This is a genomic window from Burkholderia lata (genome assembly GCF_902499335.1).
GTDB classification, from domain to species: domain Bacteria; phylum Pseudomonadota; class Gammaproteobacteria; order Burkholderiales; family Burkholderiaceae; genus Burkholderia; species Burkholderia lata_B.
Genome location: NZ_CABVQK010000016.1, coordinates 1 through 57,671, shown reverse-complemented (window position 1 = coordinate 57,671; position 57,671 = coordinate 1). Strand labels below are relative to the sequence as shown.

At 62.9% G+C, this 57,671-nt stretch carries 42 protein-coding genes and 2 pseudogenes (1 of these 44 running past the window's edge); 20 read left to right on the top strand and 24 right to left on the bottom strand.

Annotation, left to right across the window (positions count from 1 at the left end; translation table 11 throughout):
• Both BCO18175_RS32315 and hutC read left to right on the top strand, forming a co-directional pair.
• Nucleotides 1-727, top strand: the 3' portion of a protein-coding gene (locus BCO18175_RS32315; RefSeq protein WP_174986958.1) for an HAL/PAL/TAL family ammonia-lyase. Its footprint begins 767 nt before the window's first position; the window shows 727 of its 1,494 coding nt (coding positions 768-1,494); its start codon lies beyond the left edge, outside the window; its stop codon occupies nt 725-727.
• A gap of 56 nt (nt 728-783) precedes the next feature.
• Entirely contained in the window at nt 784-1,539 is a 756-nt protein-coding gene (gene hutC / locus BCO18175_RS32310) for a histidine utilization repressor (protein ID WP_089449236.1), read from the top strand.
• A 106-nt stretch (nt 1,540-1,645) separates the two neighbouring features.
• On the opposite strand, the gene BCO18175_RS32305 is transcribed toward hutC, so the two are convergent.
• The 7 genes from BCO18175_RS32305 to BCO18175_RS32275 form a co-directional block, all read right to left on the bottom strand.
• Nucleotides 1,646-2,980, bottom strand: a complete 1,335-nt coding sequence (locus BCO18175_RS32305; RefSeq protein ID WP_174986956.1) for an LLM class flavin-dependent oxidoreductase — start codon at nt 2,978-2,980, stop codon at nt 1,646-1,648.
• A gap of 28 nt (nt 2,981-3,008) precedes the next feature.
• Nucleotides 3,009-4,697: a dipeptide ABC transporter ATP-binding protein gene (locus tag BCO18175_RS32300; protein WP_174986954.1), complete on the bottom strand. Its 1,689-nt coding sequence runs from the start codon at nt 4,695-4,697 to the stop codon at nt 3,009-3,011.
• On the bottom strand, nt 4,694-5,563 hold the full coding sequence (locus BCO18175_RS32295) for an ABC transporter permease (RefSeq protein WP_174986952.1): 870 nt from the start codon (nt 5,561-5,563) through the stop codon (nt 4,694-4,696). Before BCO18175_RS32295 ends, BCO18175_RS32300 begins: the two co-directional genes overlap by 4 nt.
• Before the next feature lie 13 nt (nt 5,564-5,576).
• The gene (locus BCO18175_RS32290; RefSeq protein ID WP_174986950.1) at nt 5,577-6,605 is read right to left on the bottom strand and encodes an ABC transporter permease; all 1,029 of its coding nucleotides are present in this window, start codon (nt 6,603-6,605) and stop codon (nt 5,577-5,579) included.
• A 53-nt stretch (nt 6,606-6,658) separates the two neighbouring features.
• Nucleotides 6,659-8,299, bottom strand: a complete 1,641-nt coding sequence (locus BCO18175_RS32285; protein WP_174986948.1) for an ABC transporter substrate-binding protein — start codon at nt 8,297-8,299, stop codon at nt 6,659-6,661.
• Between the two features lie 91 nt (nt 8,300-8,390).
• The gene (locus BCO18175_RS32280) at nt 8,391-8,966 is read right to left on the bottom strand and encodes a GNAT family N-acetyltransferase (RefSeq protein WP_174986946.1); all 576 of its coding nucleotides are present in this window, start codon (nt 8,964-8,966) and stop codon (nt 8,391-8,393) included.
• Nucleotides 8,963-10,114 (bottom strand): MsnO8 family LLM class oxidoreductase, encoded by a 1,152-nt coding sequence (locus BCO18175_RS32275; RefSeq protein WP_174986943.1) that lies wholly within the window; start codon nt 10,112-10,114, stop codon nt 8,963-8,965. The genes BCO18175_RS32280 and BCO18175_RS32275 overlap by 4 nt, the downstream gene beginning before the upstream one ends.
• 325 nt (nt 10,115-10,439) lie before the next feature.
• On the opposite strand from BCO18175_RS32275, the gene BCO18175_RS32270 reads away from it, so the two are divergent.
• Entirely contained in the window at nt 10,440-11,747 is a 1,308-nt protein-coding gene (locus BCO18175_RS32270; RefSeq protein WP_174986941.1) for an NtaA/DmoA family FMN-dependent monooxygenase, read from the top strand.
• A gap of 92 nt (nt 11,748-11,839) precedes the next feature.
• Nucleotides 11,840-12,454, top strand: a complete 615-nt coding sequence (locus BCO18175_RS32265; protein ID WP_174986938.1) for a pyridoxamine 5'-phosphate oxidase family protein — start codon at nt 11,840-11,842, stop codon at nt 12,452-12,454.
• Between the two features lie 223 nt (nt 12,455-12,677).
• On the opposite strand, the gene BCO18175_RS32260 is transcribed toward BCO18175_RS32265, so the two are convergent.
• Nucleotides 12,678-13,340, bottom strand: coding sequence for a hypothetical protein (locus BCO18175_RS32260; protein WP_174986936.1), 663 nt, complete (start codon nt 13,338-13,340; stop codon nt 12,678-12,680).
• Nucleotides 13,341-13,837: 497 nt separating this feature from the next.
• Between BCO18175_RS32260 and BCO18175_RS32255 the strand changes: the two genes are divergently transcribed.
• From BCO18175_RS32255 to BCO18175_RS32220, 8 genes are all read left to right on the top strand, one after another.
• Nucleotides 13,838-15,331, top strand: a complete 1,494-nt coding sequence (locus tag BCO18175_RS32255; RefSeq protein WP_174987200.1) for an NAD-dependent succinate-semialdehyde dehydrogenase — start codon at nt 13,838-13,840, stop codon at nt 15,329-15,331.
• A gap of 29 nt (nt 15,332-15,360) precedes the next feature.
• Nucleotides 15,361-16,527 carry an iron-containing alcohol dehydrogenase gene (locus BCO18175_RS32250; RefSeq protein ID WP_174986934.1) on the top strand — a complete coding sequence of 389 codons (1,167 nt, stop codon included), beginning with the start codon at nt 15,361-15,363 and terminating at the stop codon, nt 16,525-16,527.
• A gap of 52 nt (nt 16,528-16,579) precedes the next feature.
• Entirely contained in the window at nt 16,580-18,043 is a 1,464-nt protein-coding gene (locus BCO18175_RS32245) for a flavin-containing monooxygenase (RefSeq protein WP_174986932.1), read from the top strand.
• A gap of 12 nt (nt 18,044-18,055) precedes the next feature.
• Nucleotides 18,056-19,039 (top strand): alpha/beta hydrolase, encoded by a 984-nt coding sequence (locus BCO18175_RS32240; RefSeq protein ID WP_174986916.1) that lies wholly within the window; start codon nt 18,056-18,058, stop codon nt 19,037-19,039.
• Between the two features lie 339 nt (nt 19,040-19,378).
• Nucleotides 19,379-20,869: a flavin-containing monooxygenase gene (locus BCO18175_RS32235; protein ID WP_174986914.1), complete on the top strand. Its 1,491-nt coding sequence runs from the start codon at nt 19,379-19,381 to the stop codon at nt 20,867-20,869.
• Nucleotides 20,870-20,902: 33 nt separating this feature from the next.
• Complete coding sequence (locus BCO18175_RS32230) at nt 20,903-21,853, top strand: alpha/beta hydrolase (RefSeq protein WP_174986912.1); 951 nt, start codon at nt 20,903-20,905, stop codon at nt 21,851-21,853.
• A 222-nt stretch (nt 21,854-22,075) separates the two neighbouring features.
• Complete coding sequence (locus tag BCO18175_RS32225; RefSeq protein WP_174986910.1) at nt 22,076-23,695, top strand: GMC family oxidoreductase; 1,620 nt, start codon at nt 22,076-22,078, stop codon at nt 23,693-23,695.
• A gap of 597 nt (nt 23,696-24,292) precedes the next feature.
• The gene (locus BCO18175_RS32220; RefSeq protein WP_174986908.1) at nt 24,293-24,982 is read left to right on the top strand and encodes a response regulator transcription factor; all 690 of its coding nucleotides are present in this window, start codon (nt 24,293-24,295) and stop codon (nt 24,980-24,982) included.
• Nucleotides 24,983-25,090: 108 nt separating this feature from the next.
• Here the strand turns inward: BCO18175_RS32220 and BCO18175_RS32215 are convergent, their stop codons facing one another.
• The 5 genes from BCO18175_RS32215 to BCO18175_RS32195 form a co-directional block, all read right to left on the bottom strand.
• The gene (locus BCO18175_RS32215; RefSeq protein ID WP_217483937.1) at nt 25,091-26,065 is read right to left on the bottom strand and encodes a WD40/YVTN/BNR-like repeat-containing protein; all 975 of its coding nucleotides are present in this window, start codon (nt 26,063-26,065) and stop codon (nt 25,091-25,093) included.
• 16 nt (nt 26,066-26,081) lie between these two features.
• Nucleotides 26,082-28,481: an efflux RND transporter permease subunit gene (locus BCO18175_RS32210; protein ID WP_174986906.1), complete on the bottom strand. Its 2,400-nt coding sequence runs from the start codon at nt 28,479-28,481 to the stop codon at nt 26,082-26,084.
• A 7-nt stretch (nt 28,482-28,488) separates the two neighbouring features.
• Nucleotides 28,489-30,195, bottom strand: a complete 1,707-nt coding sequence (locus BCO18175_RS32205; RefSeq protein WP_174986904.1) for a DUF1302 domain-containing protein — start codon at nt 30,193-30,195, stop codon at nt 28,489-28,491.
• Between the two features lie 16 nt (nt 30,196-30,211).
• Nucleotides 30,212-31,669 (bottom strand): DUF1329 domain-containing protein, encoded by a 1,458-nt coding sequence (locus BCO18175_RS32200; protein WP_254608210.1) that lies wholly within the window; start codon nt 31,667-31,669, stop codon nt 30,212-30,214.
• 267 nt (nt 31,670-31,936) lie between these two features.
• Nucleotides 31,937-32,917, bottom strand: a complete 981-nt coding sequence (locus BCO18175_RS32195) for an aminotransferase class IV (RefSeq protein ID WP_174968628.1) — start codon at nt 32,915-32,917, stop codon at nt 31,937-31,939.
• A gap of 565 nt (nt 32,918-33,482) precedes the next feature.
• On the opposite strand from BCO18175_RS32195, the gene BCO18175_RS32190 reads away from it, so the two are divergent.
• Entirely contained in the window at nt 33,483-34,943 is a 1,461-nt protein-coding gene (locus BCO18175_RS32190; RefSeq protein WP_174986902.1) for an aldehyde dehydrogenase family protein, read from the top strand.
• A 142-nt stretch (nt 34,944-35,085) separates the two neighbouring features.
• Here BCO18175_RS32190 and BCO18175_RS32185 read toward each other — a convergent pair whose 3' ends face one another.
• Complete coding sequence (locus BCO18175_RS32185) at nt 35,086-35,685, bottom strand: TetR/AcrR family transcriptional regulator (protein WP_174986900.1); 600 nt, start codon at nt 35,683-35,685, stop codon at nt 35,086-35,088.
• Between the two features lie 586 nt (nt 35,686-36,271).
• Complete coding sequence (locus BCO18175_RS32180) at nt 36,272-36,901, bottom strand: TetR/AcrR family transcriptional regulator (RefSeq protein ID WP_174968625.1); 630 nt, start codon at nt 36,899-36,901, stop codon at nt 36,272-36,274.
• A gap of 781 nt (nt 36,902-37,682) precedes the next feature.
• Between BCO18175_RS32180 and BCO18175_RS32175 the strand changes: the two genes are divergently transcribed.
• The 4 genes from BCO18175_RS32175 to BCO18175_RS32160 all read left to right on the top strand — a co-directional run bounded on the left by BCO18175_RS32175 (nt 37,683) and on the right by BCO18175_RS32160 (nt 41,727).
• The gene (locus BCO18175_RS32175) at nt 37,683-38,540 is read left to right on the top strand and encodes an NAD(P)-dependent oxidoreductase (protein ID WP_254608209.1); all 858 of its coding nucleotides are present in this window, start codon (nt 37,683-37,685) and stop codon (nt 38,538-38,540) included.
• 20 nt (nt 38,541-38,560) lie between these two features.
• The gene (locus BCO18175_RS32170; RefSeq protein WP_174986897.1) at nt 38,561-39,439 is read left to right on the top strand and encodes a phytanoyl-CoA dioxygenase family protein; all 879 of its coding nucleotides are present in this window, start codon (nt 38,561-38,563) and stop codon (nt 39,437-39,439) included.
• A gap of 245 nt (nt 39,440-39,684) precedes the next feature.
• The gene (locus BCO18175_RS32165) at nt 39,685-40,833 is read left to right on the top strand and encodes an MFS transporter (protein WP_254608208.1); all 1,149 of its coding nucleotides are present in this window, start codon (nt 39,685-39,687) and stop codon (nt 40,831-40,833) included.
• A 204-nt stretch (nt 40,834-41,037) separates the two neighbouring features.
• Entirely contained in the window at nt 41,038-41,727 is a 690-nt protein-coding gene (locus tag BCO18175_RS32160; protein ID WP_174957492.1) for a hypothetical protein, read from the top strand.
• 240 nt (nt 41,728-41,967) lie between these two features.
• Here BCO18175_RS32160 and BCO18175_RS32155 read toward each other — a convergent pair whose 3' ends face one another.
• From BCO18175_RS32155 to BCO18175_RS32140, 4 genes are all read right to left on the bottom strand, one after another.
• The gene (locus BCO18175_RS32155; protein WP_174986895.1) at nt 41,968-42,873 is read right to left on the bottom strand and encodes an NAD(P)-dependent oxidoreductase; all 906 of its coding nucleotides are present in this window, start codon (nt 42,871-42,873) and stop codon (nt 41,968-41,970) included.
• Nucleotides 42,874-43,426: 553 nt separating this feature from the next.
• Nucleotides 43,427-44,695 (bottom strand): aminotransferase class III-fold pyridoxal phosphate-dependent enzyme, encoded by a 1,269-nt coding sequence (locus tag BCO18175_RS32150; protein ID WP_174983390.1) that lies wholly within the window; start codon nt 44,693-44,695, stop codon nt 43,427-43,429.
• A gap of 872 nt (nt 44,696-45,567) precedes the next feature.
• Nucleotides 45,568-45,792, bottom strand: coding sequence for a hypothetical protein (locus BCO18175_RS32145; RefSeq protein ID WP_174986892.1), 225 nt, complete (start codon nt 45,790-45,792; stop codon nt 45,568-45,570).
• Between the two features lie 105 nt (nt 45,793-45,897).
• A complete protein-coding gene (locus BCO18175_RS32140; RefSeq protein ID WP_174986890.1) occupies nt 45,898-46,773 on the bottom strand; it encodes a phytanoyl-CoA dioxygenase family protein in 876 nt (291 codons plus the stop codon).
• 779 nt (nt 46,774-47,552) lie between these two features.
• Here BCO18175_RS32140 and BCO18175_RS41130 point away from each other — a divergent pair.
• From BCO18175_RS41130 to BCO18175_RS32125, 3 genes and pseudogenes are all read left to right on the top strand, one after another.
• A complete protein-coding gene (locus BCO18175_RS41130) occupies nt 47,553-47,984 on the top strand; it encodes a low affinity iron permease family protein (protein WP_254608207.1) in 432 nt (143 codons plus the stop codon).
• A gap of 378 nt (nt 47,985-48,362) precedes the next feature.
• Nucleotides 48,363-48,533: pseudogene (locus BCO18175_RS32130) on the top strand (porin); the annotation flags it as partial.
• 494 nt (nt 48,534-49,027) lie between these two features.
• Nucleotides 49,028-50,650 carry an AMP-binding protein gene (locus tag BCO18175_RS32125; protein ID WP_174986888.1) on the top strand — a complete coding sequence of 541 codons (1,623 nt, stop codon included), beginning with the start codon at nt 49,028-49,030 and terminating at the stop codon, nt 50,648-50,650.
• A 559-nt stretch (nt 50,651-51,209) separates the two neighbouring features.
• Here the strand turns inward: BCO18175_RS32125 and BCO18175_RS32120 are convergent.
• The 5 genes and pseudogenes from BCO18175_RS32120 to BCO18175_RS32100 form a co-directional block, all read right to left on the bottom strand.
• Complete coding sequence (locus BCO18175_RS32120; RefSeq protein WP_174986886.1) at nt 51,210-52,394, bottom strand: acetyl-CoA C-acyltransferase; 1,185 nt, start codon at nt 52,392-52,394, stop codon at nt 51,210-51,212.
• 54 nt (nt 52,395-52,448) lie between these two features.
• Nucleotides 52,449-54,272, bottom strand: a complete 1,824-nt coding sequence (locus BCO18175_RS32115; RefSeq protein WP_174986884.1) for an acyl-CoA dehydrogenase — start codon at nt 54,270-54,272, stop codon at nt 52,449-52,451.
• A gap of 114 nt (nt 54,273-54,386) precedes the next feature.
• Nucleotides 54,387-54,923: a MaoC/PaaZ C-terminal domain-containing protein gene (locus BCO18175_RS32110; RefSeq protein ID WP_174986882.1), complete on the bottom strand. Its 537-nt coding sequence runs from the start codon at nt 54,921-54,923 to the stop codon at nt 54,387-54,389.
• Nucleotides 54,916-55,848 carry an SDR family NAD(P)-dependent oxidoreductase gene (locus BCO18175_RS32105; RefSeq protein ID WP_174986880.1) on the bottom strand — a complete coding sequence of 311 codons (933 nt, stop codon included), beginning with the start codon at nt 55,846-55,848 and terminating at the stop codon, nt 54,916-54,918. The genes BCO18175_RS32110 and BCO18175_RS32105 overlap by 8 nt, the downstream gene beginning before the upstream one ends.
• A gap of 706 nt (nt 55,849-56,554) precedes the next feature.
• Nucleotides 56,555-57,671, bottom strand: a pseudogene (locus BCO18175_RS32100) (cytochrome); the annotation flags it as partial.

Sequence of the window (57,671 nt, the reverse complement as noted above, 5' to 3'; positions counted from 1 at the left end):
CGCCGACAGCGCGATGCTCGCCGCGGCGAGCGGACGGCATACGCAGGATCCGCTCAGCCTGCGCACGATTCCGCACGTGCACGGTGCGGCGCGCGACGTGCTGGCGGTGACGGCGGAAGTTGTCGACCGCGAGCTCGCGTCCGTCACCGACAATCCGATCGTTGCGGGCACGCCCGACGCGCCGGCCGTCCATTCGCAGGCGCATGCGGTCGGCGCCGGCATCGCGCTCGCGATGGACAGCCTCGCGGCCGCGATGGCGCAGGTCGCGGCGATTGCCGAGCGGCGGCTCGACCGCCTCGTCAATCCGCTCGTGAGCGGGCTGCCGGCGTTTCTCGCGGCGCCGGGCGGCACGTGTTCCGGTTTCATGATCGCGCAGTACACCGCGGTCGCGCTGGTTGCGCAGAACCAGCGGCTCGCCGCGCCGGCGAGCCTCGACGGCGGCATCACGTCGGGCCTGCAGGAAGATCACCTGTGCCATGCGACGCCGGCCGCGCTGAAGGCGCTCGACATCATCGAGAACACCACACGCGTGCTCGCGATCGAGCTGCTGGCCGCCGCGCAGGCGTACGATCTGCAGGAGAACGGCGCGTCGCGCGCGGCGCCGACCGACGCGCTGTGGCGTTACGTGCGCGAACGCGTGCCGGCGTATCACGACGACCGGCCGCTCGCGGACGACATCGCGAGCGCGGCTGGCATCGTCGCGGGCGTACCGCCTTCGCTGGCGTGACGCAGCGGCGGTGCGAGGGCCGGCAGGTCATCCAACCTTCATTCGATCGAGGGCGCATGAACGAAGCGGAACGATACACGGCTGCCCGGCCGGGGGCCGTACCGGGCGACGACGTGCCGGCGCGCGCGCTGCCGGCCTACCAGCAGATCAAGCGCTACGTGGTCGAACGGATCGCGAACGGGGACTGGAAGCCCGGCGGCGCGATTCCGACCGAGGCCGAACTGGTCAAGGAGTTCGGCGTGGCGCGGATGACCGTGTCGCGTGCGCTGCGCGAGCTGACTGCCGAGCGCGTGCTGACCCGCATCCAGGGCGCGGGCACCTTCGTCGAGCGCCGTCATTACGAATCGACGGTGCTCGAGATCCGCAACATCGCGGACGAGATCGCCGAGCGCGGCCATCGTCACAGTGCACGCGTGCTGATGATCGAAAGCAGCGACGATCCCGAAGCGATCGAAGCGCTCGGGCTTCGTGCGGGGCCGGTGTTTCATTCGCGCATCGTGCATTGCGAGGAGGGCGAGCCGATCCAGTTCGAAGATCGCTACGTCAATCCTGCGCTGTTTCCCGCCTACCTCGAGCAGGATTTCACGGTCGAGACGCCGAACCACTACATGGTGCGGCTCGCGCCGATCCAGCGTGCGGAATTCCGCATCTACGCGCAGAAGCCCGATGCGCAGGTGCGCCGGCACCTCGTGATGGAAATCGGCGAACCGTGCCTGCTGCTGCGGCGGCGCACGTGGGTCGGCGGGCAGGTCGCGACGTCGGTGCAGTTGTGGCATCCGGCGTCACGGTTTCATCTGGCGGGGAGGGTGTAGGCAGGGGTAGGGCCGCTGCCGCCGTTTGCGGTCGCTACCCGAAGGCGATCGTCGGGGCTGGTCGGGCAGCCGGCTGCCCGCTGCGCAAACCCCGTGCGGCCGGCATTCAGGCCGCTTGCGCGTGCCGGTTGACCGGGTACGCGAGCCCGAGATGCTCGCGCAGCGTCGCGCCTTCGTAATCGCGCCGGTACACGCCACGCTCCTGCAGGATCGGCACGACCTTCGATGCGAATTCCGCGAATGCGGTAGGCGTGCCGCCGCGCACGATGAAGCCGTCGGTGGCGCGGGCATCGACCCACGCCTGCAGCCCGTCGGCAACCTGCTCGGGCGTGCCCGCGAAAGCGGGGCGCGGCGTGGCCGCCTCGAGTGCGACCTCGCGCAGCGTGAGGCCGCGCTCGGCCGCGTCGCGCTTGATCGTGTCGGTGGTGCTGCGGAACTGGTTGCCGCCGAGTTCGCCGAGATCCGGGAACGGCGCGTCGAGCGCGTATTGCGTAAAGTCGTGGTGATCGAAGTAGCGGCCGAGATAGTCGAGTGCGTTGTCGATCGTCACGAGCCGCGCCGTCTCCTGATACTGCGCTTCCGCATCGGCGGCCGATGCCGCGACGATCACGCTCGTGCCCTGGAACACCTTCAGGCTGTCGGGCGCGCGGCCGTGCGCCGCGAGCCGCTTCTGCACGTCCGCATAGAACGCCTGCGCGAGCGGGATCGTCTCCTGGCGCGTGTAGATCGCATCCGCATGCTCGACCGCGACCCCCTTGCCGTCATCGGACGCGCCGGCCTGGAACAGGATCGGGCGCCCCTGCCGCGAGCGGCCGATGTTCAGCGGCCCGGCGACCGAGAAGAATTCGCCGGCGTGATTCAGCGCGTGCAGTTTTTCCGGATCGAAGAACACGCCGCTCGTCTTGTCGCGCACGAACGCGTCGTCTTCCCACGAATCCCACAGCCCCTTCGTCACGGTCAGGAATTCCGATGCGATCCGGTAGCGCAGCGCGTGCTCCGGATGCTTGTCGCGCGAGAAATTCTTCGCGGAACCTTCGAGCGGCGACGTGACGACGTTCCAGCCGGCCCGGCCGTCGCTCAGGTGATCGAGGCTCGAGAATTGCCGCGCGACGGTGAACGGATCGCTGTACGACGTCGACAGCGTACCGACCAGGCCGATCCGTTCGGTGACGAGCGCGAGCGCGGACAATAGCGTGAGCGGCTCGAAGCGGTTCAGGAAGTGCGGGATCGATTTCGCGTTGATGTGCAGGCCGTCGGCGACGAACAGCAGGTCGAACTTCGCGGCCTCGGCCTGCCGCGCGAGTTCGCGCACGAAGTTCACGTTGATGCTTGCGTCGGCGACCGCATCCGGGTGCCGCCACGCGGACATGTTGCCGGATGCGCCCTGGATGATGGCACCGAGATGGATCTGGCGACGAGTTGCGGAAGTCGATTGGCTCATGACGGGAAGGAACGAGAGGGGGCGGGGGTCATGCGAACGCGGCGTGCGCGGGTGACGGGCGCGCGTCGGGCAGCGTGGGCAACGCGTCGAGCAGCGACGCGGTGTAAGGATGCGACGGCGCGTCGAACACTTTTCCGACCGGGCCGCTCTCGACCACGCGGCCGCGCCGCATCACGAGAATCCGGTCGGCGACGTGATGCACGACGCCGAGATCGTGCGAAATGAACAGCATCGCGGTGCCGTGCTCGGCCTGCAGGTCGGCGAGCAGGTCGAGCACCTGCGCCTGGATCGACACGTCGAGCGCGCTGACGGGTTCGTCCGCGACGAGCAGCGCCGGATTCGGCGCGAACGCGCGCGCGATCGCGACGCGCTGCCGCTGGCCGCCGGACAATTCACGCGGATAGCGGTCGATGCAGCCGGCGCCGAGCCGCACTTCGTCGAGCAGCTGCAGCACGCGGCGGCGGCGCGCGTCGCCGCGCACGCCGATCGCATCGAGACTCTCGCCGATGATCTGGCCGACCGAATAGCGCGGGTCGAACGAACTGTACGGATCCTGCGCGATCAGTTGCAGCCGCGCGCGGCGGGCACGCCGTGCGGCTTCGGGCACGCCGCTCCACGGTGCGCCGTCGAGTGCGACGGTGCCGCTGTCCGGCTCGAGCAGGCCGAGCACGATCCGTGCGACCGTCGATTTCCCGGAGCCGGATTCGCCGACGATGCCGAGCGTCTCGCCGCGCGCCAGCGCGAACGACACGCCGTCCACCGCGACAGGCGCGTCGTGGCTGCCGTAGCGCTTCGTCACCGCGTCGACGGCGAGCACTTTCTCGCGGACCTCGATCCGCTTCGGCGGCAGCGGAATGCGCGCGGCTGCCGAAGCGACATCGGCTTGCGGATCGGTCGCGAGCCGGAACCCGCGCGAGGCGCGCGTCGGAATCGCGGCGAGTAACTGGCGCGTGTACGGATGTGCGGGTGCGGTCAGTACGTCGCGCGCCGGCCCCTGTTCGACGACCTGGCCGGCCCGCATCACGAGCACGCGATCGGCGAGTTCGGCGACGACCGCGAGATCGTGGCTGATCAGCAGCAACGCATCGCCGGCCTCGCGGCGCGCGCGCAGCAGTGACAGGATCTGGCGCTGCACGGTCATGTCGAGCGCGGTGGTCGGTTCGTCGGCGATCAGCAGCGATGCGCCGCCGGCGAGCGCGGTGCCGATCAGCACGCGCTGCCGCAAGCCGCCCGACAACTGGTGCGGATACTGCGGCAAGCGCCGCTCCGGCTCGTCGATGCCGACTGCGCGCAGCAAGTCGGCGCTGCGTGCATGAACGTCGTGCCGCCGCGTATCGTGCAGCGCCTCGGCGACGAGATCGCGCACGCGCCAAAGCGGATCGAGCGACACGAGCGCGTCCTGCAGCACGTAGCCGATCCGGCGGCCGCGAATCGCGCGCCAGTCGCGTTCGCGATGGCGGCGCGCATCGGTGCCGGCGATCTCGAGGCGTTCGGCGTCGACCACGGCGTGCGGGCCGTTCAGCCCGACGAGACTGCGCGCGGTGACCGACTTGCCGGAGCCCGACTCGCCGACGAGCGCGACGCATTCGCCGGCATGGACGGCGAGGTCGAGCGGCCCGACGACGGGCCGCGTGCCGCGCGGGCCGCGGAACCCGATCGTCAGGCGTTCGACGTGGACGATGGGCGTGACGTGCGGTGCCGGTGCGAGGGTCGTCATGTTGTCTCCCGTCGTTCGAAGCGGGCCTGCCAGTAGCCGCCGAGCGCATTCACGGCGACGACGGCCGCGGTGATCGCGAGGCCGGGCCAGACCGCGATCCACCACGCGTTGTACAGGTAGTTGCGGCCCTCGGCGAGCATCAGCCCCCACTCGGCGGCGGGCGGCTGCGGCCCCATGCCGAGGAAGCTCAGGCCCGACGCGCCGATGATCGCGGTGCCGAGCCCGACGGTCGCGAGCACCGGCACCTGCGCGATCGCGTGCGGCAGCACGTGGCGCCACACCAGCGCCGCCGGCGCGAGGCCGAGCGTGCGCGCCTGCTCGACATAGCCGGAACCGGCGACGACGAAGGTCTGCGCGCGCACCACGCGCGCGAAACGCGGCACCGATGCGACGCCGAGCGCGAACACGAGGTTCGTGGCGCCCGGGCCGGTAAACGAGATCAGCATCAGCGCGAGCAGCAGGTCGGGGAACGCGGACACCACGTCGAGAAAGCGCGTGATCAGTTCGTCGAGCCAGCCGCGCGCGAGGCCCGCGAACAGGCCGAGCGCGGTGCCGAACAGCGTCGCGACCGCGATCGACGCCGCGCTGATCGACAGCGAGTAGCGGGCGCCGTAGACGACCCGCGAGAAGATGTCGCGGCCGAGCTGGTCGGTGCCGAGCCAGTGTTCGGCGCTGCTGCCGAGCTGCGCGGCCAGCGGATCGGCGGCCAGCGGGTCGTAGCGCGCGAGCCAGCCGGGAGCGATCACGGCGACCGCGTTCAGCAGCAGGTAGAGGGCGGCAAGCGTGAGGCCCGGATGGCGGCGCAGCCAGCCGGCCGCACCGAGCGGCGCGCGAGGGCGCCACGACAGGTCGAGGGGCGTGGACATCGGATTCTCCGGTTCAATGCCGCGCGCGGCGGTCGCGCAGGCGGGGATCGATGAGGAGGTAGAGCAGGTCGACGGCGGTGCTGAGCGCGACATAGATCGCCGCCGACAGGATCGCGATCGCGAGGATCACCGGCATGTCCTTCGACAGCACCGCGTCGACGGTGATCTTGCCGAGCCCGGGCCGGCCGAATACCTGCTCGGTGATCACCGCGCCGCTCAGCAGCCCGCCGACGAGCCAGCCGGCGAGCGTGACGGCCGGCAGCGCCGCGTGGCGCAGCGCATGACGCACGCGCAGCGCGAGCCCGCCGATGCCCCACGAGCGCACCGTCAGCGCATACGGCTCGTCGAGCGCGCGCTCGATGCCCTGGCGCAGCACGCGGCCGATCACGGCGCCCTGCGCGAGCCCCAGCGACAGCGCCGGCAGCACGAGCGACGCGAAGCCGCGATCGCCGGCGACCGGGAACAGCTTCAGCGTGAAGCTGAACACGAACAGCAGCATGATCCCGAGCCAGAACGACGGCGTCGACGCGAGCAGCAGCTCGACGCCGGACGCCGCCCGCCCGGCCCAGCGGCGGCCGGCCGTCAGCACCGCGAGGCCGACCGCGAACACGAGGGTCACGACGAGCGCCGCGCCCGTCAGCTTCAGCGTCGGCCCCAGCTGGCCGATCACGAGCGGCGCGACGTCGGTGTTCAGGATGTAAGAGCGACCGAAGTCGCCGTGCAGCACCCGCCACAGGTAGTGCAGGTACTGCAGCGGCAGCGGCTCGTCGAGCCCCCATTCCTGGCGGATCGCGGCTTCGATCTGCGGTGTGCTCAGTTGCTCGCCGATCAGGATGCTGACGATGTCGCCAGGCGCGAGATGCACGGCCGCGAACGACAGCGTGACCGCGGCCCACAGCACGAGCACGCCGGTGGCGAGCCGCGTCGCCACAGGTGAGCGCAGCCAGCGGCGCCACGCGGCCGGTGACGATGCGGGCGGCGCGGCGGGCGTGGGCGACGCGGCGTCGTGAACGGCAACAGGTACGGCGCTCGGATGGTTCATGCTCGGCTTCTCCTGCCGGTGCCGCGCGCGGCGGACCGGTGTGGCTGACTCGCTTACTTCTTCACCCACACGTCGTACGGGTTCTCGGGCATCTGCGCGAACGGGCGGAAGCGCAGGCCCTGGACGGCCTTCGCGGCGGCGATCTGGTCCTCTGGCTCGTACAGCGGCACCGCGTATGCCTGCTCGTTGATCGCGAAGTGCTGCAGCTCGCCGTACAGCGTCTTGCGCTCGGCCAGGTTCTGCGTGCGCGCGGCCGCCTGCAGCCAGCGCGTCAGTTCCGGCGCCGCCGCGCGGCTGTAGTTCAGCGCGCCGCCGCGATCGACGGGCAGGTAGTGGCCTTCGATGTCGATGCCGTCCGGCGGCGTGTTCGAGTTCGCGATCGAGCCGAACTTGCCGGTCTTGCGCGCCTCGACGTACGTGCCGTCGTCGACGTACTGGATTTTCAGGTCGACGCCGAGCCGCTGCCGCGCCTGGGCCTGCAGCGCCTGCAGCAGCACGTCGCGCTGGTCGCGCACGGTTGCCTGCGCCTGGATCACCGCGATCGTCAGGCGCTCGCCGCTTTTCGTGCGGTAGCCGCCGCTGTCGCGTGCGCTCCAGCCCGCTTCGTCGAGCAACTGGTTGGCGAGCTTCGGGTTGTTGCCGTAGGTCTTCTCGATGCGCGCATCGTAGAGCGGGTCGATCGGCGACGTGATGCCCCACGCGCGTGTGCGTTCGCCGCGATAGATCGACTGCACGATGCCGGTCGCGTCGAGCCCTTCGAGCAGCGCGCGGCGCACCTTCACGTCCTGCGTGGGGCCGTAGCCGACGTTCAGGAACAGCGAGTACGGCGTGCCGGTGTTCAGCGCGTGCTGGTAGGTGAAGTCCGGATTCTTGCGGATCAGCGCCGCGTCGTTGCCGGATACACCCTCGATCACGTCGACCTGGCCGGACAGCAGCGCGCCGGTGCGTACCGACGACTCCGGCAGGAACCGGTAGACGATCCGGTCGAGGTACGCCGGGCCCTGGTGGCCCGCCGTCGGCGGCGCCCAGCGATAGTCGGGGTTCTTCGCGAATTCGATTTCCTGCCCCTTCACGTAGCGGCGCAGGATGAACGGGCCGGTGCCGGCGATATCGGTGCCGCCCGACTTCAGGCCCGGCCGGTCGAACGCGTTAGGCGACAGCAGCGCGAACCGGCCGGCAAAGGTCAGGAACGGCGCATACGGCGCGTCGAGCGTGATCACGACGGTGCGGGCGTCCGGCGTCTTCACGTCCGCGACGTGCAGGATCTGCCCCGCGAGCTGGCTGCCGCCCGAATACGCCGGATTGCGTGCGTTCAGGAAGTTGCGCGCGACGGCCTGCGCGTCGAGCGGCGCGCCGTCGCTGAACTTCACGCCGTCGCGCAGCGTGAACGTGTAGGTCTTGCCGTCGGCCGACACCTTGTAGCCGGTCGAGAGCCACGGCACGAAGCTGCCGTCCGGCTTGCGCGCGAGCAGGCTTTCGTACACGTTGCGCAGCAGCAGCTCGACCTTGTCCTGGCCGTTCAATTGAGGATTCAGCGTGCGCGGCTCGCTTTCGACGCCCCAGGTCAGCGTGCCGCCGGTGACGGGCGTGCCCTGGGCAAACGCCGCATGCGGCAACGCGAGTGCGAGCAGCAGCGCGGCCGATGCCGTGCGGCGCGACGCGCGGTGAGCGGAATCCGGAAAAGCGAATGTCATGCGGGGCAATCCTTCACGAGTGGTGTTGCGGGTGGAACAGGGCATGGAGAAGCGGGCGCGACGCGGTTACCGGAACGGAGCGCGTGGAGCGTCATGCGCTCGCGCGAAGACGCCCGGCGTCCGCAGCGGCATCTGCGGCCGGCGGTTCCCGGTAGAGATCCGGAATCAGGATCTTTCTCAGCCAGACGAGCGGCGTGCCGAGCGTGTTCGTCGAACGGTCGAACGCGACATAGCCTTGCCGCTCGTAGTACGGCTGCAGCCATGGATGATTGGTCGCGGTCGCGAGATAGGTCGCGGGCGCCTTGACCTGTTCGGTCAGGAACTGCGTTTCGACGTGGCCGAGCAGTGCGAGGCCGAGTCCCTGCCGCTTGAATGCGGGGGCGACCGCGAACCAGTGCAGGAACGGATACGGCGTGCGGTGGCGTTCGCCGGCCACCCACGGGAACCGTACGGTCAGCGTCGCGGCAGGCGCGCGGCGGCCGTCGGCGTCCGCGCGTTCGAGCACGAAGGTCGTTTCGCGCGCAACCGTCTGCGCGACGTGCTCGATCGGCGAGCGAATGATGTTGAAGTGCACGCCCTGCGGCACGAGCGGCGCATACGCGTCCTGCAGCAACGCATAAAGGGCCGGCACGTCGTCGGCGCCGGCAATGCGGATCGTATCGGTCATCGCGTGGCGCCTTCGAGGTCGGGTTGACGCGCGACGGCGGAGGCGTGCGATGTTTGCGACGGTTGTTCCGTCGTTCGTTGCCGTGCTGCAGGGTCGCCGCTGTCTGCCGACGCACCGGCCAGCAGCCGCAGCGACGCAATCCTCGGCGCAGCATCGGCAAGCGGCGTGTCGACGACGAATTCCGCGATCCCGTAGCGGCGATGCAGCGTGTCGAGTTCGCGCAGCACGTCGTCGCGCGTGCCGTGCACGATCCGCGTCTCGCGCGCGTCGATCCGGTGCGGGCCGTCGCCCGCCTGGCGGATGTACGCGTGCGCCTGTTCGAGACTGCCGACGTTGACCGCCGGCGTGTCGCCCACTTGCACGCGAAAGCCTTGATGCCCGCTCGCGAGCCGGGCGGCGGCGTCGCGCGTGGCGGCGACGATCACGGATACGGCGAGCAGCGGCGTGCGGCCGCCGGATGCGTGGCGGTACGCGTCGAAGCTGCGTTCCAGATCGGCGGTGGAGGCATTGAGGTGCGACGCATAGACGAACGCCCAGCCGAGCTGCGCCGCCAGCGCCGCGCTTTCGGCGCTCGCGCCGAGCAGGAACGGCTGTGCGGCGGCGGGCGGAAGCGGTGTCGCGTGCAGCGTGGCGGCTTCGTGCCCCGTGTGGTCCGGTGAAGTGCCGTCGCCTTGCAGATGGCGTTTCAACTCTGCCGCGAGATCGGCGAACGACGCGCGTCGCGCCGGGCCGTAGCCGGCCTGCAGCGCGTGCGTCGACAGCGGCAGCCCGCCCGGCGCCTTGCCGATGCCGAGATCGACTCGATCGGGCGCGAGCGTCGCGAGCAGGTTGAAGTTCTCGGCGATCTTGTACGGGCTGTAGTGCTGCAGCATCACGCCGCCCGATCCGACGCGGATTCGCCGCGTGTGTGCGAGCACATGCGCGATCAGGATTTCCGGCGACGGGCACGCGAGCGCGGCCGTGTTGTGGTGCTCGGCGAGCCAGTAGCGGTGATAACCCGCATCGTCGGCGAAGCGCGCGAGCGACACGCTGCGCGCGAGTGCGTCCGCGGCGGTTTCGCCCGGTGCGACGGGGCTCTTGTCGAGCACGCTCAGGCGAAACGGAAGGGCGGGCAGCGCTGCGGCGGAATGAAGGGCGTCGGACGTCATGAGCATGCGACCGGCGCGGTTCGAAGCGGCACGATCAACTGGTTAGGCATGCCGGATTATTTTTCGACGCCGTTCGCACGGTCAAACAATCAAGAAGAATATCGAAAGCCGAAAATATTCGTTCCGGCCCACCGGGTGGCCTGCGTTATGGTCGATGGCTGCGCGCCTTGCGGCGTGCGCATGGACCCTGCCGAGCGACCCGGCGCACACCGCTGGCTGCGCGGTGCCGGCGCGGGTCCGCCGATCGACCGGAAACATGGGGAACACGGATGAACGAGCGAAACGCGTCGGCCAATCGACATGCGGTGCATGCCGGAGTCACATCATGAGCGATACGCGCAGACGGCTGAAGACGCTCGTCGGCGCCGCGAGCGTGCTGGCTGCGCCGGGCGACGCGGACGCCGCGCAAGGCATCCGTCGCGCGGCGGCGCTCGCGCGCAAGGCGGAAGCCGAGAAGATCACCGGCCTCTTCACGGCCGACCTGTTGCAGGCCGATCCGGCCGGGCTCGCCGGCAGCACCGGCAGCCAGGAGCCGATCGTCGCGCTGGCCGCGCTGAGCCAGGCGACGTCGGCGATCGGGCTCGTCGCGACGGTGTCGACCACGTATCACCACCCGTACAACCTCGCGCGGCTGATCGGCACGCTCGATCACGTGAGCGGCGGCCGCGCCGCGTGGAACGCGGTGACGTCGTCGGTCGGCGAGGAAAATTTCGGCGACACCGCGTTGCCCGACCCGGAACAGCGCTATTCGCGCGCGGCCGAATTCGTCGAAGTCGTCAACGCGCTGTTCGACGCGAACGATCCCGACGCGGTGCGACGCACGCCGAGCGGCGGTGTGTCGGTCGATCCGCGCAAGCTCGGGCCGATCGATTACCGTGGCGCGCACTTCCAGGTGCAGGGGCCGCTGAATGTGCCGCCTTCGCCGCAGCGGCGCCCCGTGCTGTTTCAGGCGGGGCAGTCGGCGAGCGGCGTGACGCTCGGCGCGCGGTTTGCGGAAGTCGTCTACACGTCGCAGCCGACGCTCGAAGATGCACGCACGTTCGTCGACGAACTGCACCGGCAGGCGGCCGCATTCGGCCGGGCGGGGCGGCTGCCGCTCGTGATGAACTCGTTCCACTCGGTGATCGGCGAATCCGACGCCGACGTCGCGCGGCGGCTGCGCGACAAGCACGAACGCATCGATTACGAGCAGGGCCGGCTGAAGCTCGCCGACATGCTCGGCGGCGGCGTCGACCTGCGCGACCTGCCGCTCGACCAGCCGTTGCCGGGATCGCTGCTGCCGGCAATCGACAGCGTGCATCGCCGGCGCGGCCGCGTCGCGATCTTCGTCGGCTATGCGCGGCAGCGCCTGACGTTGCGCGAACTGATCATCCGCGCGCAGGAAACCGGCCACTGGTTCGTCGCCGGCACGCCCGAACAGCTCGCCGATGCGATCGAAACGCGTTATCGCGCGGGGCTCGTCGACGTGCTGTCGCTGCACGGGCTCGGCCAGCCCGACCAGGAGGACTTGCTGCTCAACGGCCTGTTGCCGGAATTGCGCAGGCGCGGCCTGATCGATACCGACTATCCCGGCGACGATTTCCGCGCGAATCTGGAATTGCCGGCCCTGCGCAGCGAGACCGCGACGGCATGAACCGGTAAGCGGCGAGCGGACGACGTGTATACGATGGCGGGACGGCGCCCCGTTTCGTCCTCGCGCCGCAACGTCGACGCAAGGATGCTGATGTGAATCACGAGATCACGACCATCGCGCAACTCGAGGCGATCTACGGGACCCCGCACGAACGTGCGCTGCGGAAGGAAATCGACCACCTGAACGACGACTATCAGGCGTTCGTGCGTGCGTCGCCATTCGTCACGCTGTCGTCGGTCGGGCCGCACGGCACCGATGCTTCACCACGCGGCGATCGCGCGGGATTCGTGTCGATCGTCGATCCGAAAACGCTCGCGCTGCCGGATCGGCCGGGCAACAACCGGATCGATACGCTGCGCAACATCGTGGCCGATCCGCGCGTATCGTTGCTGTTCCTGATTCCCGGCGTCGGCGAGATGTTGCGCGTGAATGGGCGCGCGACGATCAGCGCCGAGCCCGGCCTGCTCGTGCGCTTTGCCGTCGAAGGGAAAACGCCGCGCACGGTGCTGCTGATCCACATCGATGCGGCTTACTTCCATTGCTCGAAGGCGATCGTGCGTTCGCGGCTTTGGGATCCGGACGCGCGGATCGAACGTGACAGGCTGCCGAGCGCCGGTGCGATGCATCGGCGGCTGAGCGGCGGCACGTTCGATGGCGAGTCGTACGATCGCGATCTCCCGGCGCGCACGGTCGCCGGGCTGTACTGAGCGCGGAAGGGGCGATCTGTGCGCGCATCGGCGCAGATCGCACGCGCGGATCGTGTGTCGTATTTCACGATCGCATTGAACAACTGAAGTCGTACGAGAACCGGCGGCGGAGGCCGGGAACGGCTACTTCGGCCGCCGGTAAGTGCCTGTGGTTTGCACGAAACCCGCGACCCGTGGCGATACCCGACCGCGGGCCGCGCGTTGATGCGCGGTCATGCGGCCGTCACGCGTGACGGCGCGCGCCGCATTCGCCGCAGAACAGGTCGTCGGCGGCCATCGGCTTGTGGCACTGCGCGCACGCCGTGGCATCGTCCGCGGCGGGTGATGCCGTATCCGACGCCGGCAGTGACGCCGTGCCCGCTGCGCTGGCGGCGTGCGAGTCGCGTGCTTTCGCGAGGTGATCGGCGGCGCGCTCGCGTGCCTGTTCGGCATGGCGTTTCGCGTCCGCGACGTGCTGGCTCAGCTGCTCTTCCGTCGCGGAGAAATCGACGCCGCTGACCGTCTGCAGATAGATGAGGCACGTGCCGTTGACGAACGTCAGGAACGGAATCACGAGGCCGATCGCGAACAGCAGGCCGTTGCCGAAGCCGTACGCGCCCAGATAGGCCATGCTGCGGTAGTCGAACCCGCCTTCCGCCGCATCCACACCAAGGCCGTAGGCGCTGGCGTGCCGGCCCAGGCCGCCCAGGCCGCCCAGCGTACCCATCAGGCCGCCCAGCGGGCTGGTGCCGGTTGCCGCCGAGATCGACGATGCGATCGCGGCGCACGAGCGCTCACCAGCACGTACCCGATTGCGGCGGACGTCATGCCATACGCTGCCATCTCTCGAGCGGTCGTTTCGGCACGCGCACGGCAACTGCAGCTTCCATCCCGCGATCTGATCCACCTGGACATCGAACCGCCGCACTCGCCGTGCAAATGTCCGCCCACCTCTCAAAGCAGGCAGCGTCGCCTTCGCTCAGTACGCCGCCGACACCGTCCGTTGGGCGCTCCTTGCCGGTGCGGACTCCGGAGCGTTCCACTCGTCTGACTGTCACAACCTTGCGTGGCCATCTCCCAACGAGCCGCCGACAGCCCGTGCAACTACTGAGTTGCCGCGGAAAATGGTTTATGGTCAAATGACCATGTCAAGTGATCTACATGTCTGTTTCATCCCCAAATGGAAGTCACTGCTCAGGCGCGGACTTTCCCAGGGTGGGCAACGTTTTGCGAAGACTTCCGCGTGGCGGAGCCATTGGCCCGCACCGACTACCTGAAGTCAGGCGAAATCCTGGGCGATGGAGCAGGCGTCTGCGTATCGACGCCCGAGCGGTTTTTGCCTGTCGGCTTAAAGCGCCTGGGTTGAAAAAACAAGAATTTCTGGAGACGGTGCTCGTGGATGAGATGCACAGCAGGAAGAATCAAGCGATTGACCCCTCGGCGCTGCGCGCCCAACTGCGAGACGGCTCCTTGCTGGAGACGCGTGCGTGGCTTGCGTCGGGATGGGAGGAGGGTACGGATGGCCGCTCGTTTCCCGTCACGAATCCGGCCACGGGTGACATCCTGGCCCGCGTGGCCAGCCTCGGCGCCGCAGCGGTGGAGCAAGCCATTGCATCGTCGTCGCTCGCACAACAAGGCTGGCAGAAGCGGACCAGCCACGAGCGCGCGAAGATACTGCGCGCCTGGTACGACTTGATCGTGGCGAATGCCGACGACCTCGCATTGATCATGACGTCGGAGCAGGGCAAGCCGCTGGCGGAGGCCCGCGGCGAAATCATGTATGCCGCTTCTTTCGTGGAGTGGTTCGCCGAAGAAGCGAAGCGCGTATACGGCGACGTCATTCCTCACCCGCAAGGTGACAAGCGCATCGTCGTCATTCGTCAGCCGATCGGTGTGTGTGCCGCGATCACGCCGTGGAATTTTCCTGCCGCGATGATCACGCGCAAGGTTGCACCGGCACTGGCTGCGGGTTGCTCCATCATCGTGCGCCCGGCGGACCTGACGCCGCTGACGGCGCTTGCGCTTGCCGTCCTGGCCGAGCGAGCGGGCATTCCGGCGGGTGTCCTTCAAGTGGTGTGCGGCCCGTCGCGCGAGATCGGCGCGGTGCTCACGGCCAGCCCGATCGTGCGCAAGCTTTCGTTTACCGGTTCGACCGAAGTCGGCCGTGTGCTCATGAGTCAATCGTCCGGGACGATCAAGCGACTCTCTCTCGAACTCGGCGGCAACGCACCTTTCATCGTGTTCGACGATGCGGACCTCGACGCGGTGATCGAAGGTGCGATGGCGTCGAAGTACCGGAATAGCGGCCAGACCTGTGTGTGCGCCAATCGCTTTCTCGTCCAGGCAGGCATTCACGACCGCTTCGTCGACGCGCTCGCCCGGCGAGTCGAGGCACTCAAGGTAGGAAACGGCATCGAACCGGGGGTGCAGCAGGGGCCGCTGATCCAGAAGTCCGCCTGTGACCACCTGAATCAGCTGATCGACGATGCCGTAAGCAAGGGCGCACGAATCGTCACGGGCGGGAAAGGCCATCAGCTTGGGGGCACGTTCTTCGAGCCGACCGTCATTGCCGATGCGACGCCGGCCATGCGTCTCGCACGCGAGGAACTCTTCGGGCCCGTCGGCCCGGTGTTCCGCTTCGAGGATGAAGCAGAAGCCATCGCGATGGCCAACGACACCGAGTACGGGCTCGCAGCCTATCTCTATACACGCGACCACGGCCGCATCTGGCGTGTGGGTGAGGCACTCGAGTATGGCATGGTCGGCCTGAATACCGGCGTGATTTCCAACGAGGTCGCGCCGTTCGGCGGAGTCAAGCAATCGGGCCTTGGCCGGGAGGGTTCCCGTTATGGCATCGAGGAATACCTGGAAATCAAGTACATGTGCAGCCAGGTCTAACTGCCAACGTCTGCATCAAGGAAACGTCAATGGAAATCTCCCCGCAGTCGATGCTCTTCGAAACTGTTCCGTCCATTCTCCAGGAATGGGGTTGTGCGCGCCGCTTGGGTCAGGTGATGGCGGCATGGACGGAGCGCCGTCAAGTCCTGATCGTTACCGACGCCGGACTGCACAAGGCCGGCGTGCTGGAGCCGGCGAAAGCGTCGTTGGTGGCTGAGGGATTCCGTGTGGCGGTTTTCGACGAGGTCGTGGCCGACCCGCCGGAGATCGTGGTCTCGCGTTGCGTCGAGTTCGCGCGCAGTGCAGAGGCGGACATCGTCATTGGCCTGGGCGGCGGCTCGTCGATGGACATCGCCAAACTGGCCGCCGTTCTCACTGTCTCGCAGCAGTCGCTCGCGGAAATGTACGGAATCGGCAACGTCCGGGGCGCGCGCCTGCCGTTGGTGCAAATTCCTACAACGGCGGGCACCGGGTCGGAAGTCACCAACATTTCCATCGTTTCGGTTAACGAAACAACCAAGATGGGAATCGTCGCACGTCAGCTGTATGCCGACAAAGTGATCCTGGACGCCGAGCTGACGGTCGGTCTGCCACGCAGCCATACCGCTGCAACGGGCATCGACGCGATGGTTCACGCGATCGAGGCCTATACCAGCAAGCACAAGAAGAATGCCATCTCCGACGCTCTCGCGCGTGAGGCATTGCGATTGCTGGTGAGCAACCTGATCCCGGCTTGCGAAAACGGGGAAGACCGGCGCGCACGTGAAGCAATGCTGCTGGGCGCCACGCTGGCCGGGCAGGCCTTCGCCAATGCCCCGGTGGCCGCGGTCCATGCGCTGGCGTATCCGTTGGGTGGCCATTTCCATATCCCGCATGGCTTGTCCAACGCATTGATGCTCGCACCCGTGCTGCGTTTCAACGCCGCAGCGGCCGCTTCGCAATATTCAGAGCTGGCAGACGTCGTAGGCGCGGGTGGAAAAGGCGACGCCACGGAGCGCACGGCGGCGTTCATCGGATTCATGGAAGACCTGATGGACCGATCCGGCGCGCCGCGTCGTCTCCGCGACGTGGGAGTCACGCATTCGAGCCTGCCAACCCTGGCGGCAGATGCGATGAAGCAGCAGCGCTTGCTGTTGAACAATCCGGTCGTTGTCACGGAGTCGGACGCATTGCGTTTGTATGAACAGGCCTATTGAACCGACGCCGGAAAATCCGTAGTCGCCGTAACGTTGATATAGAGAGTGCACCGTGAACAATGTAGAAAGGATTGAGCACCACGAGGTCGTTATCTTGGGTGCAGGCTTCGGAGGCCTCGGCATGGCCGCCCGCATGAAAATCGCGGGCATCGACGACTTTGTCGTGCTGGAGAAGCGTCCCGATCTCGGTGGCGTCTGGCTGGACAATTCGTATCCCGGCGCGGCATGCGATACCGAATCGCACCTGTACTGCTACAGCTTCCATCCGCATTTGCGCGTGAGCGCCATGTATGCCGGCCGGAACGAGCTGCTGCATTATTTGAAATCGCTTGCCACGCGGTTCGACCTGACGGAACACCTGCGTTTCAACAGCGAGATTCGCAGTGCAGAATGGGATGCAGGCGCAAGCCTCTGGCGGTTCGAGCTGAACGACGGTTCCCGGATGACCGCTCGCTTCTTTGTGCCGGCGTGGGGGCAACTGAACCGTCCGATGATTCCGTCGGTGCGCGGCCTGGCGGAGTTCAACGGAGACTATTTCCACTCCGCCGAGTGGCGGCACGACGTGGACTTGAGCGGCAAGCGTGTGGCAAGCATCGGAAACGCCGCCAGCGCCGTGCAGTATGTGCCGCTCATCGCGCCGAAGGTCGATCACCTGACGGTATTCCAGCGAAGCGCGAACTGGATCATGCCGCGCAACCAGATCGTCTTCTCGACGGAGCAACTCGATACCTACGAGCGCGAGCCCCATCTCTTCGAAGAAAGCAGGAAATCGCTGCACGCATTCCGCGAGTCCGGGTTCGAGCGTACACGGATGGGTTCCAACGCACAGGTGGAAGGCAAGAGTCTCGCGTTGGCACACCTTCATCGCCAGGTGCCCGACCCGGTACTGCGCGAGCAGCTGACGCCGGATTATGAATACGCGTGCAAACGGATTCTGCGATCGGACGACTACTATCCGGCGCTCATGCGCGACAACGTCGCGCTGGAGACGGCGGGGGTGGAATCGTTCGTCGACGAGGGCATCGTGACCCGGGACGGCCGTCTGCTCCCGTTCGACGTGGTCGTGTTCGGAACCGGATTCGAGAGCCAGGCTTTCCAGGGCAGCCTGCAGGTTCGCGGAACGGACCGCACGTTGGCCCAGGCGTGGGAAGACGGCCCGGAAGCCTATCTGGGCATGACCGTGCCGGGCTTTCCGAACATGTTCATGCTGTACGGTCCGAACACGAACCTGAACCACAACTCCATCGTGTCGATGCTCGAGATCCAGCAGAACTACATCATCGACGCGATCGGCGGCATGGCTTCGGCCGGCGTGAAGGCAGTCGACGTCGACAGGGCCGTGTTCGACGAATACAACGGCAAACTGCAATCGGCGATGATCGGTTCGGCGTTTTCGGCGGGCTGCTCGAGCTGGTACAAGAACGCGCAAGGCAAGGTGATCAACAACTGGCCGGGCACGGTGGACGAGTACCGCGCCGCGACGCAATGGGATCAAAGCGTGTTCGCTGCGATCTGAGCGGGGATGCACATGACATCGGTGCACTGGTTGCCGCTGACCGAGGTGGCTGACGATGCTCGGGACGCCGTTAGGGCGTTCCGCGAACTGGGCGGACGGCATTACGGCAGCTTTTCCGTCGACCAGTCGCGCGTGAACTTCGTGCGTGCCTGCGAATTGAACGGCCTCACGGGTGACGAGGCTGTCGTCCATGACGATATCGGTGTTCCCGTCGCGGACGGCAGCATTCGCGTACGGCTCTATCGTCCGCCCGCCGGGGTGGGTGCCGAGGACAACCCGCTTGTCGTCTTCATTCACGGCGGCGGGTGGGTGATCGGCAGCGTGGACACGCATGACGGCATCTGCCGTCATCTCGCACGGCATGGCGGGTGTGCTGTCGCATCGGTGGAGTACCGGCTATCGCCGGAGCACCGTTGGCCGGGCCCGCTCGAAGACTGCGAGCGGGCGCTGGACTACCTGATCGCCAACGCGTCTGTGCTCTCCATCAACGCGTCTCGGGTGATCCTGGCGGGCGACAGCGCCGGTGGCAACATGGCGACCATCATCGCCAATGCTGCATCGCCGGCGGGGCCCTCGATCGTCGGGCAGATCCTGTTTTATCCCGTGACGGACCTGACGGCGTCGCGCCCGTCATATCAGCGCATTCAAGGCGGATTTCCGCTCGTCGCCGAGTCGATGCTCTGGTTCCGGGAACACTACGTGCCGGTTGGCACACCGTTTGATCTGCCGCGCCTGTCCCCGCTGCTGCATGCGGATGGCCGGCGGCAGCCGCCGATGTTCGTTGCCACGGTGGGGCTGGACCCGCTATGTGACGAAGGCATTGCGTACGCGTCATGCGCGGCCCGCGCCGGGAGCAAGGTCGAGCATCACCATCTGCCCGGGCATCATCACGGCATCATCACCGCCGCCCGCACTATCCCGGCAGCGAGATACCTGCTGGATCGCGCCGTTTCCTTTGTCTGGCGGCTTGCCGAAAAAGACGGTTTCGATGTTTGACGCTTTGGTCGTCGCGCGGGCCGGCGCATGCAACCTTCGCGACCGATCGTGTAATGGAAACTCCTGATTCAAATTGCCCCCCGACTGCATAGACTGGGAACCGTGGAACTTGGTCAATTGATCATGTTCGGGGTGGCCGGTCAAACCGGGATGCGCACATCAGTGACCGGCGTGCATGTCCGGTCGGGCGCATGGATGGTTGTCTCGTGCTGGTTTGAAGCGTTGTCGCTGGCATACACGTGTGGGCGTCTCTTTCCTGCGTAGTCGCATGACCAAGTCTAATGATCTAGTCGTGCGGCGTTACGGATATTTTCAATAACTGGTCATCGGAGGGATCTCATGACTAAGAATCAAGCAGATTCGTGTTCGCCTGAGCACGTAGATGTACTAATCATCGGGGCGGGGATCTCGGGGATCGATGCCGCCTGTCATCTCCGCATGAACCTGCCGGGCCGCTCGTTCGCCATCCTGGAAGCCATGGACGGATTCGGCGGTACGTGGTGGACCCATCGCTACCCCGGCGCGCGCTCCGACAGCGACCTGTACACGTATGCGTTCGGCTTCCGCCCGTGGCAGGGTCGCTCGATCGCCACGGCGGACGAGATCCACGGCTATCTGGGAGAGGTCATCAAGGAATATGACCTCGGTTCGAAGATCCGCTACGGGCATCGTGTTCAAACGGTGAGCTGGTCGAGCGAACAGAAGCGCTGGACGGTCGAGGTATCGCGCAACGATACGGGCGAACACTTCTCGCTCACCACCGACTTCCTGTGGCTGGGGGCGGGGTACTACGATCATCGCCAGGGCTTTACGCCGAAGTGGAACGGCTTCGATCGCTACAAGGGAACGGTCGTTCATCCGCAGCACTGGCCGGAAGACCTCGACTATGCCGGGAAGCGCGTGGTCGTGATCGGCTCGGGCGCGACCGCCGCGACGCTGATTCCGGCGATGGCCGGCATCGCCGCGCATGTGACGATGCTGCAACGGTCGCCGACGTTCTTCACGGCGGTTCCGTGGACCCACCAGCTCGACGCGACGCTTCGCGAACTGAGCCTTCCCGAGGAATGGCGGTCGGAGATTCTGCGGCGCGCGCACCTGAAGCAGACGTTCGACCTGATCAACCTGTCCTCAGCGAACCCGGACGCCGTTCGCGACTGGCTGATCAACGAGACTAGGCAACAGCTGCCGGAAGGCTTTGACGTCGACAAGCACTTCAATCCCAGCTATCGCCCGTGGCAGCAGCGCGTGGCGGCGGTGCCCGAGGGCGACCTCTTCACGGCCATCCGGGACGGGAAGGCATCCGTCGTGACGGACACCATCGAAGCGTTCGACGAAAGCGGCATCACGTTGGCGTCGGGGGAGCACCTGCAGGCGGACATCGTCGTGACGGCGACCGGCTTCGACATGAGTGCATTCGGCCAGATTGCCTTCCACGTCGACGGAGATCCGGTCGACATGACCAAGCGGGTTTCGTATCGGGGAATGATGATCGAAGGTATCCCGAACATGGCGTTCATCTACGGCTACTACCGGTCGAGCTGGACGCTGCGCGCCGACCTCGTCTGCGAATTCACCTGCCGCGTCCTTGCGCACATGGACAAGGTGGGTGCGAAGACGGTGGAACCGTGCCTGCGCGCCGAAGACGCCGACATGCAGCGTCTGCCGTGGACGGACCCGAACAACTTCAACGCCGGGTACGTGATGCGGTCGCAACACCAGATGCACTCGCGTGGCGATCGCATGCCGTGGCAGCACCACTTCGAGTACGAGGAGGAGCGCCAGACCATTCCGGAATTGAACCCGGATTCCGAAGTCCTCGTGTATCGCTGATCTCCGAGCAACGTTCGATTAAAAGGTGATGTTATGGCACTCGATTTGCACCTCGCTGGCTTTCTCGAATCCTTTGCCGGGTCCGGCGCGAAACCGCTGCCGCAGTCGACCCCGGAAGAGGCGCGCGGATTGATGCAGCACCTGGCACGCGCCGTTCGCGCGCCAGAGTCCGTTGTCGACATTCACGGCGTGGAAGACATGACCGTTCCCGGCGCGGCCGGACCGCTGCGGGCGCGGCTCTATCGTCCGACCCAGGAGCGTCATCTGCCGACGGTCGTCTATCTCCATGGCGGCGGGTTTGTCATTGGCGATCTGGACACCCACGACAACATTTGTCGAGAGCTGGCTCGTGGCGCGAACGCGGTCGTCGTCTCGGTGGATTACCGGCTGGCTCCGGAGCATCCGTATCCGGCCCCGGCGGACGATGCGATTGCCGCGACCAAATGGGTGATCGCGAACGCGGGTGAGCTGGGCGGAAGCGACGTCGTGGCGGTGGCCGGAGATAGCGCTGGCGGCAATCTTGCGGCTGTCGTGACCCAGCAACTGCACGCCGACGGCATTTCGCTGTCCGCCCAGTTCCTGATCTATCCCGCGGTAGCACAGGACCGCTCCGATTTTCCTTCCTTCAAGGAAAACGGCGAAGGCTACCTGCTCGATCTCGAGACGATCGCCTGGTTTGACCGGCATTACGTGCTCGACGGTACCAACCGGGAGGATGCGCGACTGGCGCCGATCCGTGCGAAGGACCTTGCCGGGCTGCCGCCCGCGGTCATCCTGACCGCCGAATTCGATCCGCTGCGCGACGAGGGCGAAGCCTACGGTCGCTTGCTCCACGCAAGCGGCGTCAAGGTCGACACGATCCGGTGCGACGGCATGATTCACGGGTTCTTCGACATGGGGGCGATCTCCCCGGGCGCGCAGGCGTGGATCGAGAAGGGCATCGCGAGTTTTCGAAAGGTACTCGGCGGCGCGCGGCACCATTGATACGTTGGCGTTAGCGACTTGATTTCGCTTTTCGCCATTTCGTGGCCGCACGCGGTTCGATGGATGACCTCCAACGCTGCCGGTGCGGCCACGCAGTTCTGATGCATGACGGAATGAAGCCGATTGCGCAACGGCTCGGTGAAGCCGCGACGTGATTGGCGCAATCGATGCATCAGGTAGTTGCTTGTGAAGCGCTCAAGCATCTATCGAGGACACGGACCCGTGAAGAACTCATTCGATTATCTTGTTGTAGGCGGCGGCTCGGCAGGCAGTGTGCTGGCTTCGCGTTTGACCGAAGACCCCGATGTGACGCTGTGCCTCTTCGAAGCCGGTGGCAAGGGCGATGGATGGCCCATCAACGTGCCGGCCGCCCTGGTGCTGATGATCCCGTCTCGATTGAACAACTGGGCGTTCGAGACGGTGCCCCAGAAGGGGCTGCTGGGGCGGCGCGGCTACCAGCCGCGTGGCAAGGCGTTGGGCGGATCGTCCGCGATCAATGCGATGGTGTATACGCGCGGCCATCATGCCGACTACGACGACTGGGCTGAACTCGGCAACGAAGGCTGGGGCTGGAACGACGTCTTCCCGTATTTCAAGCGAAGCGAGCACAACGAGCGGCTTGGCAATGAATGGCACGGGCGCGGCGGCCCGCTGTGGGTCGGCGACCTGAGGACGGACAATCCATTCCAGGCGCGCTGGCTGGACGCCGCACGCGAGTGCGGCCTGCCCGTCACGGACGATTTCAACGGTGCGGAGCAGGAAGGTGTCGGCATTTACCAGGTGACCCAGAAGAATGGCGAGCGCTGGAGTGCCGCACGTGCCTATCTTTTTCCGCACATGAAAGCGCGCGGCAATCTGACGGTGGAGACCGGCGCGCAGGTCAGGCGCATCGTGTTCGACGGTAAAAGGGCCGTTGGTGTCGAGGTCACGCGTGGGGGGAATGTCGAGACGATCTGGGCGAAGAAAGAGGTGATCCTTTCTGCGGGCGCGTTCCAATCGCCTCAGCTGCTGATGTTGTCCGGCGTCGGGCCGAAGGACGAACTCGAGCGTCACGGGATCAAGGTCGTAGCCGATCTCCCGGGCGTTGGAGAAAACCTGCAGGATCACCCGGACTTCGTTGTCAGCTACAAGACGAACAGCCTGGATGCGCTCGGCGTGTCGGTACGCGGCGGGATCAAGACGCTGGGCGACATCCGGCAATACCGGAACTCGCGGACCGGTACCCTGACCACCAACTTTGCCGAGGGCGGCGCGTTCCTGAAGACGCGTCCCGATCTGGACCGACCGGATGTGCAGATGCACTTTGTCGTCGGGCCCGTCAACGATCACGGAAGGAAGGTGCAGCTCGGACATGGCATTTCCTGTCACGTGTGCCTGCTGAGGCCGAAAAGCCGTGGATCGGTCAAGTTGCGAAGCGCCGATCCGCTGGACGCGCCGTTGATCGACCCGGCATTCCTCGATCACGAGGATGATCTCGAAGTCCTGGTCGACGGATACAAGCTGACCCGGCGGTTGATGGCGGCGCCGGCGATGTCCGAGTTAGTGACGGAGGACCTGTTCGCGTCCCGGTCGCGATCGGACGACGACATTCGTGCGTTGCTGCGCGAGCGGACCGACACCGTGTACCACCCGGTCGGAACGTGTCGCATGGGGAACGACGCGCTCGCCGTCGTCGACGCTCAGTTGCGCGTACGGGGAACGGAAGGCTTGCGTGTGGTTGATGCCTCCATCATGCCGACGCTGGTGGGGGCAAACACGAACGCGCCGACGATCATGATCGGGGAGAAAGCCTCGGATCTGATTCGGAGGATCTCGCGATTCCCGTCTGCGATGTCGGCGTGAAAATCGGAATGGTGGTTTAACGGGCCCCTTCACGTGCTGGCATGCGTCAGCACCGGGGCCTCAACCGTACACGGACGTTGCGAGCACGGTGTGCGCAGCGACGCCCGCTGCCGGGAGCCTGGGGCGAGCCGGCCGGTTGAGGCAAAGCCGGACGCTCCCCGGGCATCGCGAGCTTGCTGGCGTCGAGCGCTTGAGCGGTGAGGTCGGGTGATGCAGCCAGCCGCTGATCATGAACGCACCTTTCCTCTTTGGCGCGCAGGGCAAGCAGGAGGCAAGAGAGGTCGTCACCGGCGGCCAGGCTGCCGGGTGGCGACCTGTATGCGCCAACAACCGGACGAAGACCGGTGCGTGCCTTGCCGCGATGAACCGCAGCAACAAGCGAACCAATCAGCCGATCGACCTTGCTCGGCGTCCGGCCTTGTCCGGGTGCAGGAAATATTCCTCTCCAGCCTCTATCTCAATGGCTTCGGCGTGCATCGTGCCGAACGCTGCTTTCAACTCGTCGAGTCGTGCCAGTGAACCTGGACCCCATCCGGCGTCGAACGCTGTCCGGAAGGTGTTCACGCGCACGAAAGGCGGCGACTCGGAAATTCAAACATGCACTCGCTCATACTCATCGCGGACGACGCGCCGGAAATGTCGTCAACGCTCGATACCTGCCTGACTCGCAACGGGTTTCGTACCTTTCAGACCAACACCTCCCAGGCCGTGCTTGCCACGCACCTGAACCTGAAGCCTGATCTGGTCATTCTCGACGTCCGTGAACTGCGTGCGGATACCCTGGAAACGCTGGCCAGGCTTCGACGACAAAGCGATATCCCCATCGTCGTCATTTCGGAGTGTGATCTGGACAGGGAGCGGTTGCGCGCACTGCACGCCGGCGCCGACGACTACATCGTCAGGCCGTTCAACCCGGATGTGGTTGTCGCGCGATTGCTCACGATGCTTCGCCGCTCCGGTACGCTCGCGCCCGAGCGCCGTCTCAGGGTTGGAACGCTCGAGATCGATACGGAAAGCTATATGGCGTGCGTGCGAACGCCCTCCGGCGAAGTGCCTGTTTCCGTGACGCTCGTCGAATTCCGCTTGCTGGCTCACATGGCCAGGCTGCCGGATCGTGCATTTACCCGCATCGAATTGCTCAATGCGTGCATGACAGACGTAAGCGCATCCACACGCACCGTCGACAGCCACATGACCCGGCTACGGAAAAAGCTGATGGTCTCGGGAGCGTCGGGCATTTTGGAAAGCGTGCACGGCGTCGGCTATCGTCTTCGAAAACCCGGGTGACGGGGAGGGCGTCGCTCGTGGTCTGAATCCGTGCAGGTCAGAAAGGATTCGAAGCAGCGGGCCGCGTTTCGCGAACACGGCCCGCTGCGCCGATCAGGCATCCGACAGTTACTGTGCGACGACCCCGTCGCGAGAAAAAATCAGCCACTTGTCGCCAGGCGAGGGGAGTGCGGCGGTGTACGTCGTCCCGGTCTGGGTGTGCAGGCGCTGGAACGTCTTTCCGTCATCGGCGCTTTGGGCCTGCAACCCGTCGACCCCTACCGCCAATACCGTGGAGCCTCGGGACGCAAGCGCGGTAATGGAATTCTTGGTGTCGAGCGTCGCGCGTGACCACGTATGGCCGTTGTCCTCGCTTCGCATCAACGTGCCGCGAAGCCCGCCAACCAGCAGCACACCGTTGGGAAGTGCCACGCCGCACCAGAACGATCCTTTGTAGCCGGTCTCCACGCTTTCCCACGTGTTGCCCTTGTCCCTGGAGATAAGGAGTTGCCCCTTCTCGGCCGTCGCAAAGATCTCGCCATTGCTGTTCGAAAAAAGACCAAACAGATTCAGGTCCGACTTCTTGCCGTTCGGGAGAACGGCTTCCTTTTTTGTCCAGGTCTTGCCGCCGTCGTCGGTGACGAGGATCAGCGACCAGAGTCCAACGGCCACGCCGTGGTTGGCGTCGATGAAGTGCACGCCGAACAGCGGACGATCCTCGGTCGTCGCGAGCCGTTGAATCTCCCACGTCTCGCCGCCGTCGGTCGTCTTCAGGATCGCGCCCCAGTGGCCGACCGCCCACCCCGTCCTGGCGTCGATGAAACTGACGGACGTCAGCGTCGAGCTCACAGGGACGGCCTTGGCCTGGCGGTACGTCGCGCCGCGGTTGTCGGACAGCAGGATGATGCCGTTCGCACCGACACTCACCACTCGCTGGCCTGCCCACGCTGCATCCAGCACGGCCGACTGCGTCGCGATGCTGGACTGGACGGCCGGAACGGGCTTGAGTTCCGGGGCGGATACCGCGCTTTGCATGCTGCACAGCAGCGTTCCGAAGACGACGATACCCGCCGACATCGAGAGAACCTTACGATTCATGGTCATGGAATCCTCTTCTTCTTCAATGGGCGAGCAGGCCGGGTGCGCGGGCGGGCCGGCGCCGCGGGAAGATGCGCTCGAGCCAGACGGCGAAGGCGGGCAGAACCGTCATGGCCATGACCATGTTGACGATGAACATGAATGCCAGGAGCTTGCCCATATCCGCCTGGAACTTGAGCTCGGAGAACGACCAGGTGGCGACGCCGATCGCGAGCGTGATCGCCGTGAAGATGGTTGCCGTCCCGATCTCGAGGATCGATTGCTCGAGCGCCTTGACGATGCCGACACCGTTGGCGAGATGCAGCTGCAGCCGGTTGTAGATGTAGAACGCGTAGTCGACGCCGATGCCCACCGCCAGCACCATCACGGGTAGCGTGGCGACGGTCAGGCCGATCTGCAGCTCCTTCATGAACCAATACCCGATGAAGGTGCCGATTGTCAGCGGCAGGCAGCATGCGAGGACGGCACGCAGGTCACGGTACGTGACGAGGACGAGCAGGACGATGGTCGTATAGACGTAAAGCATCATCGGCAATTCGCTGCGCTCGATTTCGTCGTTGACCGCGGCCAGCACGCCGGCGTTTCCGGAGGCGAGCCGGATCTTCACGCCCGGCAGCTTGTTGGTATCGCGAAAATGCTTCGCGGCGTTGATCACCTGGGTGATCGTGGTCGCCTTGTGGTCCGCCAGATAGATGTTCACCGCGGTCATGCTGCAGTCCTTGCGCATGACGCCGGGCGTGCGAGCCACCTCGCCGGCCAGCGACGAATAGTTGTCGGGATCGATGGGGATCGCGGACATCTTCGGATTGCCTTCGTTGTACCCCTCGTTGTATTGCCGCAGCAACGACGAGAACGAAACGACCGACAATACGCCGGGGACGGCACGCATCGACCAGACGAAGCGATCCTGGTAGGCGCCGACTTCCACGTTGTTACAAGACTGGGGAGGCGCTTCGAAGACGATGGAAATCCAGTCGAGGCCGACGTCGTAGCTCGACGCAATCGAAACCGAATCCTTGTTGAAGCGGGCGTCGGCACGAAGCTCGGGCGCGCCTGCCTGCAGGGTGCCGACTACGCGATCGCGACTTTCCCACGCCGCCACGCAGAACACGACGACGGCAGCCAGCAGGATGATCGCTGCATTGCGCGGAATGGCGACTTTTGCGAGAACCCGCAGCACGCGGCCACGACGAGCGGCATGCAGCTCCGCATTCTTTGCATAATTGCCGTCGACCTTGAGCATCGACGCTGCCAGCGGGAGCATCACCAGATTCGTGACGATCTTGTACGCCACACCGAGCGAAGCGGTGATCGCGAGCTCGCGGACCATCGGGATCGGAATCAGGATCAGCGTGACGAAGGAAACGAAAGCCGTCACGAGGGCGAGCGTGCCGGGAATCAGCAGCCCGCTGAAGCTGGACCGAGCGGCTTGCTCCACCGACTTCCCGTGCGAGATCTCGCGAACGATGAAATTGATCTGCTGGACGCCGTGTGAAACGCCGATCGCGAACACCAGGAACGGAACCAGCACGCCCAACGGGTCGAGCCCGTAGCCGAGGAGATGCAGCGTGCCGAACTGCCAGACGAGCGAGACGAGCGAGCATGTCAGGGGCAGGATCGTCAGGCGAACGGAGCGGCAGTACCAGTAGACGGCCAACGCGGTCAGGAGCAGGGCGATCGCGCAGAACTTCAGGACGGACGATGCGCCGTTTGCAATATCACCGATCTGTTTCGCGAAGCCGATAATCTGGATTTCATAGTTCGAATCCTCGAACTTCGATCGCAGTTGCGATTCGAGCGCCTGATCGAATGCCACATAGTCGACCCGTTCACCTTTGGCATCCAGCTCGTTGAGGTCTGCGGTGATCATTGCACTGCTTTGATCGCGCGACACGAGGCTGCCGACGAAACCGCCCTGGGCGGTCGAGCGCGAAATGGCACCGACCGTGTTGCTGTCGAGCTGATCGGGCGTCACGGTGCCGGGAATGAGCGGGTCGGCCCGGAATCCGTCTTCGGTGATCTCGTTGACGAATGAATTCGGAGTCCAGAGCGATTGAACGCTGCTTCGAGACACGTTCGGCAGAAACGTAACTGCCTGGGTGACTTCATACAGGCGCTTCAACGCGGCCGGCGTCCAGATGCTGCCCTTGCGGGCCTTGACGACGACGATCAAACGGTTGGCGCCGAGCAGGTCACCGCGATACTCGTTGAACGTCTGAGTGTATTCGTGGCCAAGCGGAAGCTGCTTCTCGAACCCGGCATCCATGCGAAGCTTGACGGCGAAGCAGGCCATGACGACCGTGAAGAGAACCAGAAGCCCCAGAACGAGACGCCTGTGACCGAACAGCGTATTTTCCAGCGAATGAAGAGTTCTTAGCAGCTTGCTGGGTCGGGCTGCGTCGGAAACAGGCGTTTGATTCATATTGACCTCAGAAATTTCGAGATGCGACGATTGCCACGAAGTCCCTGTCACGTAGCGGGTTGGCCAGCGGGTTGGTCGGGCCCATGAAACGGGTGTAATTCAAGCCGACCTGCCAGTTCGCCGGGTTCTGTATGAAGTTCACATACAGGTTCATGGCCGTCACGCCGCGCATGAACTGGGCGTTCACGTTCGGCGTATTGCCGAAGAGGCCGTACCGAAGGTAGATCCCCGGATTGACCTGCCACCCGGGAATGACCGTGCCGTCGTAAACCCAGTTGAAATCGACGTCGATCCCGCCCGAGTATTTCGTGCCCTGTGCACTACCCGGCGAGTTGAGTGCGCCGGTCGCGAACAGATCGTTGAATTCATTCCCCCACAGAAGCGCACCCGGAGAAATCGGCGACCCGCCGTAGCTCTTGTGAAGCCCGGGATACGCAATGATCACCGTCTCGGTCGTCAGCGTGGCGGTCTGGGCGCCGAGCAGCTTGAGGAATGCGCCGGAATTGCCCGGCTGGAGCGAGTAGAGGGTCGTCAGGTGCCACTGGAATCGCTTCTCGTCGACCCAGCAGTTCCCGCCTTGCGCGACGCATCCACTGGCCGGATTCAGCGGAACGGCATCGCGCGGGCGGTACGAGAGCTCGGTACCGATTGCCCAGTCGCCAACGGGGAAGTTGGCGCTGACACCGATCATGTGACGGTCTTCCGGAAACCGGAAGACCGTCCCGCCCGTCGAACTCAGTGAGACTTGCGGGAACTTGTCGTGGTACGCGATCGTGTAGAAACCGAGATTCAGGTCCGTTCCCGCGGGCTGGTAGCGAATGGAGAAACCATACTGCCCGCCGTTCTTCGGATGGACGGTCGAGACGCCATATGCGTTGTTGCCGGGCCCGACGATCTGATTCGACCAATAGCTGCCAACCGGGGGAAGGTAATTCTGGTTCCAGTTGCTCTGGATGTACCCTTCGACGTTCACGCCGTGACCCACGCCGGACGCGACACTCAGTATCGGTGCAGGCAGGATGAATTCCTTGACCTGCGCGCCGGGTTGGGACGCGCGATTCACGTCGATCGCATTCGTCGCATTGACCCCGCCGACTTCCCAGATGCTTTCGCCCCAGCTGACGACCTGGTTACCCACGCGGATGCGCGCAATCTGGTCGCCGACGTTGAACTGCTTGCTGACCCACAGGTCGAGCAAGCGCGGCTTGAAGCGGATGTTCTTCTCGGCGTCGGACGAGAGCCCGCCGTTCAGGCTGGGTGGCGGGTTATAGAAAAGGTTCTGCCCGCTGGTGGCACCTGTCGTGTGGGTGCCGGAGTAGTCGTATTGCCAGGTGCCACGTGCCATGAACGTGAGCCCCTGCGACGGCATCTTCAGGAGCAACTCGTGGCTGCCCTTGAGATAGCTCGTGAACGGATCGCCCTTGCCGTAGTTGATGTCGCCCTGATCGGAGAGGCCGCTCAATTGACCGAGTCGACCGCCACCGGTCTGCGCACCGGTGGCCTGGTTGTAGGTCGGCGATACGAGATTGGAACTTGGCGAGGCAGTGCGAATGCCGACGCCTGCCGATACCGTCGAATCGAAACTGCCTTCAACGTTCCCGATCGTGAACGTGAAGGCGTGCGCGCTGCCGCACCCGACGGCGACAAGCGCCGCGATCGCCGCGTGCACGAAAGCCACGCTGGATCGGGGCTGTAATGAGGAGGGGGTAGCCATTTTGTTTCGGCTCCTGTCAACGCTCGCTCAACGCGCGGAGATTATCGGCGTTGTAGAAGCTCGGCTTGTAGTGTTGGTCCGCCGACGAGTCGACCGACCACTTCGCGTCCCGTCCGGCTGCGAGCATCGAACCGTCCACGAGGTACCGGCCATCGACGAGGTTGTATTGAGCGAATGCGAGCGTGTCGCAGCTCCCCGTCTCATACACCGGAATGATGTAACCCTCGCGAACCTTCGAGATGTTCCCCTGGGCATCGTAGTCCACCGCGCCGAGGTAGCTCCAGCTGTCTTCGTCGACGTAGAAGAGGCGCTTGGGCGCGGTATGGCGCATACCCTGCTTGACGGTGGCTTCCACGACCCACACGCGATGGAGTTCGTAGCGACGCTTCGACGCGTTCACGAAGTCAGGGCCGTACGCATCTTCGAATTTGTCCGAGAAGTCGTACATACCGAGGTCGTTATAGGTAACGATCATTTCCTTCTTGCCGAGCAGCTTCCAGGAGAATCGGTCCGTCTGTCCGGAGAACACCAGCGCTTCATCCATGTTGTACTGGTTGTCGAAGCCGATCTGAGGCGCATCGTACGCATACGACGGCATGCGACGGGTTCGGCGCTGCCCCGGGAAGTAGTAGAAGACTTCGGTCGGCTTGCCGGCGTAGGTCGTAAAGATCGCGGCCTGGCCGGCAATGGCCGCCGGCGACTTGTACGCGTAGTAGGCGTTTCCTTCGACCTGATTGACCTTCGCGAACGTCGTGCCGGCCTTGTCACCCCACGGCTGGTAGATCCATGCGTCGGAAACGTTCTTGATCCAGTCGGACGCGCCCTTCCGCGGGGAGACGACGGTGATGATGTCGCGCATCTCGACGCCGGCGCCGCGGTAGTGCACCTTCGCGTTCCACATTACTTCCGCGCCGGTCTTGGGCGCAGGGAACGGGTAGCCGGGAAGATGGGCATCGGCGAGTTCCGACCCATCCGCGGACATCTTGGCGAAGCCCGCGTTGTTCTTCGTATTCTCCGCGACGAAATCGGGGACGCCGCACGTGCGCCGCGACGGGTACACCGGCATCGTGAAGCCCTTCAGGTTCTTCAACAGTGCAATCTGGCCCGGGTTGAGCTTGTCCGCGTACTTGTCGACGTTACCGGCGTCGATCGTATACAAGGGCTTGTCGGACTTGTATTTGAAGAAATCCGCGCGGCGCTTGCCGTAACTCCAGCCCGCCCCGACGTTGCCTACGGGCGTCCATGCGGGAATGCCGCTCGCGGTGCCGGCGACTTCAGCACCCGACGGTGTATGAGATGCATCCGTCCCTTCCGCAAGCGCACCGGTCAAAGACATCGCGACTGCGGAAGCGATGACGGACAATTTCGCTGCCGATCGGATGAGCGAAGCAGATTTCTTGAAAGCATGAGTCTTGACCACGGCTATCTCCTTGACCTTGACCAGGTGACGTGCGCCCGCCAAAGGGTTGTGCATAGGTGAATACGGATGAAGGTACCGATAGTCCTGTCCGTTTGTTAGCTATGCGAAATGAATTGGGGTGTGCTTGTACTTTGTTTTGTTGAATCACCGAACTCCAGGTCGTCGCTATAACGTAGAAGTTCGTATCGTCCGGCGCCTGGGTTAGGCGCCGGACGGTTTGTCAATGCATGCAGCTATTGGGCGCCTACCAGGGCCGGATGCGGCTTGTTCGACCGGGCCGGCTTCGTACGCGCCACTTTTGAACGGCTTCTGGCTTCCGGCTTATGCCGGGACCGACGAGAAGTACTCAGCCGGCTGCGCGTGCCATCCTGCCCAGCGCTTCTCCCAGTAGAGGTTGTGAATCTTCTCGGAGATCGGGCCGGGGCCGTTGCGGTTGCCGAGCGGCTGATCGTCGATTGCGCTGACGGGCATGATCCCGCCTGCCGACGACGAGGTGAATGCTTCGTCAGCCTCGCGCAGCTGGGTCGCCGTGTACTTGCCGATGTTCACCTTGAGGCCGAGCTCGGCGGCGATATCGAAGACGCTCTGGCGCGTGATGCCCAGCAGGCAGCCTTCGGCAGGCGTGTAGAGCTCCCCGTTCTTGATGAAGAACACGTTCGCACCTGCTGCTTCGGTGAGGTTGTCGCTTTCGTCGACGAGAACCGCCCAGTCCTTCTCCTGCGTCATCGCTTCGAACAGCGCGAGCTTCATGTCCATCCAGTGGAAGTTCTTGGCCGTGGGATCGACTGCCTTCGCGGAAATTCGGTTGTACAGCTTGCTGATCAGCAGGTTCGAGCCTCGCGTGCGGACCTCGTCGTCGGCCTGGAAGAAGAACGGCACGGCAAACGCGAACATGGCGTTCTTCATTGCGCCGCGGTCGCGGCGATCGACGCTCAGCGGGCCGCGGGTGACGCACCACCAGACGTACGCATCCTTCAGGCCGGCGTTGCGCACGAGGTTGTGGAGAATCTCCTTGACCTGCTCGCGATTGAACGGATTCTCGAGGAAGAACTTCGCCGACGACTCTTCCATGCGCGTGAGGTGATCGTCGAGCCGGAAGAAGTTGCCTCGCGAGACGGTGACGACATCGTAGGCCGCGTCGGCGTGCAGGAATCCCGCGTCGACGAGCGGGACGGTCGCTTCGGTGATGGGAACGTAATTGCCGTCACAAAAGGCGCTGCCATCTTCGTAGCGGGGTTCATGCGGAGCGCGAGCATGCAGCGGGTTCTCGTGCATGATCTGCTGGACTTGAATGATTGCCATGGTAATTACCTTTCGCTCCCGAGGGAGTGTTGTCGTTCGATGTTGACGTCAAAAGCGACCGGATCGCGGTGCGCTTCTTTGCGGATTGCTTACTTCCTGGCGATCCGGCGTGAAGTCTGCCATATGACTTGATCAAATGACCGTGTAGTAGAAAGTATTGCTCGAAAAATTCCTTGTCGATGAAGGTTAACCCTCTGTGAGGCCTGCCTGGATACGTGAGCGGCGAGCAGACCTTTGTCTGCCGGCCGTGATGGTCGAATGTCCGTTTCGGCAGACCAAACCGATCCGCCTGGGAAAAGTGGCTTCGGCGTGTCGCGAGCTTCGCCGGAAGCCGCCTCGTGGTTTCGTCTCCATCATCATCGGGTCACACCCGCTGCAGATATTTTGCAGCGGCATGGCTGTTCGTTCCCTGAAGCGTCTTACTTCGAAGTGCCGGTGGCAATACTGATTATTACTGAGTCGTGTGACTTGGCCAAATGATCAAAAAAGACGATAGTATGGATCTTACGGGGCGATGCCGATGCTGAAGACTCGCCCTCGATACCAACTGACATGGAGCGAGCAGATGCCGATTTTCGAAGCAGACCATCTCCGCAAGGCGTTCATAGGCGGCCGTTGGGTAGAGCCTGCGAACGGTGGCGTAGAGCACGACATCATCAACCCGGCGACGGGCGAAGTCTCCGGCGTGTTGCTGTTCTCTGACGAAGCCGATGTGAACCTGGCCGCGGAGGCGGCGCGCGACGCCTTCGCGGCATTCTCGAACACGCCCCTCGTTGAGCGGCTCAAGCTGCTCGAGCGCGTGATCGGTGCATACACCGAGCGGTTGCAGGATATGGCCGACGCAATCACGCTCGAGATGGGCGCGCCGATGGACGCCATCTCTCGCCCGCTTCAGGCGGCGCTGGGGCTCTGGCACCTCCATACGACCCTGGAAGTTGCGAAGCAGTATCCGTTTGAACGAACCCAGGGCACGTCGCGGATCGTCAAGGAGCCGGTGGGGGTGTGCGGGTTGATTACGCCCTGGAACTGGCCGATGAACCAGGTCATGTGCAAGGTGGCGCCGGCGCTGGTGGCGGGTTGCACGATCGTGTTGAAGCCCAGTCAGAATGCACCGTACTCGGCCATCGTTCTTGCCGAGATCCTCGAGAAGGCCGGCGTACCGCCCGGCGTATTCAATCTCGTGCAGGGCGCCGGTCAACGCCTGGGCAGGGCGATTGCATCCAGTCCGCTCTTTGACATGGTGTCGCTGACGGGTTCGACGAGCGCTGGCGTGGAGGTCGCTCAGGCCGCTGCGACGACGATCAAGCGGGTGACGCTGGAGCTGGGCGGCAAGTCGGCGAACATCATTCTGGATAGCGAGAACTTTCAGCAGGGCGTCACGCACGGGGTGCTCCAGATGATGGCCAATTCCGGCCAGACCTGCACCGCGCCATCGCGCATGCTGGTGCCGGCGCATCGGCTCGAAGAGGCGGAGCAGATCGCGGTCGCTGCATGCGGGCAGGTCGTCGTCGGTGATCCGCGCGATCCCGGTACGACCATGGGGCCGATGGCGAACCAGCGCCAGCATCAAAAGGTGCAGGAGATGATCCGGGTGGGAATCGACGAGGGCGCGATGCTTCTATCGGGTGGGCTCGGCAATCCCTCCGGGCTTGAGCGAGGCTACTACGTCAAGCCGACGGTGTTCAGCCGCGTGAACAATCGCATGAAGATTGCAACCGAGGAGATTTTCGGCCCCGTATTGGTGATCATCCCCTATCGGGATGAATCGGACGCCGTCACCATCGCCAACGACTCGCCGTACGGATTGTCCGGCTACGTCTATGGAGACTCGATCGAACAGGCGGAGCGCGTCGCCAGAAAATTGCGGACGGGGATGGTGCATTTGAACGGCGCGGCTGTCGATATCGCGGCGCCGTTCGGTGGGTACAAGCAATCCGGCAATGGACGAGAGTGGGGCTACGCCGGTATCGAGGAGTTCCTGGAGACGAAGTCGATGTTCGGCGCGACGCCGGGCGCCGTCAGCTAGCGGGAATCGACGACGGGCGTCCGGCGGTATGCGGACGTCCGTCTACGGAAAGGTGGCAAGGTCGAAGCGTGCGATGAGGCGGAGCACTGACGGGTGCTGTCGGGCTGCCGGCTATGGGTGCAATGACGCGCCGTGTCGACGCTCAAGCCTGTACCGTCGAGCTCGAGAGGGAGGTGGCAAACGCCTCCAGCGCTGAACTTGCATGATCCAGGTTCGCCCTGAGCTGGCGGATATTCGTGTCCCCGTGCCAACTGTTCAGCAATCCATCGATCAGGATGATGCTCATTCTGGCGACGGATTCAATCGCGTCATGGTTGACTTGCGGCGCGCACTTGCCGAGGTAAGCGATCGTTCGCTCGATCGTCTGGACATAGGTTTTCAACGCGAAATCGGGGCGATGACGCTCTGCCCACTGGATCAGTTCAGACTGTGCGCGGGCGTACGACGGATGCTGCACGAGCCATTCGACCATCTTGCGCAGCTGCCATCCGGCGAGTTCGCCGAAAGAATGGATTTTGCTGTCAGCGGGGGCATTCGCTGCGAGAAGGTCGAACAGGGATTCGTAAACCGCATCGAACAGATCGTCCTTGGTATGGAATACATAATGCAGCGATGCCAGAGGGCAGTTTGCGGCTTCAGCGATTCGCCGCGTGGTGGCTCCGGCAACGCCGTGCGCGGCGATGACTTCGACGGCAGCGTCAACAAAATCTTGTCGCCGCAACGCAGCGCGAACTCTTGTCATTGGTAAACTCCGGTACCCGAAAATCCTCTTCCGTTCACGTCATACACAGGTGTAGTGTTTATCCGTGATACATGGTCAAGTGACCATAACGCTCGTGAATTATGTCGGCTTCTTGAAAGTTTGTCCATGAATGAGCCGGGCCACGGGTGCCCTGAATATTCAGTTCGCTTGGTTGAGCTGATTTTGGAAAATGTGATCGCGTGACTTGATCATTTGATCGGTCAACGTTAAGCAGACAAAGAAGCGCTGTCGATGGAGGTAAACCCGTGAGCGCGAGAGCGGCAACGTAAGACCGAGGGCCGCCTGCCGGGAGCGTCAGGTTTCGATGCGATTGGAAACGGGCTGCTTGGTCGCAGCCCGTGTGGATTTTCGGCGGTGCCCATCACCTCGCGTCGCACTTGCGCGGCCGGACGTGCACAACGGTTCGTGAAAGCACCTTCGAGCAGCGCTAGCGAGTAGGGCGGCGCACGGGACAAGGCTGAAAATGTCATGCGCCGCGCACCGTGCGGTCATTTTGAATAGGCGACGTGACGCTGCCGCCGTGAGGACACCGGGGAGCCGGTGCCTCGGGGCAGGTGGCAGGAGCTTATTGCTTCCGTACCGACTTGCGAGGGGTCTTGGCGGCAGGGCGAGCGTCCAGAAGCGTCGTCGCATAGGCGGCCAGCATCTTGCTGGCGTGGTCGACATCGGTGGCCAGACGCTTCGAATCTTCCTGGGCAAACCACGAGAAAAGCAGTCCGTCGACCAGGGCAATGCTCAGCCGCGCGATGGCATCCAGCGCCTTGGCATCCGCGCGAGGCTCGGCGGCGGCCAGCATGGAACGGGCACCTTCCTGGGATATGCGAAGGGCGCCAATGGCCATGTCGGGCTGATGTCTGAGCGCCCACGTGTACAACTCTGATTGAGTCTTCGCGTATGCCGGGTTTGCTTCGAACCAGGCCATCACGGAGCGCAGGTTGAACTCCGCCAGTTCCGACAGGGTGCCGTGCTCCGGTGCCTCCGGGCTATCCGAGCGGATCAAGTCGATCAAGGACTCGTAGACCGCGAATAACAGCTCGTCCTTTGAGTGAAAGACGTAGTGCAGGGAAGCCAGTGGGCACCCTGCGGCCTCGGCGATGCGGCGGGTCGTGGCACCCTTCACACCGTGCTCTGCAATCACCGCGACAGTCGCCGCTACGAGGTCCTGGCGGCGGACTTCAGCCCGTACTCTCTGCATTGGCCAGAGCTCCGTTTTATGTCTTCGTCCAAAGGTGCTACCCGTACAGGGTAGTCGAATCCTCGGATATTAGCATGACGATGGACGGCATTTCGCAAGCAACGCAAGGCGTTGTCCTGCACGGATGTTGTGCCGCCATGGCGGCGCGGGAAAAGTCGTTCGCAGGGACGTGTTGCGCGTGATCGCAGCATCGGTGCATCGCGGTGCCCGGCAAACATTACGAAGCCGACGCGACTCGGCAGCCTGCTTCGGGAACCAGGGGCGCACTCATTCATTGGGCATCCGCCCGGCTGATCAAGTGATGCTCCGTTTGTCTGGCGGCGTTTGCGTTCCGGTTTCGATGCTGCTGTCTCGGGAGATACGCAAATGCGGTGACCGACGTGCGTCCGCGAAAAGGGCAGCCACGCGTCGCGCGGAATGGGCGCAACTGCGTTGCCTTGTACGGTGCCTTCATGAGGTGGCTAATGGAAACTCCGTATTCCAAATGTCCTGTCGAGGCATAAGATTCGTGCCTGTGGATACGTGGTCATTTGATCAAGTCAACTTGTCTGCACCGCTGACGTGACTTTGGGTATTTCTTGGTGCAGCGAAATCCCCGCTCCGGGGCATGTGTTTCGCCACCGGGCGTGTCAGCCGCAATACAGGGAAGGATGATCACTTGAATCGGGTTGGCATGTGCATTGCTTTGTAGTCATATGACCAAGTCGTGTGATCTTGTTTGTTGACTTGAACGATGAATCTCTCCTGGTGGTGTGGTCAACGACAACGATAGGGAATGCGAATGAGCAATTTGATTGCTGTCCTGGGCCTGGGGGCGATGGGGTCTGCAATTGCCACCTCCCTGATTGCGGATGGCGAGAAGGTCGTCGTCTGGAACAGAAAAGCGGAGAAGGCGCAGCGAGTGCTTGAACTGGGCGCACGCGTTGCCGATAGCGCCACGGCAGCCTGCGATCAGGCAGACGTCATCGTCGTCGTGACGGCGACACCGATTGACCTCGCGGCGGACTTCGAGGCGCTGGGCGAGCGGCTGAAAGGGAAAATGGTGGTCAATCTGGCAACGGGGCGCCCATCCGAGGTCCAGGTACTGGATCAAATCGTGACGGGTGCTGGCGCAAAATTCATCAGCGGAACAATCCAGTGCTTCCCGCCCGATATCGGCCGTGAGAGCGCCGTCATCCTTTTGGGTGGCGACGAGAAGATCTGGAGCGAGGTTGAGCCTCTGCTTCGAAAGATTGCGCCGCAATCCACCTACGTTAGTGCCAGACCCGATGTGCCGAACGTGCTCGATGCAGGGTTGACGGGCACCTTCGTTTTCGGCGCTGGCGCAGCCTTCCTGGAAGGTCTCAGATTCGTGGTGAATTCAGGCATTTCGATCGACGAGATTCGCGACCTGATCCCAACTTATATCGTCGGTCAGACCCACTTCATCGAAGGTCTGTTCGAATCCGTGGCGGCTTCAGACTATCAACCACGAGGCGCAGATCTGGATATATACGCGCGGGCCACCGGACTGTTTCAGCAAGCGCAGGAAGATATCGGGCAGCCGCCTCGAATTCTGAAGGCGCTACGCGAGCGAATCCTGGCGTCCATTGCAGAAGGCAGTGGTGACCGAGGATACGCTGCACTTTTCAATCATTGACACCTGTTGGAGGAAGCACCATGTCGTTGCAACGCCTTTCAAGCGATAGCACTCCTGAAGATCTTGCGAACGCAGTTCGCCAGGATGGTGGAGCGATCGTCAAGAACTTTCTCGGTTCCGACTTGCTCGCGCAGATCCAGCGGTCGCTCTTTGACACGCTCCAGTCCGCTCCGAACGGAGTAGACGATTACTTCGCCGGTACACAGACGCGTCGGGTCTCGCGCCTCTTTGCGCGTACCGACTGGATGGCCGAAGTTGCGTTGCATCCGCTCTATCTGGGCGCGGCGCGCAACATCCTGCAGACGCCGATCAAGATCTGGAGCGGCGAAAACCAGGTCGACATCGCTCCCGATATTCAGGTGGGCGTGACGCAAGCCATTCAGATCCTGCCGGGTCAAGGCCTTCAGCCGTTGCATCGTGACGATTCCGTATGGCTTTGGCGGCACCCGAACTATGGGCGCGAGGCCCGGTTCCAGGTCATGGTGGCGGTATCCGACTTTACGGCGGCAAACGGCGCCACGCTTGTCATCCCGGGTAGCCACAAGTGGGACGACGAGCGTAGCCCCAAGCAGGAGGAAGCCGTTTCCGCGGAAATGTCCGCCGGCGATGCGCTGTTCTTCATCGGCTCCACCTATCACGGGGGCGGAAAGAACACCAGCGATGCACCGCGCACCGGCCTGACGATGTCGTATGACCTGGCCATCCTCCGGCAGGAAGAAAACCAGTACCTCACGTTGCCCATCGAGCGCGTGAAGCGCTATCCGGAAGAACTGCAGCGCCTGCTCGGCTGGACGTACGGCACGACTTTTGCCGGCTTCGTCGAGCGTAACGGTCAAATGTCGGATCCGAATGACCTGTTGAAAATGAAGGATTTCCTCGAGGTCGGGCACTTCGATTAACGGTCGGGATGGGTGATGGGATCCTGGCCCGGTTTTCACACGGAAATCGGGTGATTCCATCACCTGAAGGCATCGTAGTCGGTCGACGGGATGCAATAGGTCGGTGAAGAACGGGCAATTGTGAAATTGCGATTTTTCGGTTGGATGAAGCAGTCTTCGAAACAGTGCCAGTATGGATGCGAGCAAGAGGGCGATTCGATGCCTCGTCGCGATTTCGCATTCGTGCAAACGACAAGGAGTCGATCGTGAATTACGAAATCAAGGGAATCCGAAAAATCGCGCTGCTTTATACAGGGGCCGTGGTCTGGACGCCCACCTACCTGCTTCCGTTCAACATCGAAGAATCGATGGCCCGGTTCGGACTGTCAGAAAGCACCGCTGGATGGCTTGCGTCCGCGGTACTGCTCTGTCTTGCGCTTTCCATCATCATTTTCGGTCGTCACATGGCGACGTTGAACAAGAGAACGGGGGCGCTCGCTGCGGCAGCGCTTGCCGTTCTGTCGACGTGTGCGATGTTTTCGCATAATTTTTATGTATTCGTCGCTGCGAAACTGGTTCTCGGCGCCGCCTTGGGCGTCAGCTGTGTTTGCGCGTACGGGGTGATTGCACACGTCAAACACCCGGAGAAGGTCGCGGCTCAAGTCGCTGTCGCGATGGCCATCATATTTTCCTGTGCGATGTACGTCGTCCCGATCGTGAATGTGAAGATGGGCAATATCGGTGTGGATGCCGTCCAGCTTGCCGTTGTCGTGGTGGCGCTGTTTTTCGGCGCGTTCATGCATCCTGCCATCAACGCAAGCGAGGAAAAGGTCGCGAAGGACGCCATCAAATCCAGTGACGTCCGAGGGATTCTGATCAGCGCATTCTTCATCTACGTCTCGCAGACGGCCCTCATGGGATTCGCCGCAGAGGTCGCTGCAACCCGAGGCGTTGAAGCGGAGCAACTCGGCATGCTGTTCATGGTCAATGCGGCCTTCCAGTTGCCGGTGGGGGTAGCGGTCAACTGGCTGGGCGATCGTTTTGGCCTGTTCAAACCGATCGCCTTTGGGCTCGCGCTGCTGATCGTATGCAGCCTGGGCATGTATTGCGTGGGCGGCAGGTGGGCGTTTCTCGTGTCGACTGCCCTCATCAGTGCCGGTGCGACGCTGGTTGCCCCTTACATGGTGGGGGCACTTTCACAAATGGATGCCAGCGGAAGAAGCACCGCGACCTGTGCGTCGGCAATCAATCTTGGCCTGGCGGTGGGCCCCGCGATCGCCGGCATGGTGTTCAGCGCGGCCGGCTTGCGTGCGGTCGGCTGGCTGTCCGTCGGGTTGCTGGTGGTGCCGATCTTTCTGACCAGCGTGGCGATCCGTCAGCTCAGGTCGCGACATTCCGAGGCAGCTATCGCTTGACGCGTGAGGCGAAGCGATCAGCTTGCCGCGCGAACGCGCCCCGGCCCTTGCGGGTGCCCGAGGCGGCGCCGGCCGCCTGACATGCCGGTGCGAAACCAACCTGTGCCGGTCTCGTCTTCTCGCGTCGAGAGGTGATGCCAAGTGGGTATCGACGTTGGCAAGCGCGATGGTTACTCAAATTCTTGACGATCATTGGAATGTGTCATGGAACTCAAATTTTATCTTTATTGCCTTGCCGATCTTGCGTTGATAACGACTTCACTCGTCTATGGCGTGAAGCTTCTCAAGCGGCGCAACGGCCTGCTCGGATTCGAGTGGCTGGTGACGACGTTCTCGGCATCGAATTTGATGCTCAATGCGCTGACTGGCGAGCACGCATTTCTCAGTACCTCGCTTTTTTGCGATGCATTTTCCAGAGGTTTCGGCGTACCTGTCATCACTATCGTTGGCATGATGGCTGTTACGCACCGACATAAACCATCGATTTTCACTGACGTCTTGTATGTGGTGGGCGCGCTCGCGGGAACCGTCGTTGTGTGGACGGCAGACTTCATGGTTGAGCCCAAGCCGTATTTCTATCTGGTGATGTGGTCCTTGTTCTCGGTGTATCTCGTGTACGTCGTCGGGAAGCTGCTGCGAATTGGCGACAAGCGCAACGCAGTGAGTGTGATCGTGGCACTGGTCGCCACGCAGATTATTGCGAGCACCTATGACTTCTACCCTATACCTGGTGACCATGATCACATGATCTTCTATATCTTCGCGTTGCTTTCCTGGTCTTACCTGTCCGTCTCGCTGTATTACGCCTATTGCGCGCTGGAGCGCGCGCAGGAAAAAGCAACGAACCTCAATCGACGCTACACCATTGGCAGCCTGGAACGAAATCCGCAGTGATTGCCGCACGGCCAGCGGAATGCCGTTGGATCCTCATGCGGGAAAACGGAGATGGCTACTTCAATCGTGAGCTATCCCGCCGTGGAGGGGGCCATTTGATTGCGAGCAATATCTTGCCACCCACGCCGCGCTCTTACGGGCAGCGTGGGGCGAATTTGGCCTGCAGTCGGTGGAGGTTCTGTTTCCGGTGTCAGGTCTGCGGCCCTTCGGCTGCGGAACGGGATACGGGTCGGGTTGTATCTAACCCCGGTCCGCGAGCGGCTTCCTGAAACATTCAAACACGGCGGCCAGCTCATGTTGACCGTGGCCCTTGGCGACGGCCTGCTGGAGTCGCGCCAGTACTTCCTGCGGGTAGCTGCTGTCCGTGCCACTTTCCTGGCTGAACGCCACCAGCTGTCCGATACCCGCGGCCCAACTGTCCAGGGTGGCCTGCGACCCTGAGTAATTCCCTTTCTTGATCATCTGTACGCACGTCTGAAGCGTATCCTCGACGAAGGGACGACGCGCCAAGGCAAGTGACAAGTAGGTGTCGAGGGAGATGCCTTCGGCGTCACATACGGCGGCGCCGTAGAGAAACCCGAGCGCGGCCCCCAGGGAGAACGAACCCACAACTGCGCCATCGAGAATGGCGGCATTCTCGAACCGCTCCCCAACGAACAACGCATGTCCACTCAGGTTCGCCAGGGCAGGTCGCAGGGCTTCGAAGGTCGAACGCGAGCCGGCATACAGAATCGATCCGTCCGGCGTGCCGATATCCTTGGGGTAGCAGCCGATGGTGCCGTCCAGGTAAGCCACGCCGTGTTCCTTGGCCCATTCCGCAGCATCTCGCGCGTCCTCCGGTGTGCCCGTCGTGAGCTGGATGATCGTTTTGCCTTTGAGACGGGCCGCGACGTCCGGCGTGCGCAGCAACGAGTCGGACGCGCCATAGTCGAGTACGCAAACGATCACGACCTGACTCGCATCGATCGCCTCCGCGGCTGAGTGTGCGACCTGGGCGCCAACCTCGCCAAGCGCCGCGGACTTGCTCGCCGTGCGGTTCCAGACGGTGACGCGATGATTGGCGGCAAGCAATGCCTTGGCCAGGGCCGCTCCCATTGCGCCGAGACCAATGACGGATATTGCCTGCGCCGTTACGGTATTTGCCATCACAAAACTCCTTCGAATCGGGTATATGAAACTTCAGAAGAGGACTTGCTTTGCACAGCGAGGAACAGGGGTGCCCGCCGTCGACCGCCACCGATCGCATGTGGCAGGAACCTGTCGTTGTCCTGCCTGCTTGCCCGGCAGCCGCGTCGAGATGCGCTCGATCAGCACCCTGCCGTAGTCGGTCTTCCACATCGCATCGGTCGACTCGGCGCCGATGAAGCGTGGTTCGATCGCGTTGGCGGATGCGGTGGATCCTGGATGGTTTCACGCGAGAAGTGCCATCCATCGACGTCGGGCAACGACGGATCAATCCGCGACGAATGCTTTAACCTGCGTGGGTTCGAGACGCTGGATGAAGCCACGACGATCATCGAGGCATGGCCCCTGAATGACCTGCCAACGATGGTTATCCTGGCTCTTCTCCCAAAGAAGCAGCACCAGCCGAATTCGCCTTTCAGCTGGTGCCTTGGTCGGATCCGGCTGGATCCGAAATGCTGTAAAGCGGGCTCCAGATCTGGCGCGGAAAACCCGCGCCGATCAAGCGCATCCGGCATTAACGCTGCACGGTGTCCAGAATATCCAGGCGGCTCACTGCAATCGCCTTCTGCTTGATCGCGCCAAATGCCACTTCGGTCGCCTCGAGCGTACGTGCGATGTCGTCGTCGGTGTGGCTCGCCGTGAAGAACATGTTGTGCCACGGGTGGAGATAGGCGCCATTCTTGATGACTTCCGAAGCCCACGCCCGGCCGCGCGACACGAGCTCGTCGTCACCCGCGAAAAGCATCTGGGGCATGACGCTCGGACCGGTCTGCTTGAGTTCGAAGCCATGCCGCTCGGCTTGTTCGGCGATGCCGGCGCGCAGCTTGTCCGCCAACCGCTTGGTGTGTTCGAGGTAGTCCGTTTCTCGTACCAGGCGCAGCGTTTCGATCGCCGCGGCCATCGGCACAGCCGAGAGCCAGTAGGAGCCCGTGACGAAAACGTTCGTCGCAGCCTCGCGTGCCTTGTCCGAACCGAGCACCGCAGCGATCGCATAGCCGCCGCCGATGGCCTTGCCCCAGCAGCTGAGGTCCGGGTGCACGCCCCAGTCCGACCATGAACAGTCGCGCGACAGGCGCAGCCCCGTGCGGACCTCGTCGACGACCAGAAGCGCTTCCTGCTCGTCCGCGAGGCGACGGCACTCCTTCGCGTATTCGATCGACGGGAAAAACTGATCGTAGAGCACTTCGTGCCGGAACGGCGTAGCGTAGATGGCTGCTACGTCACCGTCGACGCTCTTGACGGCGGCATTGAGGCTCTCGATATCGTTGTACTCGAAGTAGACGATGTGAGCCCGGTCTTCCTTGGTAATCCCCGTCGTATAGGGCACGTTCCACGGGGACGCCCCATGGTACGTACCGCGCGCAACGAGAATCTTGCGCTTCTCGCGATAGGCGCGCGAGATCACCATGGCCATCGACGTGGCGTCCGAGCCGTTCTTGCAGAACATCGCCCAGTCGGCGTGGCTGACCTGTTGAGTGAGCGCCTCGGCAAGCTGAACCATCACCTCGCTGGGGCCCGTCGCCGTGTCGATCTTCTGCAACTGGAGGGCGGCGGCCTGCTCGATCCGCTCGTTGCCGTAGCCGAACAGATTCGTGCCGTAGCCACACACGTAGTCGATGTACTTGTTGCCGTCGACGTCCCAGAGATGGGTACCTTTCGCTTTTGCAAAGTACAGCGGGAAATCTTCCGTCAGATACTTGACGCTCTGGTGACCGTACATCCCGCCCGGGATGACCTTTTCGGCTCTTGCGAACCACTCGTTCTTCTTTGCCAGCCTGTCCATGCTCGACTCCTTGTGAAAAATTCGTTCTCGGAACGTCGGACCCGATATCGAGTCTTTTGACTGAGTCATTTGACCGTGTACTTGGGCCCCGGGAATTTCGGGGAATGCAGCTTCTGAAATCTCGCGGCTCATCGTTGGATCGACGCACCGTATTGCCTTGCGTCGTGAATGCAGCTTCACTGCGTCGCGCGCTTGAGCGTCTGTCGGCGCCTCATGGGAATTGGTCATTTGACCAAGTCCAGTGTCTACAAATGTCGCCCAGACGGAAATTGGCGTTTTCCACTAGTCCCGCACAGCCGTGGACCGACGTCACGCTCGGCATGCAACGGCGATGGGGGAGGAGGCGAGTTGAGCGGCGCCAGTTCTCCGGCGTGCGCTGTGCGGCGTCGCTATCTGATCCGCATAATGAAAATCCCCGCTCAACCTTCAAGCGGGGATGCAGGGTGATCAAGGTGGGGCGGAGGGCTGGGAGGGGCGGCGGTGTACTTCCGCCAGAAGATTTCGCAGCGCGAGATCGTGGTGCGTACGGGCGTGTTCAGACGCACGGTACGCGCATGGCAGGGGCAGACTGATCTACGCAGTCGGAAGTAACCGCAGCGCGCGGGCCCGCGCGTCCTCGACGCATGGACCCACTAACTGTTGGGCTGGTTCGAGACCGAAAGCCGCCGACCGAAGCGCGAGCAATGCGCTCCGCGGATCGTGTTCGATACGATCCGCGCGCAAGGCAACGCCGGCGTGTTCGATCTTTCCAGGTGGAGCCTATTGGCTCGAGTCGTAGTGCTCGATATGGTAGAGGACCATGAATCCCGGGCTTAATACCAGAAGGATCCCGGCAACGAGAGAGATTGCGACAAACAAACGCTTCACCATGATCACGCTCCTGAGTTGGATGAGGTGCAATAGAAAGTCGATTCTTGGGGACCATCCCCGGAAAGGCGGGCAATCCCCGCATTGATCTCGAGATCGCCCTGGGCAACGCCGGACGAAGGAACCATCTCGCCGCTGCGGTTTTCCGCCTCGTTGAGGCGTTGGGCGAGCGGGTGAGCGACCTGATCGCCGGTCACGATCGCAGCGCGATTCGTCAGGTCGATCTTCATGGCGTGTCTCGCTGGTGGTGATGCTGTCGTGGCTCGCGCATGTGCATCACGGAATCCTGGGAGGGGATCACCCCTCCCGGACCGATGCAGGCGTCTGTTCGTGACTCAGAGACCGAGGTGCGTCGCGATATCGTCGTAGTCGACTTGCCAGAGGCCCGGCGTGCCAGCGGGATATTGCGAGCGGAAGCCGATGATTCGCTGAACGCGCTTCGACAGGCGTCGCACGGTGTCCATGTCCACGATGAAGGGATACGCTTCCTCCGGCGTCAGGTAGGACGGTTGCATCGGAATCGTGAGCCCGCGTCGGCGCTCGTTCTGCGTCACATTCGCGCCGCCACCGTGGATCACCTTTCCGCTGAACAGCAACGCGTCGCCGGCGTCCATCTCGGCGGCAATGGTCATGTCGGGCGTGCCCTTGCTGTCGAAGTAGTCCTCGTCCCAGTTCTGGCTCCCCGGAATGATTCGGGTGGCGCCGTTTTCCTCGGTGAAGCGCGTCAGCGCAATCATGAGGTTGGTGAACACCGTAGGCCCGTTGACTCCAAGCGCGCACAGGGGCGGGAAATTGCCGACATCGCGATGCAGCATCTGTGCCGTGTTGCCCGGGCCGATGTCGATGACCTGCGCGGTCGAAAGCCACCAATCGCCGGACTCTTCACGGTAGAGCACCTCGCCGAGTTCATGAAAGAGTTCGTCGTCCAGCACGTCTCCGAAAGTCTTGCTGTGCGTGACCATGTTCGTCAGGCGCTTCGTATAAGTGCCGTGGAATTCCTTGATCAGTTCGTTTTCGTGCGACGACCCCTCGCGAAGCCGCTCGAGCGGAGCATCGACCTCGCGGTTGATGTTCGCGACCTGCTCCTGGGTCAGATAATTCTTGATCCGGACGCCGCCGTATTGATTCATGAGCGACACGATCTCTTGTGCGCTGGTTTGCTTGGAGACGGTGGGGAGGGAGTCCTGAATGTTCTGAATATTTGCGTTCATGTTTGCCTCAAAGTTTCGTGGACGGGTAGATCAGAAGCGGCGTCACGTTCTGATTCGGGTGGTGATCCAGACATCAAGTTGAATATTTGACTGAGTCAATTGACCTAATATGCTTTCGCTTTCTGCCATACGTTCCTTTCACGCCAGTTGACGGAGCGCACACGCTCCTCCCGACGTTGTCGCGACCTCCTGATGATCCAGCACCCGTCTCCAGAGGCGATAGACATGGAGTCATTCGCTGGGGTTTCCGGTGAGCTGGCGTATCCGTGTCAAATCAGGTCAAATGACCAAGTCGTATGATCGAGGAAGTTAACATGGCGTTTTTCGACGGTCGATCATGGTTAACCCGTCGCTTTCGAATGGTGTGGCCAATGAACGGAGAGCGGTCGTTCTGGCGTGAATGTGAAAGTTATGGTCACGCCTGGCGCGGCGTGACGAGACGTGATCAGGGATCGAATAGTCACGCCTGCGGCGACGATCCTTGGCGCTTTCAGTCTTGCATTCGGGTTCGCGCATACGGCCCCGGAGTAGCTGGAGCGGGAGTCGGTCAAGTTGCCTGACGTGCGCCACTCTTGTACCCATCGAACGCGCGTCGTAGATGATGGGCTCGAACTCGCTGGGCGGGAACGTTATGGTCACAAATATCGGGAACAAGCCGGTTTTGACTCATGCCAATGGTCGCGAGGCTCAGCGGGCGTGATACTCGATTTTAAAAAATAACCTGTACTGCTTGGAGTAGACATTTTTGGAAGCGGATCATGGTGTCGCTTTGATAGCGTTTGAAAAAAGAGGTGTGGCGTGGGCTAGGCGATCGGGCATGCAAGCTGCTCGCTCGTCGGAAGCGCCTGTGTACGGGCGCCGCCGCTCGTGCCATCGCGTGCGCCAAGATCGACGTCCTTTTCCGGGAGGCATCCATGCGCGAAGCGAACCATCCATCCCGCGCCCGGTCCGTCGTGCACGACCGGATCTCGGCCGATCCATGGGCGGTCACGGTCAGGGATCCCGTCACGCGCACGTTCGAACGGTTCGCGTCGCACGTGACCGTGTGGGTCGGTTCGCCGATCGTATTCGGCAGTGCGGTGGCCCTGACGGTGCTGTGGATCGTCACCGGGCCTCCTCTCACTGCCGGCACCGCCATTCTTGCAGGTTGCGACACGGTAGCGGGCGGCCGGTCAGCACTTTTCCACGGGCGGCCGGGCGATCACGCATGAGGCGCGAGAAGCCAGATAGCGGCGCCAGCCAGGGAGTACGCCATCTAAACCGAGAGCGGCCCCATGCTCTTCGAATCAGCGCAGCAAACGCGCGCTGCTGATGCGTTTTGTCGATTTAGCGTGGTTTGTCACGTTGATGTGTCACCCGTTCGGGGCCGAGCGCCTGGCGTTGCCGCGGGCTGCTTGCCACAGCTCGGGGCGATGCCGCTCGTGCTATTGCTCGCTGCGGGGCAGTGTCCGCCGACACGGAGCGGGTGCAGGATATCGCGCCGGGCGCGCTCGACCGGAATGGTGCGATAGCGACGGAGACGCTTTGAGCCGACGTTGGTGCAGCCAGCACTCGTCGCCCGCACGAAAGCGTCGCGGACTCTCTTCGACCAAGCAGCCTACCTGTCGAAGCGTACGGATGTCTATGCTCAGGCGGTGTACCAGCGTGGTACGAAGGGCGCTGGTTTGGGGGCATCGATCTACAACGGCGACATCAACGCGTTCCCGAGCTCGAAGGTCAGCCAAACTGCGGCAACGGTTGGCCTGCGCCACCGCTTCTAAGCGTCACGGGTGTCGTTCTGCATTGGCGGAACAAACGAGCACGATTCGCGTTTTGACGGAAGCCACGAGCAACATCTACGAACTTCAACACCGATGGCCCGTGTTTCGGTTCGAGTGTGGGATCGACAGATCCCGCGTCGCAGCCTCGTGCAACTACCAAGTTGCCGCAAGTTTCCCTGTGTGGTCAAATGACCATATCAATTGACCAATTGATGCGTAGTCCCCTCGATTCGGAGGTCTCGTCTCGGGGGGGCATGAATTTGCCTGCTACGCAGGGTGCAATGGAGGCGAAACAAACAAGATGGGGATCGTCGCACGTCAACGGTATGCCGACAGGGTGATCCGGGACGCCGCCGACCGTCGGTCTACCACGCAGCCATATCGCTGCGACGAGGGATGAATCTCGCGTGGTTCGAGGCGCCCCGGCTTGTTCACGCGCGCGATGAGGGGATTGGCGTCGCGCAATCATTAAAACGGGACAGAGGAGATTGGGTATGGAAAAGATCTGGCTTGATTCCTATCCGCCGGAGGTTCCGGCAGAGATTGATTCCAGCGCGTATCGAAACATCACGGCATTGATTGAACAAAGCTTCAGCAAGTTTCACGCGAATCCGGCGTTTGCGTGCGACGGAAAGCAGATCACCTATGGTGAGCTCGACACGATGTCTCGATCACTGGCCGCATGGCTGCAATCGCGGGGGCTCGAGCGTGGCGCGCGCGTCGCCATCATGATGCCGAATGTGTTGCATTACCCGATCTCGATTTGTGCGGTCCTGCGCGCCGGCTACGTTGTCGTCAACGTCAATCCCCTCTATACACCCCGCGAGCTGCAACATCAGCTGAATGACAGTGGCGCGGAGGCGATCGTCATTCTCGACGGCTGCACTGCGACGCTGGATGCAATCATTGTGCACACGCAGGTGAAGCATGTGCTGATTGCCGCGCAAGACAACGCTTGCGCCGCGGAACAGAAGCCGAGCCCGCATGCGACATTTGACGACGCGATTGCGGAGGGAAGTCGGGGCAAATTCATACCGGCTTCCCAGTCGCCGGATGATGTCGCTTTTCTCCAATATACGGGCGGGACAACCGGTGTGTCGAAAGGCGCGACGCTGTTGCATCGGAACATCGTCGCGAATGTATTGCAGACGGACGTCTGGCTCAAACCCGCTCGCGGTTGGCGCCCTGACGTGACGCAGTTCATCACGGTGGCGGCACTTCCGATCTATCACATCTTTGCACTCAACGTTTGCTGCCTGCTGACGATGCACACGGGCGGGCTTTGCGTACTGGTGCCGAATCCGCGGGACATCGGCGGGATGATCAAGTCGCTCGCCGGATACAAGGTCACGAGCTTTCCGGGCGTCAACACGCTCTTCAACGCGATGCTCCATCATCCCGAATTCTCGCGGCTCGATTTCTCCAATCTGCTGCTGGCCAACGGCGGCGGGATGGCCACGCAAGAAGCCGTCGCAAGGCGCTGGAAGGAGATGAGCGGCGCGCCGATTGTCGACGGATACGGGCTGTCCGAGACATCACCCTGCGTCGCGATCAATCCCGTGGCACGCGGTGACTTCAACGGCACGATTGGCCTGCCGTTGCCCTCCACCGAAGTGTCGATCCGGGACGACGACGGCAAGGAGTTGCCGCCCGGCGAAGCCGGCGAGCTGTGCATTCGTGGTCCGCAGGTGATGGCGGGTTACTGGCAGCGACCGGACGAGACCGCGAAGGTGATGACCGCGGACGGCTTCTTCAGATCGGGTGACATTGCGTCGATCTCCGAGGATGGATTCGTGCGAATCGTCGACCGCAAGAAGGACATGATCCTCGTGTCCGGTTTCAACGTCTACCCGAACGAGATCGAAGAGGTCGTTGCCAACCACCCTGGCGTATTCGAGGTCGCGGCCATCGGCGTACCCGATGAGTATTCCGGAGAGGCCGTCAAGCTGTTCGTGGTCAGGAAAGATCCGGAGCTGACGTTCGAAGACCTGATGGCGTTCTGTAAAGGCCAGCTGACTGGTTACAAGCGTCCGAAAAGCATCGAGTTTCGCGACAGCCTGCCAAAGAGCAACGTCGGGAAGATCCTTCGGCGCGAGTTGCGGGTGATGAACAATTGACGTGATCGACAGAGGCGATGCCGGAAGGTCGAGCGGCCCGCATTACAAGGCTCCGAGCGGGCACGCGAATGGCGCGACGGAAAAAGTCCGTCGCGCGCCGGCGCCTGGCGCGATGGTGCATCGGGCGCGATTGCGACACAAGGTCGGCAATAGCAGCTGTATCCATCCCCGTCGCTTCTCTCTGGCAGGCGTCTTCCACGGATATCCTGGAGGACGCACCCGGTACCCCGATTTCAGCCGTCATCAAACGACGGTCGGGGAATGAGGCAAAAGGAAGAACCCGCTCAACCTTCGAGCCGGGATACAGGGGCAATCAAGGTGGGGATGCTGGCCGGGATTAGGCACCGCACTTCCGCCGGAAGGTTTCGCCGCGCGAGCCTGCGTGTCACGACATATGGGCCAACGCACTGCCGAGCCGGTGCAAGATCGAAACCTGTCGACCGAAGCACGAACAGCACGCCGGCCGGTTCGTGTTCGGCGAGCATCCCCGGAAAGGCGTGCAATGCCCGCATGAGCGGGGCGGCCGCCCCATTCGTACTACGGGCAAAGGCGCGTTCCGTCAGACAACTTCGAACAAACCGGCTGCGCCCATTCCGCCCCCCACGCACATCGATACGACGACGTAGCGCGCGCCGCGTCGTTTGCCTTCGATCAGTGCATGGCCGACCATACGGGCACCGGTCATCCCGTACGGATGGCCGATCGAAATGCTGCCGCCGTTGACGTTGTACCGGGCCGGATCGATTCCCAGCTTGTCGCGGCAGTACAGCACCTGGCATGCAAATGCCTCGTTGAGCTCCCACAGTCCGATGTCGTCGACTTTCAGGCCATGAAGCTTCAGTAGCTTGGGGATCGCGTAGATGGGAGCGATGCCCATCTCCTCGGGCGCATTGCCGACGACGGTCATGCCGCGATAGATGCCGAGGGGCGTTGCGCCGATCTGTTCGGCGGTCTTGCCGTTCATCAGAACGCAGGCGCTTGCGCCGTCCGAAAGCTGGCTCGCGTTCCCGGCGGTTACAACGCCACCGTCCATCACCGGTGCGAGAGAGGCAAGCGATTCGAGCGTCGTGCCGGGACGATTCCCCTCATCCTGCGTGAGCGTGACGTCCTTCTGCGACGTTTCGCCGGTCGCTTTGTCGACGACCAGCATCCGTGTCGTGATCGGCACGATTTCGTTCGAGAAGCGGCCGTCCATTTGTGCCGCGGCAGTGCGGAGCTGGGAATCGAGCGCGTACTGATCCTGCACGTCGCGAGCGATCCCGTACTTGCGGGAAACGAACTCGGCGGTCTCGAGCATCGGCATGTATGCGGCGGGTTGCACGGCCAGCACGTTGGGATCCTGGTCGGCGCGCGTCCACTCGAAGTAGCGGGTCTGTACCGCCGAGATGTTTTCCTGGCCGCCTGCGACAACGACCTGCATCCCGTCGCACATGATCTGTTTGGCGGCCGTGGCGATCGCCATCAGGCCTGATGCACATTGCCGGTCGAGCGTTTGTGCGCCGACTGAAGCAGGTAGCCCGGCCGCCAGCACACCTTGTCGGGCGATATTGCCGCCGGCGGTTCCCGCGTTGAGTACCGAACCGATGACGGCGTCCTCGATGCGATCCGGTTCGATACCGGCGCGCAGTATGGCATGCCTGATTGCATGACCGAGCAGGGTGGGCGAGTGCGTGAGGTTGAATGCGCCACGATATGCCTTGCCGATGGGCGTGCGCGCGGTGGAAACGATGACAGCATCAATCATATGACATCCTCATAAATTGAACGAAAGCAACGAAATGGAGGCGTCGCGCATGGGTCAGAACCAATGCTCCGGCATCGTCAGGGGAGTTTTCTCCACTGGATTGAGCACGGCGAGCCACGCAGCCACCTTGGGCATTTCCCACCCGAAGAAGTAGTCGCACGCAGCGAGCTTGCCGCGATGGAAGTCGCTTCCGGTCGGGCCGTTCTCGAGCGTGTTGGCCACGATCGCCTGGTCGAGCCAAAGCCAGCCGACGACGACATGGCCGAATGCTTCAAGGTAGGCAGCCGCATTCGCCAACTGGACCTCCGGGTCGTCGAGCCGGTGCAGTTCGTCGGTGACGATGCGGATGCGCTCCCACGCGCATTCGAGCGTGCCGGCATGGTCCTGGAGCGGACGGATCGACCGTGCGTTGAATACCGTCGTGGCGATTTTCCGGTCGAGCGCTTTCATGGCGGCGCCACCGTTTGCACGAGTCTTTCGACCCAGCAGGTCGAGCGCCTGAATACCGAATGTGCCTTCGTGTATCGGGTTGAGCCGATTGTCGCGATAGAACTGCTCGACGTTGTATTCGCGCGTGTAACCGTAGCCGCCATGAACCTGAATGGCGAGATCGTTGGCGACGAGACCCCATTGGGACGACCAACTCTTGACGACGGGGGTGAGCAGGTCAAGCAGGCCATGCGCGTCTTCGCGGTCGCTGGCGTCTTCTTGCGAATGGATATCGTCGCTCAGTCGAGCCGCATACAGGCACAACGCGAGTGCGCCGGATACATATGCCTTTTGCGCGAGCAGCATGCGCCGGACATCGGCATGACGAATGATGGGGGCCTGTCCTGATGCGGGCGATCGGTCACCGCGTGTCCGGCCCTGCAGGCGCGTCTTCGCATAATCCAGCGAGTGAAGGTAGCCTGTATAGCCAATCGCGGCGGCGCTGAGGCCGACCGAGATGCGCGCCTCGTTCATCATGTGGAACATGTAGGCCAGCCCTTTGCCGGGCTCGCCGACGATCTCCCCGATCGCACCCGCTTCGCCTTCCGGGCGGTAGCGACCCTCACCAAAGTTCAGCAGGCAATTTACCGTGCCGCGGTAACCCATCTTGTGATTGATACCGGCGAGTACGACATCGTTTCGCTCACCGGGCAGTCCGTCGGCGCCGATCAGCTTGCGTGGTACGGTGAAGAGCGATAGCCCTTGAACTCCCGGCGGAAGTTGCCCGTTTTCATCGGGGATCTTTGCCAATACCAGGTGGACAATGTTCTCGGAAATCTCGTGATCGCCACCGGAGATCCACATCTTGTTGCCGAACAGGCGGTAGCGGCCGTCTTTACCCGGAACCGCGCGCGTGCGGATATCTGCAAGACTTGACCCGGCTTGCGGCTCCGACAGGCACATCGTGCCAAAACATCGCCCTTCCGCCATGGCCTTGACGTAGTGCTCGACCCGGTCCCGCTCGCCGTGGGTCATCAGCAAATTGGCGTTGGCGATCGTGAGAAACGCGTAGCCTGCGGTTCCAGGATTGGCTGCCAGCAAATACGCCATGCCGGCCCGCTCCACGGTGCTCGGCAGGCTCATGCCGTTCCACTCGTTGGGGAACGAGGCGCTGATCAAGCCGGCGGCCGAAAATGCACGCAATGCGACACCTACTTCCGGGTTGATGGTGACGCGTTCTCCGTCAAATGCGGGTTCGTTGCTGTCGTTCTTCTTGTTATGCGGTTTGAAGAGATCGGTGGCAAGCGATTCGTACACATCCAGCACGGATGTGTAGTCGAACCGGTCCTGCCCGGCAAACCGTTGCCGACGGGTAAGGGATTCGACCTGAAGCCAGTCGAAAAGAATGAACTCCACGTCGCGACGGGAGAGGGTGAGTTCGCTAGTCATGGAATCGAATGAGTGAGTATCTGGAGTCTTGGCACGCTTTCGAATTTATTCAATAAATTCTGGAATGCGAAATTATTGTTTCAAAGCGATCGAACCGGAAAACATTGAGGGGCATCATGTGTTGATCGGCATCGTCCGCTCCGCCACGAGGGCTGGCTTGTGATGGTTCTCAATTTCCCCTCTGGCGCCAACGGTCAACGGGATGCTCGTGGTGTTTCTCACCTTGACCTGTTTCAATGTGAAGCGCCCGCGAACGCGTTCGCCACGGCGGCCCGGAGTAATGAAGCGCACGCTGTTCAATCCGCAATTAATCGGGTTCTGCCGCCTTTTGACCACGGAGAGCGCGCCGGACGCCCACCCGAACAGAATCGAAGGCGCGTGAAACCCGTAGGCGATCGTTTCGCCGTACGATCTGCCGCGTGCAAGTTCCTCGTCCGCATGAATCGATTGCCGGTCACTGTTGAAGTCGGCAAATTCATTGATCGAAGGCGGATCGATGGAGAACCATTCGGATACGCCCAGCTCCTTGTCGACGAGGGGCGGCAACCGGGATAGAGCAAGCAGGGTGCTTGCATGACGACTTCCGTCAGCCGTGTGGCCGCCCGGATCGCGGTCAGGTCTGCGTGCCGCCGTCCCGGATTCGTCATGCATCGGAATGCTCCTTCGTATTCTCAGAGACGATGCGGGCCTTTTTGACTTCGAGATCGCCCTGCGCAACGCCGGATGAAGGAACCATATCGCCGCTTCGATTTGCCACCTCGTCGAGCCGTCGGGCGAGCTGGTGAACAACCTGGTCGCCGGTCCCGAGATGGATGCCGGGCGTCAAGGTGATATGGGCGGCCTCGAAACTGCCTGCGCCGGCGCACAGGACCATCCGGCTGGGTGCCTCTTCACCGGCAAGTACCGCGACGGCCGGGCTGACGGATCCAGGCGACAGCGTATCGAGGATGTCCACAGACATGAGGCCTTCGAGCATGCGTGTACCGGCCGTTGGAGCAAGGCAGTTCACGCGAATGTCGTATCGCTCGCCTTCGATGGCCAGTGTCTGCATCAGGCCGACCAGCGCCATTTTCGCGGCGCCGTAGTTCGATTGCCCGAAATTGCCGTACAGGCCCGACGACGAGGTCGTCATCACGATACGGCCATACTGTCGTTCCCGCATGGGTTCCCACACGGCCTTCGTGCAGTTGACTGCGCCCATCAGGTGAACGTCGATCACCGCACGAAAGTCGTCGAGCGTCATCTTGCTGAAGCTCTTGTCGCGCAGGATGCCGGCGTTGTTCACGAGGATATCGACATGACCCCAGCGCGAAAGCGCTTGGTCGACCATGTGCTGGACTTGTTCGAAATCGGTTACCGATGCGCTGTTCGCGACCGCTTCGCCGCCGGCAGAGACGATTTCGTCGACAACTCGCTGGGCGGCCGTGGCAGAGCCGCCTCTGCCGTTTACGTCGCTGCCCAGGTCATTGACCACGACTTTTGCCCCCAGCCGGGCAAGCAACAGCGCATGCTCGCGCCCGAGACCGGCACCTGCGCCGGTCACGATCGCAACGCGATTCGTCAGGTCAATCTTCATGGGTTGTCTCGTTGGTGATGATGTGGTGGGCTACGACGTATAAGCGCGCATTCATTCCGCGTTTGTCGCGACATCCGGGGGATCTATGGCACGTATCCGGAGTGGGCATGCATCGAGCCATCCGCGGAGGTTTCCGGTGTGAAGGCGTCCTCATGAGCAATGCGATCAAATGACCAAGTCGTATGATCGGCGAAGTTAACATGGTGTTCGTCGACGGTCGATCATGGTTAACCCGTCGCGTTTCGAACCCTGCAGTAGTTGAAAGGCATGAGGTCGATCCGATGCGGTTGGCGGCGTGTGATCAACCCCTGAGTTGCAAGACGAGTGATGAACCGGAATGGATCGACGTATGACTGACGCCCGAATTTCGATTCGAGAAGGTAGATCGAGAGCGAAGCGAGCCGATCGGTTTAGATAGGATTCTGGATCTTTTTGCAAACCGTTATCCGAAGTTTCGCGCGACTGCGAACCGTGCTCGCACGCCACCTTCCCACTCATCGCGACGCGGTCCGGAAGCGAGCGGAGAAATTGCCCATCGGGTTCCGGTCGGAACTCGACAGGAACCCGATTGAAGGGCGCGAGGAAAACAGGGCGCAGGCCGGGATCGAAGAACTAGTCGCGAGAGTTTCGGAAGGCAGCGGCGGGGCAGGTCAACCGCTCTTTCCCTTTTCTGTAGCGACCGGAAGCGGCATGAATCCTGCAACGGTCATGCAAACACGTCGGCAACATATCTGCCATGCTCCCGCTCCATCGTGTCAATCCACTCGCTGGCGCTCTCATCACTCTCGCCAGTTGTCTCCTGATAAATGCGACCAAGCGTGGCACGTACGGCAGGCGCCATATTCTTTCCATCCCCGCAGACAAAGACGGTGGCACCGTGCGCAAACAGTGCGGAGATTTTTTCGCGTTCCAGCCAGACTTTGTCTTGAACAAAGCGAGCACCTTCCTCCGGACGGTTTGAATAAGCCGGCATCACTTCGACCACGCCGCATCGTGCCCATTCGTCGAGTTCGTCGCGATAGAGGAAGTCAACGTCAGGGTCATCGATCCCGAAGAAGAGCAATGACGTGCCGACGTTCTCCCCGCGCTGTTTCTGTAACGCGCGCTCTTGCAGAAAGCCGCGGAATGGGGCGATACCGGAACCGGCGCAGATCAGAATCATCGGGAGATCGGTTTCAGCTGGTGGCCGAAAACGTGCATTCGATGGCCTGACTGCAACGGACAGGCTGTCACCCGTGTTGAGCCGCGCGAGATACGACGACGCCACCCCTTCATGACGACCATTGCCGGAGAGCGCCGGTGCATCGACCACGGCTACCGTCAGCGTGACATGGTCCGCTTTCCAGAGCGGGGAGGACGAGATCGAGTACTGGCGTGCTTTCAGCGCGGGCAGCATATCGAGGAACTTTTCGAGCGACAGATCGACGGATCCGAAGCGTTCGAGCAGATCCATGACGGTAGTCCGCTTGCCCAGAATCTCGCATTCGAAAGCGTCGGCGCTCAGGCGCTCAAGCTCGACCTTCTCGGGTGGGCAACGCGTGGCAGCGGCCAGGCTGGATACTTGTGATCGAGTTGCGGGAACGGCGAGTTCGACATAGCTCGAAAACAGTTCACCACAGCCGATTGCCTGGCCGAGCGGAAGGCGTGGATTGCTTGACGTTCCTTCAATCACCACCTGGGTGTCCCAGCTCACGCGAAACCGGCGCAAGACGCGATCGACGTTGTCTTTCGAGTTGCGGGGCAGAAAGAGGTGGCCTCGCAAAATCGGACAGCCAGATAAGTGGAACGGCCGGGGCCTGAGCCAGCGATAATGCCGGCAAAGG

Coding starts and splice junctions, on each gene's coding strand:
- BCO18175_RS32140 (WP_174986890.1), bottom strand. CDS start 46,773: ATGAACGCAAATATTCAGAACATTCAGGACTCCCTCCCCACCGTCTCC.
- BCO18175_RS32150 (WP_174983390.1), bottom strand. CDS start 44,695: ATGGACAGGCTGGCAAAGAAGAACGAGTGGTTCGCAAGAGCCGAAAAG.
- BCO18175_RS32290 (WP_174986950.1), bottom strand. CDS start 6,605: ATGAACCATCCGAGCGCCGTACCTGTTGCCGTTCACGACGCCGCGTCG.
- BCO18175_RS32120 (WP_174986886.1), bottom strand. CDS start 52,394: ATGATTGATGCTGTCATCGTTTCCACCGCGCGCACGCCCATCGGCAAG.
- BCO18175_RS32230 (WP_174986912.1), top strand. CDS start 20,903: ATGGCACTCGATTTGCACCTCGCTGGCTTTCTCGAATCCTTTGCCGGG.
- BCO18175_RS32105 (WP_174986880.1), bottom strand. CDS start 55,848: ATGAAGATTGACCTGACGAATCGCGTTGCGATCGTGACCGGCGCAGGT.
- BCO18175_RS32200 (WP_254608210.1), bottom strand. CDS start 31,669: ATGCACAACCCTTTGGCGGGCGCACGTCACCTGGTCAAGGTCAAGGAG.
- BCO18175_RS32175 (WP_254608209.1), top strand. CDS start 37,683: ATGAGCAATTTGATTGCTGTCCTGGGCCTGGGGGCGATGGGGTCTGCA.
- BCO18175_RS32170 (WP_174986897.1), top strand. CDS start 38,561: ATGTCGTTGCAACGCCTTTCAAGCGATAGCACTCCTGAAGATCTTGCG.
- BCO18175_RS32205 (WP_174986904.1), bottom strand. CDS start 30,195: ATGGCTACCCCCTCCTCATTACAGCCCCGATCCAGCGTGGCTTTCGTG.
- hutC (WP_089449236.1), top strand. CDS start 784: ATGAACGAAGCGGAACGATACACGGCTGCCCGGCCGGGGGCCGTACCG.
- BCO18175_RS32270 (WP_174986941.1), top strand. CDS start 10,440: ATGAGCGATACGCGCAGACGGCTGAAGACGCTCGTCGGCGCCGCGAGC.
- BCO18175_RS32190 (WP_174986902.1), top strand. CDS start 33,483: ATGCCGATTTTCGAAGCAGACCATCTCCGCAAGGCGTTCATAGGCGGC.
- BCO18175_RS32235 (WP_174986914.1), top strand. CDS start 19,379: ATGACTAAGAATCAAGCAGATTCGTGTTCGCCTGAGCACGTAGATGTA.
- BCO18175_RS32215 (WP_217483937.1), bottom strand. CDS start 26,065: ATGACCATGAATCGTAAGGTTCTCTCGATGTCGGCGGGTATCGTCGTC.
- BCO18175_RS32275 (WP_174986943.1), bottom strand. CDS start 10,114: ATGACGTCCGACGCCCTTCATTCCGCCGCAGCGCTGCCCGCCCTTCCG.
- BCO18175_RS32240 (WP_174986916.1), top strand. CDS start 18,056: ATGACATCGGTGCACTGGTTGCCGCTGACCGAGGTGGCTGACGATGCT.
- BCO18175_RS32110 (WP_174986882.1), bottom strand. CDS start 54,923: ATGCATGACGAATCCGGGACGGCGGCACGCAGACCTGACCGCGATCCG.
- BCO18175_RS32280 (WP_174986946.1), bottom strand. CDS start 8,966: ATGACCGATACGATCCGCATTGCCGGCGCCGACGACGTGCCGGCCCTT.
- BCO18175_RS32145 (WP_174986892.1), bottom strand. CDS start 45,792: ATGAAGATCGACCTGACGAATCGCGCTGCGATCGTGACCGGCGATCAG.
- BCO18175_RS32255 (WP_174987200.1), top strand. CDS start 13,838: ATGCACAGCAGGAAGAATCAAGCGATTGACCCCTCGGCGCTGCGCGCC.
- BCO18175_RS32220 (WP_174986908.1), top strand. CDS start 24,293: ATGCACTCGCTCATACTCATCGCGGACGACGCGCCGGAAATGTCGTCA.
- BCO18175_RS32305 (WP_174986956.1), bottom strand. CDS start 2,980: ATGAGCCAATCGACTTCCGCAACTCGTCGCCAGATCCATCTCGGTGCC.
- BCO18175_RS32295 (WP_174986952.1), bottom strand. CDS start 5,563: ATGTCCACGCCCCTCGACCTGTCGTGGCGCCCTCGCGCGCCGCTCGGT.
- BCO18175_RS32285 (WP_174986948.1), bottom strand. CDS start 8,299: ATGACATTCGCTTTTCCGGATTCCGCTCACCGCGCGTCGCGCCGCACG.
- BCO18175_RS32195 (WP_174968628.1), bottom strand. CDS start 32,917: ATGGCAATCATTCAAGTCCAGCAGATCATGCACGAGAACCCGCTGCAT.
- BCO18175_RS32125 (WP_174986888.1), top strand. CDS start 49,028: ATGGAAAAGATCTGGCTTGATTCCTATCCGCCGGAGGTTCCGGCAGAG.
- BCO18175_RS32185 (WP_174986900.1), bottom strand. CDS start 35,685: ATGACAAGAGTTCGCGCTGCGTTGCGGCGACAAGATTTTGTTGACGCT.
- BCO18175_RS32160 (WP_174957492.1), top strand. CDS start 41,038: ATGGAACTCAAATTTTATCTTTATTGCCTTGCCGATCTTGCGTTGATA.
- BCO18175_RS32300 (WP_174986954.1), bottom strand. CDS start 4,697: ATGACGACCCTCGCACCGGCACCGCACGTCACGCCCATCGTCCACGTC.
- BCO18175_RS32250 (WP_174986934.1), top strand. CDS start 15,361: ATGGAAATCTCCCCGCAGTCGATGCTCTTCGAAACTGTTCCGTCCATT.
- BCO18175_RS32210 (WP_174986906.1), bottom strand. CDS start 28,481: ATGAATCAAACGCCTGTTTCCGACGCAGCCCGACCCAGCAAGCTGCTA.
- BCO18175_RS32155 (WP_174986895.1), bottom strand. CDS start 42,873: ATGGCAAATACCGTAACGGCGCAGGCAATATCCGTCATTGGTCTCGGC.
- BCO18175_RS32180 (WP_174968625.1), bottom strand. CDS start 36,901: ATGCAGAGAGTACGGGCTGAAGTCCGCCGCCAGGACCTCGTAGCGGCG.
- BCO18175_RS32115 (WP_174986884.1), bottom strand. CDS start 54,272: ATGACTAGCGAACTCACCCTCTCCCGTCGCGACGTGGAGTTCATTCTT.